Here is a 56287-nt window from a genome sequence, read left to right as displayed (position 1 = left end):
GTGCGACGAACTCACTGATGGGGATGTGCAGCGCCCCCGCGGCATGGCCCGCCTGCCACTCGTCGTCCTCCCGGACGTCCAGCAGGAAGTCTCCGTCCGCGAGATCCCCGACCTCGACCGTGGGCACACCAGATCCAAAACTCATGCCCCCGACGCTACCCGACCAGGCGGTCGACCCGAAGCCCCCACTGGACCGGCCCTAGCCGACCAGGCGGGCCAGCTCCTTCTCGCGCTCGTCGACCTGGGCCAGCAGCTGCTCGGCGATCTCGTCCAGGAGCTGGTCCGGGTCCTCCGGGGCCATTTTGAGCATGGCGCCGATGGCGCTCTCCTCCAGCTCGTGGGCGACCAGGGTCAGCAGTTCCTTGCGCTGGGCGAGCCACTCGAGGCGGGCGTAGAGCTCCTCGCTGCGGCTCGGCTTCCACTCCTCGGGCACCGGACCCGCCGCCCACTCCTCGGACAGCTCCCGCAGGAGGGCCTCGTCGCCACGGCTGTACGCGGCGTTGACCCGGGCGATGAACTCGTCGCGCCGCCTGCGCTCGGCGTCGTCCTGCGCCAGGTCGGGATGGGCCTTGCGGACCAGCTCACGGTAGAGCTGACGGGCCTCGTCGCTGGGGCGTACGCGCTGCGGGGGGCGTACGGGCTGGTCCGTCAGCATCGCCACCGCCTCGGGAAACAGTCCCTCGGAGTCCATCCAGCCGTGGAAGAGCTCCTCGACCCCGGGCATCGGCATGACCCGCGCCCGCGCCTCGTCCGCCTTGCGTATGTCCTCCACGTCGCCGGTGCGCGCGGCGACCGCCTCGGCGATCTGCGCGTCCAGCTCGTCGAGCCGCGAGTACATCGGGCCGAGCTTCTGGTGGTGCAGACGCGAGAAGTTCTCGACCTCGACGCGGAAGGTCTCCACGGCGATCTCGAACTCGATCAACGCCTGCTCGGCCGCCCGCACGGCCCGCTCCAGCCGCTCCTCGGGCCGCGCCTGCGCCTCGGGCGCCGCCTCCGGCGCGGACTCGTCGTGGGCATCCGCATCCCCGGCGCCCTGGGGCCGGGCATCCTCGGCCTGGGTACGGTCGGACTCGCTGTGCTCGGCTTCCGGGGTCGTCACCCGACCAGACTAGGCCACGGCCCCGCACGACTCGCGGCCTTCCCCCGGCCGGGACGGTGCGGCGGTGTCCCTCTTGTGGCTCACACCCCGAGCTCCGCCGCCAGCCGCCCCTGACTGACCGCCGCGACCAGCTCCGCGTGGTCCGCCTCCGTACGGTCGGCGTAGGCCACGGCGAACGAGGCGATGGACTCGTCCAACTCCTCACTCTTCCCGCAGTACCCGGCGATGAGGCGGGGGTCGGCGGTGTGGGTGTGGGCACGCGCGAGAAGGGCGCCGGTCATACGGGCGTAGTCGTCGACCTGGTCGGCGGCGAGGGCGGCGGGGTCGACGCTGCCCTTGCGGTTGCGGAACTGGCGTACCTGGAACGGGCGGCCCTCGACGGTGGTCCAGCCGAGCAGGATGTCGCTGACGACCTGCATGCGCTTCTGGCCGAGGACGACCCGGCGGCCCTCGTGCGGCACCTCCGGTATGGCGTGGCCGGCCGTCGCCAGGTGCGGGAGCAGCGCCGAGGCACGGGCCTCCTTCACCTGGAGGACCAGGGGTTCGCCACGGTGGTCGAGGAGCAGCACGACGTAGGAGCGGGTGCCGACGCTGCCGGTGCCGACGACGCGGAAGGCGACGTCGTGCACCGCGTACCGGGCGAGAAGGGGGAGGCGGTCCTCGGAGACGGTGGTCAGGTAGTGCTCCAGCGAGGCCGCGACCGCCGCGGCCTCCGCGTCGGGTACCCGGCGCAGCACCGGAGGCGCGTCCACGAAGCGGTGGCTGCCGTCCTCCGCCGGCCAGGTCGACTTGGCCGCGAACCGTCCGCTGGTGTTGGCCCGCGCCTTCTCCATGACCCGCTCCAAGGTGCCGAGCAGGTCGTGGGCGTCGGCGTGGGAGACGAGTTCCTCGTCCGCGATGGCGTTCCACGCGTCCAGCACCGGGAGCTTCGCGAGCAGCCGCTGCGTGCGTCGGTAGGCACCGACCGCGTCGTGGGCGGCCTTGCGACAGGTGTCCTCGTCCGCGCCCGCTTCCCTGCCCGCGAGCACGAGCGAGGTGGCGAGGCGCTTGAGGTCCCACTCCCAGGGGCCGTGTGCCGTCTCGTCGAAGTCGTTCAGATCGATGACCAGGCCGCCGCGCGCGTCTCCGTACAGGCCGAAGTTGGCCGCGTGGGCGTCGCCGCAGATCTGGGCGGCGATGCCGGTCGCGGGGGTGCGCGCGAGGTCGTAGGCCATGAGGCCGGCCGAACCGCGCAGGAAGGCGAAGGGGGTGGCGGCCATCCTGCCGACCCGTATCGGAGTGAGCTCCGGGATCCGGCCGAGGTTGGACTCCTCGACGGCGGTCACCGCGTCCGGCCGGCCGGCGTCGAAGGTCAGCTCCGCGTGCACGCCGCGCGGCACCCGTCGGCGCAGCGCCTTGCCCTCTTCCTTGGGTGCGGCCTGCACGGGCCGGCCCGCGAATCCCCGCACGCCGAAGACCCCGGAGACCCTGGACGCCTGCCGACCCTGTTCGCCCCGGCGGCTTTCTTCGCCCTGCCGGCCCTGTCCGTCCTGATGGCCCTGATGGTCCTGATGGCCTTGATGGTCCTGCCCGCCCGGCCGGCTCCGCTGGTCCTGCTGCGCCCGATCCGCTGCACCAAGATCCGTCATACCGACTGCCTCCCCCGTCACGCACGAACATCAACTCGTGATGACCGTACCGCCGGTGGCTGAAACGCGTCAGACCCTGTGGACAACTCCCAGCCTGTGGAAAACCCGGATCCTGCGCATCAGCCCCGGTCCAGGGTCACTTGCGGAGTTCGCCCGGGCACGGCGGGCTCCCCGGCAGGTGCTTCTCCGCCCAGGTTCCGAGTTCCAGGAGCGCGGGCTGCAGTGCGGCGCCCGCCTCCGTCAGGCCGTACACGACCCGCAGCGGAGGGCCCTCGTCGACCTCGCGGACGACCAGCCCCGCCGCGCCGAGTTCCGTGAGGCGGTCGGAGAGCATCCGTTCGCTGATGCCGGGGATCGCTCTGCGCAGGTCGGCGAAGTGCGCGGGGTGCGGCAGCAACACGGCCACGACCAGGCCGGTCCAGCGCTTCCCGAGCAGTTGGAAGACGCGGGCCATGCCGTCGTCGACCCTCTGGCACGGCCCTGCGTCGTGAGTCCCCGGCTCTGGCATGGGTCCAGGGTACTGTGTTCCCGTGGGGGGATGAAAAAAAGTAAGTAACTGTGTTATCTCTAGTCCAGTACAAAAAGTTCGCCCCCTTCTCCCTGGAGATTCCCCATGGCCACCCTCCTGCACGTCGACTCGTCCGTTTTCCCGGGCGCAGCCTCCGCCTCCCGCACGGTCACGGACGCGTTCCGCAAGGCCTGGGAGGAGCAGCACCCGCAGGGCACCGTGATCTACCGCGACCTCGCCGTGAACCCGGTCCCGCACATCACGGCCGACGCCCACACCGCCGGTTTCGCCCCCGCGGACGCGCACACCCCCGAGCAGGCCGCGGCCTTCGCCGAGCGCCTGACGTTCATAGAGGAGCTGGAGCAGGCGGACGCGATCCTGATCGGCGCGCCCATGTACAACTTCACGATCCCCTCGACCCTCAAGGCGTGGCTGGACCAGGTGATCCTCATCGGCCGTACCGCCATGAGCGAGGACTCGAAGATCAAGGGCACCCCGGTCACCATCGTCGCCAGCCGCGGCGGCTCCTACGCGCCGGGCACCCCGCGCGAGGGTTACGAGTACGTCCAGAACTACCTGGAGGCGGTCCTGCGCGACACCCTCGCCCTGGACGTCCACGTCATCGTGCCGGAGCTCACGATGGCGCCGCACAACCCGGCGATGGCCGACCTGATCCCGATGTACGAGGCCTCCCGCGCCAAGGCCGTCGACGAGGCGGTCACGAAGGCCAAGGAGTTCGCCGAGCGCTTCGCCGCGTAGCCCCTCCGGGGGAGGGCCTAATGAGCCCCTGCCTCGGTACACCCCCTTGAGGGCCTCGGTACACCCCCCATGAGGCGACGGCCCCGCAGGTTCGTGACCTGCGGGGCCGTCGCGTCGCACGGGCCGAGGGCCCATAGAACTGCTGTGCTGTATGGGCCGCCGAATGCCCACTGCCGCGGGGGATGGATCACAGCGGGCATCCGGCGGCGGTACCGGGGGACGAGCGGGCCGAGTGGGCCGAGCCCGCTACTTGAACGCCGGGAGGCTGCGGCTCACCCAGCCGGAGAAGGGGGCGGCCGGGCGGCCCAGGACCTTCTCCACATCGGGGCTGACCCGCTGTTCGGCGGGGAGCGGGGCGCCGAGGATGTCCAGCGTGCCGGGGATGACGTCCTCCGGCATGAACTGGGCCATGTGGGTGTGGGCGGCCTCGCGGGTCAGTTCCACGAAGGTCACTTCCTCACCGATGGCCTCGGCGATCACCTCGGCCTGCGCACGCGGGCTGACCGCCTCGGGGCCGGTCACCTCGTACGTACGACCGGCATGACCGTCCTCGCGCAGGACGACCGCGGCGACCGCGGCGATGTCCGCGGGGTCGACGACCGGCAGGGCCACGTCACCGAACGGGGCGAAGACCGTGCGGTCGGCGCGGACCGACTCGGCCCAGGCGAAGGCGTTGGAGGCGAATCCGCCCGCGCGCAGGATCGTGAAGTCAAGGCCCGAGCCGCGTACGGCCTCCTCGAACTCGCGCAGCCTGCCGTGCGAGGCGGAGTCGGGGCGGGTGGCGTTGATCTGCGAGGAGAGCAGGACGACCCGCTTGACGCCGGCGTCCCTGGCGGCGGCCAGCAGGTCGGTCGCGGCCTCGCCGTAACCGAGCAGTTCGCCGGCGAGCAGGATGAAGAAGGCGTCGGCGCCTTCGAGGACCGGCCGCATGCTCTCGGCGCTGCCGAGGTCGGCCTGGGCGTGGCGGACACCGTCCGTCGGGGAGGGCAGCGGGCGGCGCGAGACCGCCACGACCTGCTCCCCCGCCTCGGCGAGCGCCTCGATCAGCGGACGTCCGACATTTCCGGTGGCTCCGGTGACGACAATCATCAGAAGAACTCCCTAGTGCGTTAATTCGAACCAGTAATCAGCAGTCATCAGTTGCATCGGTGTGGGGATGGGAGTGGAGAAGGGGGCGGGGGGTGGGGGTCGGCGCAGGGATCGGTGTGGGGAAATCCGCCGGTCATCCGTGGTGGGCGGCCATGGCAGGGACGCTAACATCCTCCGTATAGTAGGTACCTAGAGGAAAGTGGCTATCCAAGCGAGTCTCTTCCTCGCGCCCGCCGTACACCGCGGTGAGCGAACGGCCCAGCCGCACGAGCGACTCCCGCGCCTCCGGAGGATCGAGCACCTCGACACGGCTGCCGAGACCGGCCAGTTGCGCGGCGAGCACCTCGACCGACGGACCGTCGGCCGTGAACTCGACCCGGCCGTCGATCTGGGCCTCGCCCGTCCGCAGCCGACCGCCCAGCAGTTGCCGCAGCACCGGCAGGGCGTCGCGGTCGGCCCGCGCCCGCACGGTCGCCGCGGTCAGCCGCTGTTCCACCTCGGCGGCCAACTCGCGCCAGGCTGCGGCGAGGTCGAAATTCTCCGGGCGCCGCACCGGCTCACCGGTCCTGGTCGCGGAGGTGACCCGGCCGAGCCGGAAGGTGCGCAGCCCCTCCTCGGTACCGGCGACGAGGTACCAGCGGCCGGCCTTCGAGACCAGGCCGAGCGGGTGCACCGTGCGCTCGCCGGGAGCCCGGTCGGGAGGGGCGTAGCCGAGCCGGACCTGTTCGCCGTCGAGCACCGCCCGCTCCAGAGTGTGCTGGTGGGGGCCGCCGCCGCCCGCCGTGCGCGACCAGTCGACACCGTCGATGAGGATGGCCTTGGCGGCCGCCTCGGCGTGCGGCCGCATGGGCGCGGGCACCGCCCGCATCAACTTCCGTAACGCGGCGCGCAGTTCGGGCGAAGCCGACAAAGGGCCCGCGGCCAGGAACAACGCCCCGATCTCCCGCGAGGTGAAACCGGTCAGATCGGTGCGGGCGCCGCCGACCAGGCTCCAGCCGCCGCCCCGGCCGCGCTGCGAGTAGACGGGGACACCGGCGGTGGTGAGGGCCTCCAGGTCGCGGCGCGCGGTGCGCTCCGACACCTCCAGCTCCTGGGCCACCTCGCGCACGGTCACCCGCCCGCGCGCCTGGAGCAGCAGCAGGGTCGCCACCAGACGGTCAGCCTTCACAACAACCGCCCCTCTCCGCGTTTTTGAGATGTTTTGAGCCAATACATCTATTTTCAGCAAGATCTGATGAGGCTTCAGAAATAGGCCACAAGATGACCTGTTTGACCTCGACGATGAAGACATGACTCAAGACATGGCTGACAGCACCAATCCCCCCGCCGACCCCCGTGGCGGCCTGTTCAAGGCCGTCGAGCTCACCGGACGTACGCTCGCCGCGCTGCGCCCCGAGCAGTACGACACCGTCACCCCGTGTCCCGACTACTCGGTCCGTGACATGGCCAACCACGTGGTGTCCGTGCTGCGCAGGGTCGCCGTCATGGGCGCGGGCGGCTCCTTCATGAGCGTTCCGCACTTCGCCCAGGACGTCCCCGACGGCGACTGGGCCAAGGCCTGGACGGAGGCGACGAAGGAGTTCGACGCGGTGTGGTCGGACCCGGCCGTACTGGGCCGCCAGATCGGTCTGCCCTGGGGCCCGGTTCCCGGGGTGGTCGCCTCGGTGATCTACACCAACGAGTTCGTGCTGCACGCCTGGGATCTGGCGAAGGCGACCGGTCAGAGCCCCGAGTGGGACCCGGAGATGCTCGCCGCGCCGCTGGCCAACATGCACCGGGCCGTGCCCGCGGAGCCCCGTGGCGGCCAGGTGCCGTTCGGTCCGGTGGTGGAGGTGCACGAGGACGCTCCCGACATCGACAAGCTGGTGGGCTGGTACGGGCGTCGTCCCTGACGGGGCGACGCGGCAGACGATCGAGCGGGCGGGCCGCCGGAGAACGATCCGGCGGCCCCTCCCCATGTCCGGGATCACGAAGCGTCAGGCTCCGATGCCCTGGGCGAACTTGAAGTAGCGGTACGGGTCGTACTTCGCCTTCACGACCTTCAGCCGCGCGTAGTTCTCGGCGTAGTAGGACTGCCGCCAGTTCGGCAGCTCCGCGTCCATCCAGTTCTGGTACGTCTCGCCGTTGGACAGCGGGTCGATGGTGTCGAACCCGTGGTCCACCCAGCTCGTGGCGACGGCCTGGGCCTCGGCGGTGACCTGGGCCGGGTCGTTGATCAGGACCCGGTAGTTGACGGAGAAGAGCGAGTCACGGTGCACGTACGCCGTGTCGGTGCGGGCCGGGTCGTTGGCCGCGCCCCCGAAGAAGTGGAAGTCGAGGTACCGGGCCTGCCCGGCCTTGCGGTCGGCGTCGAAGGCCGTCACCACGCTCGCCCAGTCGCTCTGCGCGTAGGGCGCGCTGCCCAGCCGGGTCCGCTCCAGACCGAAGGCCGGCCGGGTGAGCACCCCGCTCGGCGACTTCCCGGCGCGCTGGCACTGGTCCTGGCTCAGGGTGCTGCACCCGAAGATCATCATCATGACCTGCTGGTACGTCATGACCGCGTCCTGGCGGGCCGTCACCGCGCCGGTCAGCGACAGCAGCCGCGCCGCCTCCGAGGCCAGTTCGGCCGGGGTGCCGCGGGAGGCGAGGAAGACGTTGAGCGCCGGTACGGTGCCGGGCGCCGCGTCGGCCTGGACGAGGTAGGCGCCGCCGCCGATGGTGCGGGGGGCGTCCACCAGCCACTGGCCCACGCCGTGCAGCACGTCGGCCGCGCGGTCGTACGGGAAGATCAGGTTGCTGATGGCCATCTGGTCGCCCTCGTGCGGGGTGACCGTGAAGCGGGTGACGACACCGAAGTTGCCGCCACCGCCGCCGCGGATCGCCCAGAAGAGGTCGGGGTGGCTGGTCGGCGAGGCGGTCACCACACAGCCGTCGGCGAGGACCACCTCGGCCGAGGTGATCGCGTCGCAGGCCATGCCCGTCGGGCGGGTCAGGAAGCCGAAGCCGCCGCCCTGGAGGAAGCCGCCGGCCGACACGGTGGGGCAGCCGCCCTCGCTGACCACCAGGGCGTGCGGGGCGAGCGCGTTGAGTATCTCGACGTTCTTGGCGCCGGGGCCGATGTCGACGGTCCCGTTGCCGACGGTGATCGCGTTGAGCCGCGACACGTCGATGATCAGGCCGGGCGTGGTCGAGTAGCCCGCGAAGCTGTGGCCGCCGCTGCGGACGGCGGACGGGAGTCCGTTGTCCTGGGCGAAGCGCAGCGCGACGGAGACGTCGGAGGAGCTGACGCAGTACGCGACGGCCCGCGGGTTGACCGAGTCGAACTGGCCGAGTTCCAGCTGCTTGGCCACGCCGTAGCCGGGGTCGGTGGGCAGCACCAGCTGTCCCTGGAGCTTGCCGGCGAGGGTGCTCCAGGGGGCGGAGGAGCCTGCGGAGACGGGGCTGTTGGGCAGGACGGCCAGGCCGACGGCGGCGGTTCCCGCACCGATCAGTGCTCTACGAGTGATCACGGATGTCCCAAGGTTCTAGGAAACGGTGGATGTAGGTGGAAATCAGTGAGGGGGGAGACATGCAGAGAGGAGCAAGGGGGCCGGCGCCGGGCCCACGGGGGGAAGGTGGGCCCGGCGCCGGAACCGGGGGGAAAGTGGCTCTGTGAAGGCGGGCCCGGGAGGCCGGGCCTTCGAAGCGATGTCTTCGAAGCGGTGCCTTCGAGATGAGGCCTTGAGAGGGGCCGAGGTCAGGACACCTTGCGGCCGCGCACCCCCTGCTTGACGACGCCGGCCAGCATCGAGCGGCCGAGGTCGCGCATCTCCTTGGGGCCGGAGGTGCTGGCCCACCACATGAACTTCATCATCGTGGGGGTGGTGGCCCGGAAGAACCGGAGGTCCTCGGGGCCCTTCCAGCCGAAGGGCGTGTTGACGGACTCGCAGTCGCGGATCGCCTCGAAGACGATGTCCGCGGCCTTGTCACCGTCGATCTCGCCCGCCTCGTACCGCTCGCAGGTCTCGGCGGTGGTGTCGAAGAGGACCTTGAAGGCGTGGCTGTCCGGCCACCACAGGCCGGTGTAGGGCGCCTTCTCCATCTCCTTGAAGTGCCGGTCGTCACCGTCGAGCTGGAAGTTCTGGCGCGCCATGATCTGGCGCATGGTGGCCGGCGTGGTGAAGCACGCCCACACCCGGAACACCGCGTTCCACAGCCGGAAGTGGCTGAAGGCGATGTAGGAGCTGTTGACGATCTTGTCGTTGTACTCCAGGAGCCCCTGCTCCAGGCGCTCCACGTACTCGAAGCGCTCCTCCGTGAAGTCGTCCTCGCGCAGGGCGTCCAGGATCCGGTAGGCGAGGGCGTCGACGACCTCGAAGGTGTTGGACAGACCGCGCGAGTACAGCGGGTCGATGAAACCGGCCGCGTGCGACATCAGGCACCAACGGGCGCCGATGGTGCGCTTGGAGGAGTACTGGAGGCGGTCGGTGGAGACCCACTCGCGGATCCGCTTGGCGCCCTCGAACTGCCGCTTCACCGCCGGGTACATGTTGAGGTAGTGGTTGAACTCCTCGTCCGGCGTCATGTCCTTCGGCTTGGGGTACAGCCGCTCGTCGAAGGTCAGGCCGACACTGCAGGCCGGGTTCTTGGAGTCCTTGTAGTTGTCGAACGGGATGATCCAGAACCAGCCCCGCTCGATGAGGTGGTGCAGGGTGCCGCCGTGGAAGGGCGACTCGGCGGGCGGGCGCAGCGCCTCCGGGTAGTTGCACACGTCGTCGTACGGCTTGATGCCGACGTAGTGCGTGAACAGTGAGCGCGCGTGGTGCTTGTGCCGGGGCGGGTTCTCGCGCAGGTCGAACTTCTGCGCGAGCGGGGAGCGGAAACCACTCGCGTCGATCAGGTACTTGGCCCGGAAGACCTCGCCGTTCCTGCCGGTGATGGTGACACCGTCGTCGTCGACGTCGAGGTCGGTGGCGAACCAGTTCTGGCGGAGCGTGCAGCCGTACTTGGCGGCGACGTTCAGGTAGTGCGAGTCCGTGTCCTGCCGGAAGAGGTGCACCGCCTCGGTGAGCATCTTCGGGATGACGAACATCGTCGCCTCGCGCGGGTCCGGCTCGCGGTTCGGCCGGTGCGTGACGAAGCCGAAGCTCTGCTTGCGACCGTGCGTCGGGCCGATGTGCTCGGTGACCGCCTTCACGTCCAGCATGTGCTTGATCTCGGGCACGTCGTAGCGCACGGCCAGAATGTGCAGCCACTCGACGAGCTGCGGGTTCTGGGACTCACCGACGGCGAACCTGGGGTGCTGACCCGCGTCGATGAGCACCACGTTCGCGCCCTGACGGGCCAGGATCGCGCCCATGATCGAGCCCGCGAGGCCCGACCCGAGGATGGCTACGTCGCATTCGGTCCACTCGGCGGCCTTGTCGGCCTTCTTCGCTTCCTCAGCCTTGGTGGGCAAGACCGCACTCCTCTTTCTCGTTTCACGGACGGGTCGGATGGGTGGCGCGCGTCCTACTGGAGGGATTCGGATCAACAGGTCGGATCAACGGGTCGGGTCGACCGGGGGCTTCAGGCGGCGGTGCCGGGCTCGCCGAACCACTGGGCGAGCGCGTCGGTCAGGCCGTCCGTGGAACCGTCGGCGCCGACCCAGGCGATGTAGCCGTCGGGGCGTACGAGGAGGTCGGCGGCCGGGGCGGCGGCGTCGGGCCGGGTGGCCGTGACGACGTCGACACGGTCGGACCAGGCGGCCGCGGCCTCGCGCAGCGCCGCGTTGTCGTGCAGGTCGAGGAGGACCGGGCGGCCCTGGTGCAGCAGCTCGTAGGTGGTGGTCTTCTCGTCGCCGACCAGCAGTTCCTGGTCGGGCAGTCGGCGGCCGAGCAGCGGGTGACCGCCCTCGACCGCGCTGTAGGTGATGTCCAGGCCGGTGACCAGGCCGACGAGGTGACGTCGTACGTCCTCGATCTGGACCAGTTCCGCGAACAGGTCGCGCAGCGGCTGGGCCTCGGGACCGCCGAGGTAGAGGGTGCGCTGGACCAGGGTGTTGTAGACGATGCGGGCGCCGACCGGGTGGCGCTCGGAGTGGTAGGTGTCGAGCAGGCCCTCCGGGGCGTGCCCCTTGACCGCGGCGGCGAGCTTCCAGCCGAGGTTGACCACGTCGCCGACGCCCGCGCTGATGCCCTGGGCGCCGATCGGCAGGTGGATGTGGGCGGCGTCGCCCGCGAGGAAGACCCGGCCCTTGCGGTACTCGGCGGCGTGCCGGCTGGCGTCGGTGAAGTAGCTGGTCCACAGCTGCTTGGCACCGCTGATGTCCTCGCCGGTCACCCGCTGGAAGGCGGCGGCCACCTCCTCGAAGGTGGGCGGCTCCTGGGTGGGGCGGACACCGGCGCCGCGCTCGAAGACCACCACGCGGGTGGCGCCCGGGCCGAGCGGCAGGACCACGACCATGCCGGCCTCGCCGACCTCACCGGTGGGGCGCAGCCGCAGCTGGACTCCGGCGACGTCCGCCATCTTCATCTCGATGGTGGCGCTGACGCCGGGGAAGTCGATCCCGGCCAGGTGGCGGACGGTGGAGCGGGCGCCGTCACAGCCGACGACGTACGCGGCGCGCAGCGTCTCGACGCCCTCCGGGCCCGCGACCTCGACCTGGACCCCGTTCTCGTCCTGCGTCAGGCCGATGACCTCGTGGCCCCGGCGGACGTCGGCGCCCAGACCCACGGCCCACTTGTTGATGATGGCCTCGGTGCGCGACTGCGGAACACCGCGGACACCGAAATTGCCGCCCTCGACAATGCGGTAGTCGATGGGGAGTCCACCGAAATGGCCGCCGGGTATGGTCTCCAGCGGACCGAAATCCTCGAGAAGGCCGCGCTGGCCGAATTCCTCGATCGTACGGGCGGAGAATCCCAGCGCACGGGACTGCTGCATCGGCTGTTCCAGCCGGTCGAGCACGATGACCGAGAGACCCGAGAGGCGCAGTTCTCCCGCGAGCATGAGACCCGAGGGTCCCGCTCCGGCAACGATCACATCGGCATTGAAGGCGTCCATATTCCCTCTCCCGCTGGCGTTTTCTCCAGTATTCCGAGGGCTCCCGGGAAGCTGAATGGCCGCCGATACAGAACTCTGACAAGTTCTGACAAGTTCGTCAGAGGCCCTGCAGCTACTGGGTGGTACCGGGTGGCGAGTAGCGGGCAGGTACGGGCGGAGCATGCGAGAGGGTGCCGGAAGCGTCTTCCGGCACCCTCTCGACCCGTATGTGCTCCGGGAGTTCGCTACGGGCCGTTCAGTACAGGCCCATCACGCGGTCGACCGCGATCTCGATGACCGCGAGGCCCGGGGGCTGCGGCGGCTGGGACCAGTACCGCTTGGCGTAGCGGCGCATCCCCTCCACCACCCGGGGCGGGTCGGTGGAGACGGTGGCCGGGCCCTCCAGGGTGATCCAGCGGGGGCCGACCAGCTGGCACACGGCGGCCCGGCCACCGGCCCTGGCTAACAGGTTGCGGGACTTGCGGCGGTGCACCGTGGTCATCACCCGGGCCAGGCCCGCCTCACCGTCCCAGGTGAACCGTACGGGCGCGACGTGCGGCGTGCCGTCCGGGCGAAGGGTGGTGAGGGTGCACAGGGCGTTCTCGGCGAGGAACTCCTCCGCCGCGGCGGACAGGGGCAGGGGTTTGGACATGGCCGGGTCCGTTCTTCCGTCGTCCGACTTCGGTCTCTGGTCTGCCGTCAGGCGTGCGCGGGGACGGCCGCGGACTGCTCGGAGGACTTGGTGAAGGGCAGCAGCACCAGGGTCACCACGAAGGCGGCCGCGGCGAAGCAGGCGCCCACGAGGAACGCGTCGTGGAAGACGGTCGTACGGGCCTCCTGGACCAGGGCGGGAACACCGTGGGCCTTGGCCGTGAGCTCGTCGACCCGGCGGAAGGCGTAGGTCGCCGCGACCGCGAGGCCGAGCGCGCCGCCGACTTCCTGGGCGGTGTTGATGAGACCGGCGGCCAGACCCGACTCGCGCTCCTCGATCCCCGCGAACGCGGAGACCTGCAGCGGGACGAAGGACATTCCGAGGCCGAGGCCCATCAGGACGAAGGCGGGCAGCACGTCCGTCAGGTAGGAGGCGTCGGACGGGGCACGCCACAGCAGCATCATGCCGGTCGCGGCGAGCGCGAGGCCGACCAGCAGGACGGGCTTGGCGGCGACCTTGGTGACGACCTGGGAGGCGACGCCGGCGCCGACGGCGGTGAGCACCGCGAGCGGCACGTACGCGAAGCCGGTCTTGACGGCGGAGTAGTCCAGGACCTGCTGCATGAAGAGGCTGGCGAAGAAGAACAGGGTGACGCAGGTGCCGAGCAGCAGGATGGCGATGCCGTTGGCGGCGCGCAGCGAGGGGCGGCGGAAGATGCCGAGCGGCATCAGCGGCTCCTTGGCGCGGCGCTCGATGACGATGAAGGAGACGAGCAGGATCGCGGAGAGGATGAACCCGCCGACGACCCGGCCGGTCGGGACATCGGAGTCGGAGACGGTCTGACCGAGGGTGAAGATCAGCAGGACCAGGCCGGCGGTGAGGGTGACCGCACCGGCGACGTCGAAGGACTTGGTGCGCTGGGCGGAGCGGCTCTCGCCGACGACCATCGGGGCGACCAGGGCGCCGATGACGCCGATCGGGACGTTGATGAAGAAGATCCAGCGCCAGCCGGGCCCATCGGTGAGCAGACCGCCGAGGGTGACACCGGCGACGGCGGCGAGACCGCTGAGCGCGCCCCAGGCACCGAGCGCCTTGTTGCGGGCCGCGCCCTCTTCGAAGTTGTTGGTCAGCAGGCTCAGCGCGGCGGTGGCGATGAACGCGGCCCCCAGGCCCTGGGCACCGCGGGCGCCGATCAGCATCGCGGCGTTCTGCGAGACACCGGCGAGCAGCGAGGAACCGGCGAACAGGAGCAGACCGGTCTGCAGCATCCGGCGGCGGCCGAGGGTGTCGGCGAGCCGGCCGGTCAGCAGCAGGAAGCCGCCGAGGAGCATGCCGTAGGTGGTGACCACGTACTGGAGAGCGGTGGTGGAGATGTTGAGCTCGTCCTCGATGGTCGGCAGGGCGACGTTCACGATCGACACGTCGAGGAAGGTCATGAAGCCGGCCAGGCAGAGGAAGGCCAGGATGAGGCCGGGGCGGCGGACCGGCCCGGACTCGCCCGCCGCCTTGGCGGGGCTGTGGGTGGACTCTTGGATGGACATGTCACTCCCTAGGAGCATGAGGATTCTCGGACGGGGACGTACAGGGAGGTACTGGCTTTGCTGGCTTCTTGGAAGCTAGCATCCTGGGTATAGTAGGTACCTAGAGGAAAGTGACTTCCCGAAAGGTGATGGTCGGAATGAAGAGCACAGCCCCGCAGGGCCCCACGGCCGCGAGCGGCGCCGCCGACGCGACCGGCATGCCGGTCGTGACCAGCCCCGAAGCCGCGCACGCGGCCGCCGCCGGCACCCCGCAGAGGTGCCCGATCGCCCCGGTCCTCGACATCGTGTTCAGCCGCTGGACCACGCCGATCCTGTGGACGCTGAACGCCTTCGGCACCCAGCGCTTCGTGGAACTGCACCGCAACATCGGCACCATCACGCCGAAGGTGCTGACGCAGCGGCTGCGTCAGCTGGAGCGGGACGGGCTGGTGATCCGCACGTACTACCCGGAGGTGCCGCCCCGGGTGGAGTACGAGATCAGCGATCTGGGACGGACCCTGGCGCCCCTGTTCGCCTCGCTCTTCGACTGGTCGACCGGCCACCTGCCGCTGGTGGAGCAGGCGCGGCAGGCGTTCGACGAGGCGGAGGAGCAGGCCGCGGCCCGCAACCACTGAGCCGGGTAAGTCTGAGCCGGGTAAGTCCTTCAGCTCCATGCCGGTGTCCGCATGGAGCCCTGGAAGAAGATCAGCGGGTCCTCCTGTTCGGCCTCGGAGGGCGCGCGCAGACCGACGACCTCGCCCAGCAGGATGGTGTGGTCGCCGCCGTCGTACTCGGTGACCAGCCGGCACTCCAGATGCGCGAGCGCCTCGCTGAGCACCGGCAGGTCGAGGACGGACCTGTGGTGCGGCACCTCCTCGATCCGGGCGGTCCGCCGACCGGCGAACGCCCAGGCCACGGGCTCCTGTCGCTGCGTCAGGAAGTTCACGACGAAGCCGCCGGACTCCTGGACCACGGGCAGCAGACGGGAGTTGTCGTGCAGACAGATGAGCACCAGCGCCGGGTCCAGGGAGACCGAGGTGAAGGAGTTCACCGTGGCGCCCGTGGCGTTGTCGCCGCTGCCCGAGGTGATGACCGTGACACCGGTGGCGAAGTGTCCGCACACGGTGCGCAGCGCGCGGCCGTCGACCGGACCGAGCTGCTCGGGGATGGCTTGCGAAACGGGGATCACGACAGCCCTCTCGTTCTCGGGTACGGGGTTACGGAGTTACGCGGTTACGGAGTTGCGGGGGTGCCGGGGGCGTTGCTGATCAGGCCGCGCGTGAAGCCGGGGCCTCGGACGGCTCGGACGGCTCGGGCACGACAGCCGGCGCCGGACGACGCCTGGACAGCAGCGGACCCGCCATCGCCGTCGTGACCAGCGCCATGATCACGAGCATCGTGAACATGCGGGTGTCCAGCACGCCCAGGCTGACGGCCGCGTTGAGGATGATGAGTTCGGTCAGACCCCGGGTGTTCATCAACAGCCCCAGGTCCTTCGACTCACGCCAGGAGAACCCGGCCAGCCGCGCCGGAAGGATGGCGCCGACCAGCTTGCCGGTGCAGGCCACGACGATGATCGCGACGAGCGCGACGAAGTCGCCGGCGGTGAGCGCACCGAGGTCCACGCCGAGCCCGGTGACGATGAAGAAGACCGGAAGCAGCACGACGCTGACGTGGTCCATGGGTTTGCGCAGATGTTCCGCGAGGACCATGGCGGGCTCACGGGGCATCACGAACCCGAACAGGAAGGCCCCGAAGATGGCGTGGATGCCGATCCAGGTGGTCAGCCAGGCCGAGGTCAGGGCGCCCGCGCACAGCACCGCGAGCAGCGCCGACCAGCGCTCGGTGGCCGCCCAGCGCCACACCAGCCGGGCCACCAGCGGGCGTACGACCAGCAGCATCCCGGCCACGTAGAGCACGCTGTAGAAACCGATGCGGGCGAGGTCGGAGTAGTTCCCGTTCGCCGTGACCAGGGCCGAGACATAGGCCAGCAGGCACCAGGCGAGCAGGTCGTCGATGGCGGCACTGGCCAGCGAGAGCGAACCGGCCCGGGTGTCCAGGAGCTTGTTCTCGGTGAGGATCCGCGCGAGCACGGGGAAGGCGGTCACCGACATCGCGGTGCCGATGAAGGTGGCGAACGCGACGAAGGAGATGTGGTGCCCGGCCACCGTGGAGTGCTCGTCGTACAGGAACGGGGCCAGCGCCACACCTAGGCCGAAGGCCATCGCGATCGACGAGAGCGAGACGCCCGCGGCGAGCCGGGCGTGCGGCCTGATCAGGCGCTTCTCGAACTCCCAGCCGACCACGAACATGAACAGGATCAGACCGACCTGGGAGACCGCGGACAGCAACGGCCGCACGTCGGCGGGGAAGAGGTGCTCGGTGAGGTTCCCCGGCAGCAGGCCGAGGACGCTCGGGCCGAGGAGGATGCCCGCGACGATCTCGCCGACCACCATGGGCTGACGCAGCTTCTGCGCGAGCCGGCCGAGTGCGGCGCCGGCCACGAGCACCACGCCGATGTCGGCGAGCATGATCCCGAGTTTCATGTCCTGGGGGCTGGCCGCCGCCAGAGTCGTCATTGGGACTCCCGGGGTCGGGGCGGGGTGCCGCGGGTCCACAGCACGCGGAAGGTGAGGGAGGAGATCCGCCAGCCCTCCGCGACGCGGCGGGCTTCGCCGGTCGCGAGGGTGCCGACCTGGAACAGGGGCTCGTCCGCCGCATCGGGGTGGTGCACATGCGTCGAGACGAGGTTGGCGCGCAGCACGGCCCGCTCACCGGCGTCGTCGAGGTCGACGGCCGCGGGCGAACCGAGGTGCTGGGTGGCGGCGAAGGCCGCCAGCGCGTCACGGTGGTAGCCGGCGAGTCCGTCGAGGCCCTCGTGCCGGCTCATCGGGAACTCGACCAGGGCGTCCTTCGTGAAGAGCCCCCGCGCCCACGCGTCGTCGAGTTCGTCGTCGTCGAGACCGATGAGGTACCGGTCAAGGAGAGTGGATATCTCTAATACTTCCGGGCCTGACTGCATTACCCGAGCATGGCGCCCACGCCAATCGGCAACCAAGGCCGCTTTTCACAGTCCTGACGAAGTTGAGAAAGATCTGACACCGCCCTCGAACAATTGACAAAAGCGCTGCCAATCCTGAAGTGCCGACCCTTTCACATGGGCAGATCCTCTTGCCATGCTGCATTCGTAGCTGCATTCGTGGCTCCACCCGCACCTTCATTCGCACCTCCATTCGCACTCCCCTTTCCTCGAACGGAAGAGACGAGAGAATGCCGAAGATCGCAGCCGATGGTCAGCACCTGACCGTTCTCAACCTGTTCTCGACCGACGCCGCCGAGAAGCAGGTCAAGCTGCTCGCCGCGATGCGCCAGATCGTCGACACGGCGGCCTACGAGGGCTGGATATCCAGCACGGTCCACGCCGGGCAGGACAAGCCGGGAACGGCCAACTTCATCCAGTGGCGCAGCACCGAGGACCTGGAGAGCCGTTACGCCGGTGAGGAGTTCAAGCACCGCACCCTCCCGCTCTTCGGTGAGATCACCACCTCGATCCGTCTGCTCCAGAACGAGATCGCCTTCACGCAGCAGAAGCCGGAGCTGGGCGGCGTCACCGAGATCTCCCCGTCCCGCGACGACTACACGGCCATCGAGCTGTTCGGCGTGCTGCCGGAGAACCAGGAGGACCTGATCGACGCCCTGGGCGAGTCCCAGACGTGGCTGGTCGACGTCCCCGGCTACCGCACCCACACGGTGCTGCGCGGCCTGCGTGCCCGCGGCATCGAGGGCAAGTTCGTCGTCGTCTACTCCCAGTGGGACAGCAAGGAGGCGTACGACGCCTTCCGCTCCGCGCCGCAGGGTGAGCGCTCCCCGGAGCGCCAGAAGGTCGACGCCCGCGTCGCCGCGCTCCAGACCTGGCAGGACGAGAACACCTACCAGGTCGTCCACACCCGCGCCGCGGGCGAGTGAGCCACCCGGTGGCGGGCCGACCGGTCGGGCGGCGGCCGGCCCGTCACCGGGTCTGCATGTTGTTTCACGTGAAACACCCGCACGGCGGCTCTGAAGACATGGCAGCCCCGCCCGCACGGCTGACCCACGCACAACAGAAGCACGTATGACAGATCGCGCACGGACGCGGACGCACGGGCGCGTTCCCATCCCCACTGGCTGGCCGCTGCCGGGAATCCCCCACCCGGCAGCGGCTTTTCTGTCCGTCACGTTCCCGTTCCCGTCCCGCCCCCGCGCGCCACACCAGGACGAGGAGACAGCACGCATGGAACACCCGGGCATGCGCCAAGTCGCGCACGAGATCAACATCGCGGTCCCGGCGGACACCGTCCACCGGCTGATCGCCGAGGTCGGGAACTGGCCACGGATCTTCCCCTCGGTCATCCACGTCGAGCACGAGGAGGCTCCCGAGGGCGAGGAACGGCTGACGATCTGGGAGACCGCACCGACCGCGGCGGGCGAACCGCGCTGCCGTCCGCTGCGCCGGATCGTCGAACCCGCCACGCTGCGGGTCAACTTCCAGCACCTGGTCACCGCGTCCCCCGTCGCCGGCCTCGGCGGCGCCTGGCTCGTCGAACCGCTCGGGGAGAACGCCTCCCGGGTACGGCTGCTGCACGAGTTCCGGGCCGCCGACGATGCCCCCGGGGCCCTGGACCGGATCGGTGCCGAGATCGACCGGAGCGCCGTCGCGGAACTCGCGGCGCTGAAGGAGAACGCGGAACGCGAATACGCCGACGCAGAGTTGACGTTCTCGTTCGAGGACACCGTCCACGTCGACGGGTCCGCCAAGGACCTGTTCGCCTTCATCAACGAGGCGAACCTGTGGTCGGAGCGTCTGCCGCACGTGGCCACGGTCCGTCTGGAAGAGGACACCGTGGGGCTCCAGACCCTGGAGATGGACACCCGGGCCAAGGACGGCTCCGTCCACACCACCAAGTCCTACCGGGTGACCTTCCCCCACCAGCGCATCGCGTACAAGCAGGTCACCCTGCCCGCGCTGATGACCCTGCACACCGGCCACTGGACCTTCCAGGACACCGACCAGGGCGTCGCGGCCACCTCCCAGCACACCGTCACCCTCAACACGGACAACATCGCCCGCATCCTCGGTGACACCGCCACCGTCGCCGACGCCCGCGAGTACGTCCACACCGCCCTGTCCACCAACAGCCTGGCCACCCTGAACCATGCCAAGGCTCACGCGGAGGGCCGCCGTTGACCCCGACGGTGCGCCGGCTCGCCGTAGCGCGAGGGGAGTTGGACGTGTGGCTGCTGCCACCGCCCGATTCGCCGCGTGACGTCCCGTACGACGAGCTCGACGCGTACGAGAGAGGTCGGGCCGACTCCTACCGTCGCCCCGACGACCGCCAGATGTACGCCGCGGCGCACGTGGGACTGCGCCGGGTCCTCGCCGGTTACACCGGCATCGAACCGAGCCGGCTCAACCTCGCCGGCGAGCGGTACAACGGCAACGGTGAACGCCACGGCCGGCCCGTGGTGCTCGGCGTGCCCGGCGGCGCCCCCCAGTTCTCGCTCTCACACAGCCACGGCCTGGCGATCGTGGTGGTGGCGGAGTCGCGGGTGGGCGCCGACGTCCAACGGCTGCCGTCGCCCCAGACCGCCGAGGCGTGTCTGCCGGCGCTGCATCCGGCCGAGCGTGAGGAGCTCGGGAAGATTCCCGAGCACGAACGGACCATGGCCTTCGGCCGCCTGTGGACACGGAAGGAGGCGTATCTGAAGGGGCTGGGCACCGGGCTGACCCGGGGGGCCGACCTCGACTACCTCGGTGAGGCGGGACTGGCCGAGCGGCCGACGGGCTGGGTGGTGGGCAACCTGCCCCTGTGTTCCACCCACATCGCGGCGGTGGCGCTGGCCGGGGCGGGAGATCGGCCCGTCGCCCTTCGCGCCGTGCCCACCGCCTATCTGTACGCCCCGGATGCGGTGGAGCGTCTTGTGGAGATGGAACCGGGGCTGCGGTCGATGCTCCGGGATCCCGCTCAGCACGGAGATCTGGAGCGCTGAGGAGATGGGGGGACTGCGGGTCGGCCTCAGGGGGCGGGTTGTCCTGGACTGGTCGCGCAGTTCCCTCCGCCCCTGAGAGGGCACGGCCAAGGGGCCGGAGAGTTCCTGTGAACTCTCCGGCCCCTTCGGCCTGTTTCTTCCCCCGAAGGGCCCGGCTCAGGCCGCCGCTCGCCAGGTGCGGGGGCCGTCGAAGCCGGTGACGCGTTCGGGGCGGCGCCACAGGGCGACGACCTGGTGCTTGCGGGCCGTGTCGTCGGGTGCGACGCCGGGGCCCGCGGTGACGGCCATCAGTACCGCGGTCAGCGCGGCCAGCTCCTCCGGGGAGGGGCAGCCGCGCTCGATCCGGAAAAGCGGACCGGCCGCGGGTTCGCAGACGGGACCGGCCGCCGGTTCGGAGACGGGATCGGGGGCGGTATCGGGGGCGGTATCGGGGGCGGTATCGGGAACGGGGACAAGGGCGGGGCGCTGGATGCTCATGGTTTCCTCCCTGCTCACTGGGGCGGGTTGCCGTGCTTGCGGCGCGGCAGCTCGGCGTGCTTGGCCGCGAGCATGGCGAGCGAACGGGCCAGGACCGCCCGGGTCTCGCGCGGGTCGATGACGTCGTCGACCAGCCCGCGTTCGGCGGCGTAGTAAGGGTGGACCAGCTCCTCCTTGTACTGGTCGATTTTCTCTTGACGCATCGCGTCGGGGTCGTCCGCGGCCGCGATCTCCCGCCGGAAGACCACGTTGGCGGCCCCCTCGGCACCCATGACCGCGATCTCGTTGGTCGGCCAGGCCAGCGCGATGTCGGCGCCGATGGAGCGGGAGTCCATCACGATGTACGCGCCGCCGTACGCCTTGCGCAGCACCACGGAGACCCGCGGCACGGTCGCGTTGCAGTACGCGTACAGCAGCTTGGCGCCGCGCCGGATGATGCCCTCGTGCTCCTGGTCCACGCCCGGCAGAAAGCCGGGCACGTCGACCAGCGTGACCAGCGGGATGTTGAAGGAGTCGCAGAACTGCACGAACCGCGCGGCCTTCTCGCTCGCCTTGATGTCCAGGACACCCGCCATGGCGGCCGGCTGGTTGGCGACGATGCCGACGGTGTGACCGTCGATCCGGGCCAGGGCGCAGACGATGTTCGGCGCCCAGCCCGCGTGCACCTCCACGTAGTCGCCGTCGTCGACGAGCTCCTCGACGACCCCGCGCATGTCGTACGAGCGGTTGCCGTCGTGCGGCACCAGGTCGAGCAGCACGTCCCCGGACCGGTCGCCCGGGTCGCCGCTGACGTGCCGGGGCGGCAGCTCGCGGTTGTTGGACGGCAGCAGCGACAGCAGATAGCGCACCTCGGCGAGGCAGCTCTCCTCGTCGTCGTGGACGAAGTGCGCCACTCCGGAGACAGCGCCGTGCACGTCGGCGCCGCCGAGCCCGTTCTGGCTGATCTCCTCGCCGGTGACCGCGCGGACCACGTCGGGCCCGGTGATGAACATCTGCGAGATGTCCCGGACGGCGAAGATGAAGTCGGTCAGGGCGGGCGAGTACGCCGCGCCGCCCGCGCACGGGCCGAGCATCACGCTGATCTGCGGGATGACACCGGAGGCCCGGGTGTTGCGCTGGAAGATGCCGCCGTACCCGGCGAGCGCGGAGACACCCTCCTGGATGCGGGCGCCCGCACCGTCGTTGAGCGACACCAGCGGCGCCCCGGCGGCGATGGCCATGTCCATGATTTTGTGGATCTTGCAGGCGTGGGCCTCGCCCAGCGCGCCGCCGAAGACACGGAAGTCATGGGCGTAGACGAAGACCGTACGGCCCTCGACCGTGCCCCAGCCGGTGATCACACCGTCGCCATAGGGCTTCTTGGCCTCCAGGCCGAAGCCGGTCGCCCGGTGCCGGCGCAGCGGTTCGACCTCCTGGAAGCTGCCCTTGTCCAGCAGTAGTTCGATGCGCTCGTGAGCGGTCAGCTTGCCCTTGGCGTGCTGTCGTTCGGTCGCCTTCGGGTCCTGCCCGGCACGGGCGATGTCCTTGCGTTCGGCCAGCTCCATCAGCCGGCCGCCCAGTTCGATGGGTATCGCGGGCTCCATGTACGGATCTCCCATTCAAGTGGATCAAAGTGGATCAAGAGGAATGACGGTTCGGTCAGCGGGCGAGCAACGCGGTCAGTTCGCCGACGGTGCTCTCCCGCAGCACCTCGGCGGGCACCTCGGCGTCGAGGGCGCGCCGGATCCGGCGCCCCAGGTGCAGGGCGTCGAGCGGGTCCAGGCCCTGGCCGCGCAACGGCAGACCGGGCGAGAGCCGGTGCCCCGGCGGGACCGCGAGCAGGTCGTGCAGTTCGAGGCGCAGGCAGTGGCCGATGGTGCGGGCACGTGCGTCGGGCGGCATGGCGCGCAGCTGGACCGGGTCCGGGAGCCGGTCGAGCCAACTGCACGGGGTGTCGTCACTCAGGGGACTCATGGGGCTGCCTTTCAGGGAGAGGGCCGGGCCCGAGGAGTGCCGGTTCCGGCCGGTGGCTGGAGAGGAATCGACGTGTGCGCCCCGCGAGCAGCACCGCGAGCGCCGCCGCCGACGAGGCGAGCCCTCCCACGTACAGGCCGGAGCGCGCACCGTGACGGACGGTGAGCCAGCCCACGAGGAGGGCGCCGAGTGGGGTGAGTCCTTGCAGGATGAGCGTGTAGAGCGCCATCACCCGGCCGCGGTAGGCGGCGTCGCTGCCCAACTGGATGCGGTGGTTGGCGGCCTGGGCGAAGTAGAGGGTGGCGAAGCCGGTCAGAAACAGCAGCAGGGCCGCCCACGCGTAGGTGGGCGACCAGCCTGCCGCCGTCTCGAGGAGCCCGAAGGCGAGTGCGGAGGCGGTGACGGTCAGGGCGGTCGGGCGGGCGCTGCGCACGGTCGAGGCGAACGCGCCGAGCAGCGAACCGGCGGCGAACGCCGTGGTCAGCAGCCCGAACGCGGTCGCGCCCGAGTGGAAGACGGTCTTGGCGAGCAGCGGCAGGGTGAGCTGGAAGTTGAAGCCGAACAGGCCGACCACGGCGACCAGCGCCAGCGGCACGAACAGGTCGGGGTGCCCGCGCACGTACCGCAGCCCGTCGACCACCTTGACCCCGCGCTCCGGCGGGGCCGTGCGCAGGAGCTCCCCCGGGCGCATCAACCGCAGCCCGGTCACGGTGGCGAGATAGCTGACCGCGTTGAGCAGCATGGCCGTCCCCTCGCCGACCGCGCTGATCAGCAGTCCGGCGAGGGCGGGACCCACCACGCGGGCGGTGTTGAAGTAGGCGGCGCTGAGCGCCGAGGCGTTGGGCAGCAGTTCGGGGCCGACCATCTCGCTGACGAACGCCATCCGGGTGGGCACCTCGACCGCGTTGACGGTGCCGAGGCCCAGCGCGAACAGATACAGCTGCCACAGCTGGGCGGAGCCGGCCAGGACGAGTACGGCGAGGGCCAGCGCGAGGGCGCCGGAGACCAGGTTGGCGACGGTGAGCAGCAGCCGCTTGTCGTGGCGGTCGGCGAGCCGGCCGCCGTACAGCGTGAACAGCAGCAATGGAGTGAACTGGAGCGCGGTCACGGTGCCCAGGGCCGTGCCGGAGTCCCCCGTCAGGGAGAGCACCAGCCAGTCCTGGGCGGTGACCATCATCCAGGTGCCCGTGACCGAGACGACCTGGCCGGCCGCGAAGAGCCGGAAGTTGCGCACGGACAGAGACCGGAAGGGCGTACGACGGCTGCCGACGCCCGCGGCCCACCTGCCGCTCCTTCCCCGCCTCGCCCTCTTCGTCGTGTCCCTGGCGCCGGGCCGTGTGGTCGTCATGGCATCAGGGCGTCACGGACGCGCCCGCGGACCGGCGGGCGAGGCATTCCTCGAAGAACGCGAACGCGCGCAGGTGGTAGGTGCGGGCGGCCCAGCCGAGGCTGATGTTGTGCCCGGCACCGGGCTGACGGTCGACGGCTGCGGACGGCGCCGAGGCGAAGTGCGCGGCGAGGTCGGCGACGGTGTCCTCGTCGTGGTGCCACCACAGTTCCTGCTCGGCGAACGTCAGCCGCACCGGGACCTGCACGGCCGCCGCCGCGACCGGGAACCGCCGCGGCCACTGGAGTGCCTCGGCCTGCTCGCGCGGGGGCATCGGGGCGACCAGGCCCTCGGCCTCGCGGAAGGTGTTCGGCGGGTAGAAGCGCAGGGCACCCCAGTTCCGCTTCCAGTGCCGGTGCTGGTGCGGGTCGGGGCCGCCCTCCGGGTGGTCGACCGCGTAGTCGCGGCCGAGCCCGGAGATGTCGAGCCCGAGCAGCGGCGGTACGGCCGGATCCGGATCGCCGGCCTGGCAGGCGGCGTACGTCAGGGCGAGCTTGCCGCCGAAGGAGTGCGCGAGCAGGAACACCCCGGCGCCCGTCTCGGCGCGGCCGGCCAGGTGCCGCAGCGCCGCGTGCAGCGCCGCGGACTGCTCGGCCAGGGTCTGACCACTCGGGGCGTCCGCGGCGGACAGCCCGTAGCCGGGCCGGTCGACGGCGACCATGGTGTAGCCGAGCCGGGCGCCGAGGGCGAGCAGGGAGACGTCGGGGTGGGCCTGCCCGTCGAAGTACCCGGCGCTCATTCCGCCCCCGTGCACCGCGACGACCGTGGCCCGCGGCGGCCCGGACGGTTGGGCGATCAGCGCGGAGAGCGTGACGTCACCGGCCGCCAGGGCGACGGGGCGCACACCCGGGGACATCGAGGGCATGGCCGGACCGGGTACGGACGAGGGGATGGTCTCGACCGTGGGAACGCTCACTGGGGTACTTCCTCTCGTGTTCGTGCTCGCGTGTTCGTGCTTTCGTGTGGGTGCTCTCGTCTTGGTGCTCTCGTGCGGATCGGTTGCCGGGGGTGGTTCTCAGCGGGCTTCGGGTGCGCCGAACCAGCGGTGCAGCGTCGCGCACAGCTCCGCCGAACCGGTGTCCGCCCAGGCCACATAGCCGTCGGGGCGGACCAGCACCGCGGCGGCGCCGCCGAACGCGGCCGGGTCCTGCGGGGTGCCGGTGACGACGGTGACGCGGTCCTTCCAGCGAGCAGCCGCTTCGCGCAGTACGGAGTCGTCGGCGAGGTCGAGCAGCACGCCCTGGGCGGCGTGGAGGAGTTCGGGCGTACGGACCTCGCCGGCGGCGGTGTTCAGCGCCCGCGGTGGCAACCTGCGCCCGACCAGCGAGTCCCCGGCGCCCCCGAGGTCGTAGCGGACGTCGAGGTGGCTGACCACCCCGGCGAGGTGCCGCTTGACCGAGTCGAGGCCGATGAGCTCGGCGAACAGATCGCGCAGCGGCTGGGACTCGGGGCCGCCGAGGAAGACCGTGCCCTGTGCCTTGGTGTTCATCAGCAGTCGCGCGCCGACCGCGTGACGCTCGTCGTGGTAGGTGTCGAGCAGTCCCTCGGGGGCCCGGCCCTGGACGGTCGCCGCGAGCTTCCAGCCGAGGTTGACCGCGTCCTGGACACCGGTGCTCAGTCCCTGGCCGCCGGCCGGCAGATGGATGTGCGCGGCGTCGCCGACGAGCAGCACCCGCCCGCGCCGGTACTCGGTGACCTGGCGGGTGGCATCCGTGAAGGAGCTGACCCAGTCCGCGCCGCCGCCGGAGATGTCCTCACCCGTCAACCGCTCCCAGGCCGCCGCCACTTCGGCGAACTCCGGGGTCTCACTGCGCTCGGCCGGCGGGGTGCCGTGCTCGCACACGATGATCCGGTCCACGCCCTCCTTCAGCGGCGCGGCCATCACCATGCCGCCGGGCAGCCGCACGCCCAGGAAGCGCGGCGGGATCCCGCAGCCGACGACATCCGCGAGGTACATGCCGCGGGTGGCGGGCGTACCGGGGAAGTCGAAGCCCGCGGCCTTGCGCACCGGGCTGTGCCCGCCGTCGGCGCCGACCAGGTACGCGGCGCGCAGCGTGCGCTCGCCGTCGGGCGCGGCCACGGTGACGGTGACCCCGGTCCCGTCCTGCTCCAGCGCCAGGAACTCCCAGCCCCGCCGGATGTCCGCGCCGAGCTCGCCCGCCCACTCCTCCAGAACCGCCTCCGTCTGGGACTGGGGGACGCCGCGGGCCCCGAAGTGGGCGTCCTCCAGCACGGTGTAGTCGAACTGCACCCCGCCGAAGTGGCCCATCGGGCTCTTCTCCAGCCCGCCGAAGCGCGGGACGAGACCGCGCTGGTCGAAGGACTCCATGGCGCGGGCGGTGAACCCGAGCCCGCGCGACTGTCCGGTGGGCCGCGCCAGCCGCTCGGCGACGATGACGCTCACCCCGCCCAGCCGCAGTTCCCCGGCCAGCATCAGCCCGGCCGGGCCGGCGCCGACGACGATGACGTCCGCGTCCATCTGCGCGTCCATGGGTGTCCTCTCCTCGCGCGCCCGGGCGCGCGTCGCATCGGTGGGTGACGTGCGGTGCCTCAGCTGTGCGTGTGCTGGTCCGTGACGGGCCGTGCGGTCGTACTCAGTCGTCGGCGGCCAGGGCGCCGAACCAGCGGGTCAGCGCCCGCGCCAGACCGGCCGGACCGGAACCGGCCCAGGCCACATAGCCGTCGGGTCGGACCAGCAGGGTCTGCCCGGCCGGCAGCGGGCCGCCGGCCGCGGGGCGGTCGGCGACGAAGGCGACCCGGTCCGACCAGGGGGCCGCCGTCGCGCGCAGCGCCGGGGCGCCGTCCCCGTCCAGGGACAGCAGCAACCCGCGACCGGTGCGCAACAGTTCGGTCGTACGGCGCCGCGCGCCACCCTCCGCGGGCTCCAGCCACGCGTCCGGCAACCGCCGCCCGAGCAGCGGGTGTTCGTCGGAGTGGATCTCGGGGCCCTCGACGTCGTACCGGATGCCGAGGCCGCTGATCATCCCGGCGAGATGCTGCCGTACGCCGTCCAGGGCGACGAGTTCGGTGAGCAGGGCGCGGGCGGGTTCGACCTCCGGGCCGCCGAGCAGCAGCTCGACCTGGGCCCGGATGTTCGCGAGGACCTGGCGGCCCACGGTGTGGCGCTCGGAGTGGTAGGTGTCGAGGAGGTCCTCGCCCGCGCTGCCGCGGACGACGGCGGCGAGCTTCCAGCCGAGGTTGAAGGCGTCCTGGACGCCCAGGTTGAGGGCCTGTCCGCCGCTCGGCATCTGCCGGTGCGCCGCGTCCCCGGCGAACAGGACGCGACCGTGCCGGTAGTGGGCGAGCTGCCGGTTGGCGTCACCGAAGGCGTTGACCCACAGCGGGGTGCCCTGGCTGATGTCCTCGCCGGTGACGCGTTTCCAGACGTCGGTGACCTCCGCGAAGTCCGGCTCGGCGCCGCCGCGTTCGGCCGCGGGGCGCCCGAACTCGTGGACCATCACCCGGGTCACCCCCTCGCGGGTGGCGGCGATGGCGAGCCCGTGCTCCAGGCGCTGGAAGCGCCGGTCGGCGACCTCGACGCCGCAGACGTCGGCGCGCAGCAGTTCGCGTGCGGCGTCCCGGCCCGGGAAGGGGGCCCGGACCAGGCGCCGTACGGTGCTGTCCTCGCCGTCGCAGCCGACCAGGTAGCGGGCCCGGATGCGGACGGGACCGTAGGGACCGATGGCCTCGGCCTCCACCCCGTCCTCCGCCGTGAGGGACAGCAGCTGGTGCCGGCGCCGGAGAACGGCGCCCAGCTCGGCGGCCCGCCGCTGCAACAGCTCCTCGGTGCGGGTCTGCGCGACCTTCCACTGCCCGGGGTGCGAGCTGGGCAGCGTCAGGTCCAGCGGTACGCCGCCGAAGTGACCGCGCGGCTCGCACGGCGGCGTACCGAGCTCGTCCAGCAGCCCGCGGGAGTCGAGGATCTCCATCGTGCGGGCGTGCAGGGTCGAGGCCCGGGATTCGGTGGTCGGGCCGGGGCGCTGGTCGACGACGACCACCTCGGCGCCGCCCAGCCTCAGCTCGGTGGCGAGCATCAGCCCGGCGGGGCCCGCTCCGACCACGAGGACGTCGGTGTCCAGGATGGTCGTGTCGGTGTCCTGATGGTCCGTCGTCATCGTCAACGCCTGTTCTCTGCGAAGGCCTTGGCGTGGGTGAGGGTGGCCCGGCTGTTGGTGGACAGGGCCGTGTGGACGTACTCGCGGGCGTCGGCGACGGTGGCCCCGCAGCCGAGGATGCTCTCGATGTTGTCCGTGTTGAGGGTGACGGTGTGCTGGGAGGTCGCCGCGACGCCCTGGTCGGTGTCCTGGAAGGTCCAGTGGCCGGTGTGCAGGGTCATCAGCGCGGGGAGGGTGACCTGCTTGTACGCGATGCGCTGGTGCGGGAAGGTCACCCGGTAGGACTTGGTGGTGTGGACGGAGCCGTCCTTGGCCCGGGTGTCCATCTCCAGGGTCTGGAGCCCCACGGTGTCCTCTTCCAGACGGACCGTGGCCACGTGCGGCAGACGCTCCGACCACAGGTTCGCCTCGTTGATGAAGGCGTACACGTCCTTCGCCGAACCGTCGACGTAGACGGTGTCCTCGAAGGAGAAGGTCACCTCCTCCGCCGCGTGCGCGAACTCGACGTTCTTCTTCAGCGCGGCCAGCTCGGAGCGGCTGTTCTTGTCGACGGCCTCGTCGATCCACAGGAGGTCGTGCGGGTCGTCGTCGACGGCGCGGTAGTCGTGCAGCAGCCGTACCCGGGAGGCGTTCTCGCCGAGCGGCTCGATGATCCAGGTGCCGCCCATCGCGGCGACCGGCGGGGCGGTCACCTCCTGGCGGAAGGTGATGCGCAGGGCCTCGGGGTCCAGCTCGCGGCGCGAGGTCCAGTTCTTGGCCTCGCCGTTGGCGGTGGCCCAGATCCGTATCCGCTCCTGGGAGCCGTCGTGCTCCACGCGGTCCACGTGGATGGTGGGCGGGAAGATCCGGGGCCAGTTGGTGACCTCCGCCAGCAGCCGGTACACGGCCGGTGCGGGCGCGGCGATCGTGATCTCGTGCTCTACCTCACGGGTCGTCATGACGCTTTCTTCTCCATGGCTGGGTACGGGCTGCCGGTCGGTGGGGGGTGCTCAGAAGTTGCCGAGTCCGCCGCAGACGTTGATGGCCTGCGCGGTGACCGAGGCGGCCGTGTCGGAGGCGAGGTAGGCGACCATGCCGGCGACCTCCTCGGGGGTGGAGTAGCGGCCGAGCGGGATCTTGGCCTGGAACTTCTCGAGGATGGCGTCCTCGGAGGTGTCGTAGGCGGCCGCGTATCCGGCGCGCACGCGCTGGGCCATCGGCGTCTCGACATAGCCCGGGCAGACGGCGTTCACGGTGATGCCGGTGGGAGCCAGCTCATTGCCGAGGGCCTTGGTGAAACCGACCACGCCGTGCTTCGAGGCGGAGTAGGGGGCTCCCAGGACCACGCCCTGCTTGCCGGCCGTGGAGGCGATGTTGATGATGCGGCCACGGCTCTTGTGACGCATGCCGCCGGTGTTGAGCACCTCCCGCGTCAGCCGGAACACGCTGTTGAGGTTGGTGTCGATGACATCGGTCCACAGCTCGTCCTCGATGTCGGCGGTGACGCCGCCACCGGACCGGCCGGCGTTGTTGACCAGGACGTCGACGGTGCCGAAGCGGTCGACCGCGGCCTGCACGAAGGCGCCGACCGAGGCGGGGTCGCGGACGTCGAGGACCGTGCCGTCGGCGTCGATGCCCTCCTCCTGGAGGATCTTGACGGTCTCGGCGACGTTGTCCGCGCTGCGGGCGCCGATGAACACACGGTGGCCGCCCGCGGCCAGCGCCCGCGCGGACGCGAGGCCGATGCCACTGGTGGCCCCCGATATGAGAGCGACCCGCTTTTCCAGCGTTGACATGTGCTTCCTCTCCCTCTTGTTCTGCGGGGGTGCGGCGGTACCGGACCGGACGAGGTCAGGTGAAAGGTTTCGCCCGGTCCGGGAACGCCGTCGGGCGTCAGGCGGCGGCGGGCTCGTCGGCGCCGAACTGCTGGTTCACGGCCTCGATGAGGGCGCGCGGGGTGTCGGCGTCGGTCAGCAGGTCCTCGTCGAGGACGATCCCGTACTCGCGCTCGATACGGCTGCCGGTCTCCAGGAGCGCCAGCGACTCGTAGCCGAGGACTTCGAACGGCTCGTCGAGGATGTCGCCGTCGAGGTCGACGCCCTCGTCGACACCGGCGCCCTCCTGGAGGATGCGGCGCAGGTCGTCCAGGGTGAATTCCGAAGTGGACACGTGGGTTCCTTCCCAGGTCGAAATGGATCGTTCAGTCGGGGGTCTCGGGGGTGTGGGGGGCAGGGGGTGCCGGTCAGTCGACGGCGCGGACCACGACGGCCGAGTTGAAGCCGCCGTAACCGCGGGCCAGGACCAGGGCGGTGCGCACCTGTGCGGTGCGCGACTGGTTGAGGACCAGGTCGAGGCCGTACTCCTCGTCGGGGTTGATGTGGACCGTCGGAGGGATGAGGCCCTCCTCGATGGCCAGCAGCGCGGTGGCGACGTCGAGCGGGGCCGCGCCGGAGTACAGCCGGCCCGTCATCGTCTTGGGCGCGGTGACCGGGACACCCCGGACCCCGAAGACCGCCGAGATCGCGTCGGCCTCGACACGGTCCAGCTCCGGCACGCCCGCCGCGTCCGCGAAGACCACGTCGACGTCCTCGGGGGCGGTGCCCGCGTCGGCGAGGGCGAGTTCGATCGCCTTGCGCAGGGCGGGCTCGCGGTCGCTGCCGGGCCGCGGGTCGAACGTCGAGCCGTAGCCCGCGATCTCGCCGTAGATCTTGGCGCCGCGCTCGCACGCCGACTCGACCGACTCCATGATCAGGATGGCGCCGCCCTCGCCCGGCACGTAACCGGCCGCGTCGGCGTCGAAGGGCAGGTAGGCACGGGTCGGCTCGTCGCTGGTGCTCAGCCGGTCGCCGGCCATCTGCGCCACCCAGCCCCAGGGGCAGATCGACGCGTCGACGCCCCCGGAGACGATCATCGGGGTGCCCTTGCGGATGAGCCGTCGGCCGTGCGCCACCGCGTCGAGACCGCCGGCCTCGTCACTCACGATGACGCCGCTGGGGCCCTTGAGCCCGTTGCGGATGGATATCTGGCCGCTGTTGACGGCGTAGAACCAGGCGAAGGACTGGTACGCGGACACGTACTGGCTGCCCTGGCTCCACAGCTTCTCCAGCTCGCCCTGTCCGAACTCGAAGCCGCCCGAGGAACTGGCCGTGACGACGCCCATGTCGTACTCGGGCAGTTCCTCGGGGTCGATGCCCGCGTCCGCGAGCGCCCACTCGGCGGCGACCAGCGCCATCCGGGTCATGTGGTCGGTCTGCGGCAGCAGCCGGCTCGGCAGCACGTCCGCGGCGACGAAGCCGGGCACCTCGCCCGCGAGGGTCGAGGGGTAGGAGGACGGGTCGAAGCGGGTGACCCGCCCGATGCCGTTCTTGCCGGTCCGGGTGGCGGCCCAGTAGTCCTGTGTGCCCAGTCCGTTGGGGGCGGCGATGCCCAGACCGGTCACTACCACCGTGGTGGTCATGCCACGCTCCTCTCGGGACGCGCCAGCACCATGGCGCTCTGGAATCCCCCGAAGCCGCTGCCGACCGTGAGCACCGCGTCGGTGAGCTGCTCACGGGCGACCAGCGGCACGTAGTCGAGGTCGCACTTGGGGTCGGGGGTGGTGAGGTTGGCCGTGGGCGGCACGACGTGGTTCTCCATCGCCAGCGCGGACGCGGCGATCTCGATGGAGCCGATCGCGCCGAGCGAGTGCCCGACCATCGACTTGATCGAGCTGACCGGGGTCCGGTAGGCGTGGTCGCCCAGGCTCCGCTTGAACGCCTCGGTCTCGTGGCGGTCGTTCTGCTTGGTGCCCGAGCCGTGCGCGTTGATGTAGTCGATCTCGGTCGCGTTCATCCTGGCCTCGTCGAGCGCGACCGTGATGGCCTCGGCCATCTCCGCCCCGTCCGGACGCAGACCCGTCATGTGGTACGCGTTCGAGCGCGTCGCATAGCCCGCGATCTCGGCGTAGATGTGCGCGCCGCGCCGCTTGGCGCTCTCCAGCTCCTCCAGGACGAACACGGCGGCACCCTCCCCGAGGACGAACCCGTTGCGGGTTCCGTCGAAGGGGCGCGAGGCGCGCTCGGGTACGTCGTCCCGGGGCGTCGTCGCCTTGATCGCGTCGAAGCACGCCATCGTGATCGGCGAGATCGGGGCGTCGGACGAACCCGTGATCATGACGTCCGCCGAGCCCTCGCGGAGCAGCTCCACGGCGTGCCCGACCGAGTCGATGCCGGACGTACAACCCGTGGAGACCACCGTGTTGGGGCCCTGCGCGCCCACGGCCCACGCGACCTCGGCCGCGAAGGAGCTGGGGACCAGGTAGTTGTACAGGTGCGGGACCGTGTAGGCGTGGTCGACCAGGTGGAGCCGGCCGCCGTCGCTGACGACGTTGTACTCCTCGTCCAGACCCATGGTCGCGCCGACCGCGCTGCCGATGGTGACGCCGACCCGGTACGGGTCGTAGGCGTCGATGTCGATACCGCTGTCGGCGACCGCGCCACGGGCCGCGACCACCGCGAACTGCGCGGCGCGGTCCATCCGGCGTATCTCCTGCGGGCGCAGTCCGTGCTCCGCGGGATCGAAGTCGATCTCGGCGGCGACCCGGGAACGGAACGGGCTGGGGTCGAAGAACGTGATGCGGCGGGTGGCCGTGCGGCCCTCGCTCAGCAGGTTCCAGAAGTTCTTCGCCCCGACACCACCGGGGGCGAGCACCTCGATACCGGTGATGACAACTCGTCGGCCGGTCACGCGGACGCCTCCCAGTTGTAGAAGCGTGTGGCCATCGCGTCGGCCGGGGAGCGCCAGGTGGCCGGGTCGTACGCCTCGATGAACGGCTTCAGGTCCTCGCTGATCTGTATGAAGCGGGGGTCGTGCCGTGCGTGCTGGATCAGCTCGCCGCCGTTGTCCGCGTCGAAGTCCTGGAGGTGGAAGTACAGACCCCGGTACTGGAAGAGCTGGCGCCGGCGCGTGCCCATGCGGTGCGGCATTTCCGTGTCGTCGAAATCACCGAAAATCTTCGCGACGTCGACGCTCGACCCGGGATCCATCCGAGCCACAATCAGCGTGCTGTACATACGTTTCCCTCTCCTCGGGGCCCACCACACAACAGTTGACGAAAGCTCATATTCAGTATCTTGGGCGGTACGAGCGGTTTCAATATTCCCTGTGTCAGGGAATTGTCAGACCGGTTCAGAATTGCGCTGGAGAATGCCGGGGAATGCTGGGGACTGCCGGGGAATTCAGCTGGTGATTTCGCACATGGCGGCGCCCGAGGCGACGGACGCGCCCACTTCGGCGGTGAGGCTCTTGACGATCCCCGAGCGGTGGGCGTTGAGGGGCTGTTCCATCTTCATGGCCTCCAGGACGACGACGAGGTCGCCCTCCTTGACCTCCTGGCCCTCCTCGACCGCGACCTTGACGATCGTGCCCTGCATGGGCGAGGCGAGCGTGTCACCGGAGGCGACCGGGCCGGACTTCTTGGCCGCGCGGCGCTTGGGCTTGGCGCCGGCGGCGAGGCCGGTGCGGGCCAGGGACATGCCCAGCGAGGACGGCAGCGAGACCTCGAGGCGCTTGCCGCCGACCTCGACGACGACGGACTCGCGGCCCGGCTCGCCCTCCGCCTCCGCCACCTCGGCGGGGTGGGCGAAGGCCGGGATGTCATTGACGAACTCGGTCTCGATCCAGCGGGTGTGGACCGTGAACGGGTCGGCGGAGCCGGTCAGTTCGGGGGCGAAGGCCGGGTCCTTGACGACCGCGCGGTGGAAGGGCAGCGCGGTGGCCATCCCGCCGATCTCGAACTCCTCGAGGGCGCGGGCGGCGCGCTGGAGCGCCTGCTCGCGGGTGGCGCCGGTGACGATCAGCTTGGCGAGCAGGGAGTCCCAGGCCGGACCGATCACGCTGCCGCACTGCACACCCGCGTCCAGGCGGACGCCGGGGCCGGAGGGCGGCGCGAAGGTGGAGACCGTGCCGGGGGCCGGGAGGAAACCTCGGCCGGGGTCCTCGCCGTTGATGCGGAACTCGAAGGAGTGGCCGCGCAGGGCGGGGTCGCCGTAGCCGAGTTCCTCGCCGTCGGCGATGCGGAACATCTCGCGGACGAGGTCGATGCCGGCGACTTCCTCGGTGACGGGGTGTTCGACCTGGAGGCGGGTGTTGACCTCGAGGAAGGAGATCGTGCCGTCCATGCCGACGAGGAACTCCACGGTGCCGGCGCCGACGTAGCCGGCTTCCTTGAGGATCGCCTTGGAGGAGGAGTACAGCTCCGCCACCTGGGCGTCCGACAGGAACGGCGCGGGGGCCTCTTCCACCAGTTTCTGGTGGCGGCGCTGGAGGGAGCAGTCACGGGTGGAGACGACGACGACGTTGCCGTGGGTGTCGGCCAGGCACTGGGTCTCGACGTGGCGGGGCTTGTCGAGGTAGCGCTCGACGAAGCACTCGCCGCGGCCGAACGCGGCGACCGCCTCGCGCACGGCGGAGTCGTAGAGCTCGGGGACCTCTTCGAGGGTGCGGGCGACCTTCAGGCCGCGTCCGCCGCCGCCGAAGGCGGCCTTGATCGCGATCGGGAGCCCGTGCTCCTTGGCGAAGGCGACGACCTCGTCGGCGCCGTTCACCGGGTCGGGGGTGCCCGCGACGAGGGGGGCGCCGGCGCGCTGGGCGATGTGGCGGGCGGCGACCTTGTCGCCGAGGTCGCGGATGGCCTGCGGGGGCGGGCCGATCCAGGTCAGGCCGGCGTCCAGGACCGCCTGGGCGAACTCGGCGTTCTCCGACAGGAAGCCGTAGCCCGGGTGGATGGCGTCCGCGCCGGAGTCCTTGGCGGCCTGGAGGACCTTGGCGATGTCCAGGTAGCTGGTGGCGGGGGTGTCACCGCCCAAAGCGAACGCCTCGTCCGCCGCCCGGACATGCAAAGCGTCCCTGTCTGGTTCCGCATACACAGCAACGCTCGCGATCCCGGCATCCCGGCACGCCCGGGCCACGCGGACAGCGATTTCGCCACGGTTGGCGATGAGCACCTTGCGCACGATGAACCTCCCAGACTCCGCTCGGAGCCACAAGACTGTTCGAGTGCGCACTTCCCCTTCAATACGGTCCGTTGCAGAACTGGGTCAGAATCCGCAGACCCGGGGCAGCACTTACCGGAAGAGGAAAGGGGAAGGTCAGACCTCCGTCAAATAGCCGGACCCGGCGGACGGATCCGCCGGGTCCGGAAAGAAAAGGAATGCGCCATTCCGCAGAGAATTTCGAGGGACGACCGGGGGGAGTTCGAAGGCGTTCCGGCACGGCGTTCGGGAGGGTTCCGGGACGGCGTTCCGGGACGGCGTTCCGGAGCGGCGTTCGGGAAGGGTCGGGAGGGGTTCGGGAGGCGCTTCACAGCGTCCCGCGAGGTTTCACGGGCCGGTCGACCACTTGGCAGGTCGACGACGTGGCCGGTCGAGCTCCCGGGCTCGTCCCCGGTCAACCGTCCCGCAGGGCCTTGCGGTACCAGGGCGCCGCGAGGGGGAAATCGGTGTCGAAACCGGCGCCGGGTGCGCGACGCAGGTCGGACCAGAGCGGGGTGCTGTCGAAGACGTGGTCGGTGGTGAACATGTCGAGTCCGGACGGAGGTACGCCGTTCTCGGCCAGGACCGCCCGGGCTCGGTCGACGGTCAGTTCCCGGTCGGGCCACTCGGCCCCGGTGCACTCGGCGACCGCGCGCAGAAGGGTGTCCACGGGGAGCGGCTCCGGGTGGGTGGCGTGGTAGACGGAGGCGGTCAGGTCGGCGGCGGGGGCGAGCGCGGTGGCCACCAGCAGCGCGGCCAGTTCGGGTACGGCGATCACGGAGCTCCGGGCGGGCCAGCCCTCCACCGTGCCGGGCAGCACGCGCAGCATCCGGGTCAGGCCGGGCACCACCCACCGGTCGCCCTCCCCGTACACCAGGTGCGGGCGCAGGACGACACCGCCGGCCGCGAGAACGGTGTCCTCGGCCGCGGCCCGGGTGCGGGACGTGGGCGAGCCCGGGTTGCGGCGCAGTTCTTCGGGCCGGTCGCCGCGGAAGGTGCCACGGCCGTAGACGGACGCGGTGCTCAGCTGGACGATGCGCGCAACCCCCGCGCGGCGCGCTTCCTCGACGAGCGCCGCCGTGCCACGGGCGTTGACGGCCTCGTTGGCCTCGACGCCGCCGCCGATCCGCGAGGCACAGTGGATCAGGACGTCGACGCCGTCGCACACCCCGCGCAAGGACGCGGGGTCGGTCAGATCGGCCCGAACGACGCGAGCACCGTCATGGCCCGCAGGACCCTCCTGGGTCGGGGGACCGGAGCCGAGCAGGGGACTGCGATGGGACATGAGCCTCAAGTCGGCCCGGTACCGGGCCGCTTCACGGGTGACGTGTCCGCCGACGAAGCCGGCGGCGCCGGTGATCAGGATGGTGGGCACGGGTCTGTCTCCTCGGGATGGGGACGGTCTCCCAGGCGTACGGAGGATGCGCGGGCTCAGCGGCCGCGCGGGCTCAGGACGAGCTCGGCGGTGAAGACGGTCTCAGCGTGCTGCGTACCGCGCACCCGCACCAGTACGCCGCCCTCCGTACCGTGCGGTTCGGCCTGCGGCTCGATCCAGCAGGGCGCGTCGAACTCGGCGTAGCGCGCGAAGTTGCTCTTGAGACCCAGCAGGAGGGCGTCCGGCATCCCGGTCGACACGAGGCCGGCCTGCCGGGCGGCTTCCAGCAGGACCATGCCTGGTATGTGATCGACGGGGTGGTCGAAGAAGGTGGGATGGGCGGTGTCGACGCGCAGTTCCCAGCGGTCGCCACCGCCGGAGGCCGATCCGGGCTCGGCGAGCAGCACGTGCCGGTCGTCGGAGTGGCCCACCGCGGCCGGGTCGATCGCGGGCGGCACGACGCGGTCGGTGGTGGTGGGCCGGCCGGCGCGCAGCCTGCGGTGGACGGCGGGACTGGTGCAGCTGAACGCGGCGCCGGCGGTGGCCAGCGCCCTTCCGTCGCGCAGCACGGTGACGTCGTAGCGCATACCACCGAGCACCCGGCCCCTGCGGACGATGTCGCGGCAGACCGTGCGCAGTTCGACCTCCGTGGGGACGGCGTCCGCGACGAGGAGTTCGGGGGAGGTGCTGAAGAACATGTCCCACATCAGGAACTGGTGCCCGAAGGGGACGCCGAACTCCGCGTGCGCGAGCAGGGAACCGATCTGGCGGACGGACTCGATCAGGAGCATCGGGTCCTGGTAGCCGCCGGACTGGGTGAAGAAGGAGTGGCTGCGCGGCCATTGGGCGCTGACCGCGAATTCGTCCGGGTCGGGTCCGGCTGGTTCGGCGGCGGCCTCCCAGCCGGTCAGCAACACCTCCGAGACGGCGGCGCGATGGACGTACTCACGCGGAACCGTCGTGGTCAGCCGCGGCGTCAGAGTTCGCGCGGCGGTCTGGACGGAGGCTTGGGCAGAGGTCTGGACAGAGACCTGGGCAGAGGTCTGAACGGCGGGTTGAACAGCGGTTCGGGCAGCGGGTCGTGAGACGGTTCGTGAGGCGCTGGTGCCCACCGTCGCGACGTCGTCTTCGACGGACACACGGGTGGAGGTGGTGTACGACATGTACGGCACTCCTGTCTGTTTCCGAGCAGGGGGCAGCAATCCGTACCGCCGGCAGCCACCCCCCGTGGCCGACGTTCTCTCGCTCACACAAGATACAGACATGTCTGTTCGGTTTTTCAAGTAAAGCTTTAGCATCCTTCGAGCGATGAGCCGTCACTACGGGCCGGTACAGCACGATTGCGCCACTGGCGACGCCCGATCTTTCAAACCGTGCAGACCTGCATGGTTAGCGCCAAGGACACACGCAGGACAAGGAGGTCCACCCCGACCGCAACCTGCCGGAAACATGACCTTGAAGCAAGGGATCTCTCCACATACACGCAGTTCAACAAGGGTGGATTGGAAAAGGTACGGACCGACGCGCGGGGGATTTCGAACGCGTTGACAATCAGACAAGTCTGTTTGCTATCGTCCTCATTGTGAGAGTTCAGCAGTCCGTTCCGTGATGACGAGACTGTGCCTCAGGAGGAGCAGATGAATCGGCAAGCCGTGGATCTACTCGACGCCCGATCGCAGCGCAATCTTCCGCACCGCCCCACGATTCCCCAGCCCGGGCGGGCCGTTGCCCCACAGACGGCCGCCGACCACCCCGGCCCCCCGGCCGGCGCACTGCGCGTCCTGGTCGTAGAAAACGATGTCAGGGCCGCCGACTCCCTCGTCCAGGGCCTGCTGCGGCAGGGGTACGCCGCGCAGAGCGTGGCCACCGGCACCAAGGCGCTCCAGGCGCACCGCGATGCCGATCTCCTCCTGCTCGACCTGGACCTGCCCGACCTGGACGGGCTCGAGGTGTGCCGGGGCATCCGCGCGGTCTGCGACACCCCGGTCATCGCCGTCACCGCGCGCGGCTCCGAGCTCGACAGGGTGCTCGGACTGCAGGCCGGCTCGGACGACTACCTGGTCAAGCCGTACGGCTTCCGCGAGTTGCTGGCCCGGATGGAGGCGGTGATGCGCCGGGTGCGTCAACAGCCCGCCGCCGCCCAGGTCATCACCCACGGGCCGCTGCGCATCGACGTCGGCACCCGGGTGGCCACGCTGCACGGGAAGCCGGTGGACCTGACCCGCAAGGAGTTCGACCTGCTGCACTTACTGGCCTCGCAGCCCGGCACCGTCATGCCGCGACGCCAGCTCATGGCGCAGGTCTGGGACGACACCTGGTCCCACCGCGGGCGCACCATCGACACCCACGTCAGCAGCCTGCGCGGCAAGCTCGGTTCGAGCAGTTGGATCATCACCGTACGCGGTGTCGGTTTTCGGCTCGGCCACCCGTGAGCGGCACCCGCAGGCCGTATGAAGACCACGCAAAGGCCGCTTGAGGGCCGCTCGAAGACCACTCGAGGTCCACTTGAGAAGCACTCGATGAACGGCCGAGGACCGACCGAAAATCGAGCCAAACCGGAAGCAAATACTCCCGCGTGCTGGCGGCGTGCCGCCTTGCCGATACAATACAGACCAGTCGGTAAAATTCCAGTGGGCGAGAGCAAGGACCTGGTATGGCCACACAAGAGCGCGGGACGAGGTCGAGGCACTCGATCCTGGAGTCCGCGGCCCGCGTGTTCGACGAGCGCGGCTACGACGCGGCGAGCACCAACGACATCCTGGCCCGGACGGGCCTCACTCGAGGCGCGCTTTACCACCACTTCCCCTCCAAGGAAGCGATCGCCGTGGCCCTCGTGACCGCGCACAGCGAGGCGCTGGTGGTGCCGGACCAGGCGGTGAAGCTCCAGGCCGTCATCGACCTCACCCTGGAGTTCGCCCAGCGTCTCCAGCGCGATCCGGTGCTACGGGCCAGCGTGCGGCTCGCCGTCGAGCAGACGTCGTTCTCGCGGCCGCCGCAGACGGCGTACGAGCAGTCCGGCGCCGCCATACTCGCTCTGCTGCGGCAGGCCGAGGAGCAGGGCGAGATCCTGCCGGGCGTGGACATCCAGGAAGCGACGTCGACCATCGTCGGCGCCTTCACCGGCCTGCAGTTGATGTCCCAGGTCTACAGCAACCGCGAGGACCTGCCGGAACGCATCGGAGCGTTCTGGCGCTTCATGCTGCCCGGCCTGGCCACGCCCGGCATGCTCGGCCGCCTCCGCACCATCCCGCCGCCGGCCCGCGAGACGGCCTGACCCCCGCCCGACACCCCCACACCCAAGTCCACAACCGAGCCCCGCGCTCTGCCCACACCCTGCACCGCGCCCCGCACCGCCTGCCGAACAACACACGGCGCCCCGAACGCGAACTCCCGGGCGGGGCCGCCTCACCCGTGACGGACCCGAGCCCGACACCTCACCTGGGCCAAGCCCCCCCCCCCACCGCGGGTCCCCTTCGCATGCCGTCCCGTTCACAGGCACCGCCCCGCAACCGACCTCTGGACACCGAGGGCTCCACCCACACGCGGGCTCAAGCCCCCTCCCGGGCTCCAGCCCCCTCCCGCTTGCCGGGCGGGGCCGGTGTCCCCCGGGTCCTGGGCCGCGTACCCAAGCCCTGTTGAGTTCCGCGCACCGGCCCTCAGGCCAACTCCGACCAGGACGTGGGACCTTGAGGAGAACGCAGAGGGCCGCCCTCACCCCCGCTGCCGAACTCAGCCCGCCTCGGACCCGCTCCCCACCCGTCGTTCCTCTCCCGCCAGCCCCTCCCCGGCCAACGAGAACAACGGGCGCAGCAACACCCACAACCGCTTGGACGTCTTGGGGTCCCACCACTCCGCGTCCGTGTGCCCGAGCGACTCCAGCCCCGCGGCCACCACCACCGCCAGGTCGGCCAGATCCTCCGGCGCCGGCACGACGTCCCGGTGCGCGTCGACCACCCGCCTGCGCACCAACGCCAGTACGTCGTCACGCAACCGAGGCGGCCCCGCCGAGCCGTCCACCGCCAGCTGTATGCCGGCCCGGACCAGTTCCTCCGTACGCAACGCCTCGCACAGGGCGACCAGGAGGCGCTCCGGGGCATCCTCCACGGGCCCCTCGAAGGCCTCGTCCATCAGCGCGACGACCCGCTCGTGCGCCTGCTCGTACACCGCGGCCGTCAACTCCGCGGTGGAGGAGAAGTGGTGATAGAGAGCCCCCCGGCTCACCCCGGCCCGGCGGCAGATGTTGACCAGTCCCGCATCGGAGAGCCGGCCGTTCGCTATCAGTTCCGCCGCGGCACGGACGAGAGCCTGACGGGTCTGTTCGGACCGGGTCTGCATCAGGCTGCACCTGCCTATTCCTGCTCTTGGCATGAAGGAGCGCGCGGGTGCCCCGAAGGCGCCAGCAACAACCGGAATCATACAACCATGCCTGTTTTAGTCGACAGCCCCGTGAACCCGGACCTCCATTCAATCCCCATAAATCATGCAGCTCTTGCCCATGGACGGACTCTTGACGGCAGGGCGATCCCGTGACCACACCCCATCCGGAACGCCCGCCCGCTCTTGACAATCAGACAAGTCTGTTTGTTACGTTGGCGATGGCCACGTTGCCCCGGCACCCAAGCGTCACCCGAGCGTCGAGGAGTCCGATGAGCAGCACGACCGCCCCCACCGCGCCCACCTCCACGACAGCGCCGACCTCACCGACCAGCCCGGTCTCCCCTGTCACCGCGGCCATCCCCCTGGTCGGCAGTGGATTCGGCGAAGCCCTGCACGAGGGCCTGATCCGCGCGGCGGCCCGGATGTCGTCCCGCCCGGGCCACTCCCCCCTCATGTCGTCCACCACCACCCTGGGGTCCTGGGAGACCGGCGCCGTCCTGGACCGCTTCACCGCCCGCCTCCCCATCGCACTCGCCCCCGCCGAGGCGGAAGTGCCCACCCTGCGCACCACGCTGACGGAGTTCGCCCGCACCGCCCTGGCCCGCGCCGCGGACACCACCCCCACCCCCATCGCCCCGCCCGCCGCCTCCCCGCACCAGGTGGCCGCCGCGGTCGCCCTGCTCCTCGAGTGCGCCCTCCTGCATGTCCTGGAGAACGGCATCGCGCACCACGAGAGCGCGCTGCCGCGCGCGGTCGCGGTCGTCCGGCGCCTCGGCGAGGTCGTCCGGGAGGCAGGGGAGGGCATGTGGTCCGGCGACGACGGCCGCGGCGAGCGCCGCCGGCTGGCCCGGCAGCTGCACGACGAACTGGGCGGCGCCCTGTCCCTCGCCCGACTCAGCCTCGACGCCGCCGCGACCTGCGCCCCCGTCAGGACCGGCTCACCCACGCCTGACTCTCCCGGCGCCGTCGCCGCCCACCTCGCCACCGCCCAAAGGGCACTGGCCGCGGCGGCCAGGGAGAACCAGGCGCTCATCGACGGCGTGCGCGGGCGTGCCGACCTGCCGCCCCTGCGCGAGGCCCTGGAAGCGTTCCTCGCGGGCCCCCGTCCCCGCGACGGCCGCCGTATCCAGGCCTCCGTCGAGGTCATCGGTGACGAGTGGACCCTCTCCGAGCGGCACCGGGAGGAGACCTTCCTCGCTCTGCGCGAGGCCCTGCGCGACCGCTTGGCCCGCTCGGGCGCGCGCCGCGTGGACACCGTCGTACGCATCACCAGGCGCTGGCTGTACGCGAAGGTGACCGACGACGGCCACGGCCCCGCGGCGGGTTCCGCCGGCTCCGCCGATTCCGCGCGGGCCCTGCGCTCCCTCACCGACCGCGTCGAGGACCTCGGCGGCCGGACCGGCATCACCCCGGGCACCCCCACCGGCACCGTGCTGGAGATCCATCTGCCCCTGCGCAGACACCCCTGAGCCCCGCCCGAGGAAAACTGAGAGACAGAACACACTCCGACCGGCACCCCGGCCAACCCCACCCCAGCTCGCCCCCGGACCCGTACCGGAGACATGGAAAAGGGCCCATCGTCTTGACGATGAGCCCTTTTCGCTGGTGCGCGAGGGGGGAGTTGAACCCCCACGCCCTTGCGGGCACTGGAACCTGAATCCAGCGCGTCTGCCTATTCCGCCACCCGCGCATTGGGTGTGTCTTCGGTCTCTCACCGAGTGGTGCGAGCGCCTGTCGACATGCAGAAGATTAGCACGCTGTCCGGGGTGGAATCACATCCCTTTCCACGGCCACGGGCCCCGCCGGCACCGCACGTCTCAGGCCTAACCGGTTCACGTATCAACCTCGTACCGGTCCAGGCCATCTCCCCAGGAGCAGGACAGGGTGCACAGTCAGGTGCGGGACACTGGTCTCGGGTCGCCTCTACGATCCTTGGCAGGAGTAGTGCCGGGAAGTGTTCGAAGAGGAGCCCCGGAGGGAACTCCGGGAAGGGACTTCGGAAGGCGTCGACACCCGTCGACAGGGCCGACAGGGGGAACCAGCCGATTTCCCGACGCGTGGATACGATCAGTAAGCAGTACCAGCAGGACCAGGACGACTACGGCAGGCCGTACGACACGGCGGGCCGTACGCAGTACGACATGGACAGCAGGCAGAACCAGGACGGTCACGAAGGAGGAGGTGCCCCATGGGAGTCCTGAAGAAGTTCGAGCAGCGTCTCGAAGGTCTGGTCAACGGCACCTTCGCCAAGGTGTTCAAGTCCGAGGTCCAGCCCGTGGAGATCGCCGGAGCACTGCAGCGCGAGTGCGACAACAACGCCACGATCTGGAACCGCGACCGGACCGTCGTACCCAACGACTTCATCGTGGAGCTGAGCACGCCGGACTTCGAGCGCCTCAGCCCCTACTCCGGCCAGCTCGGCGACGAGCTCGCCGGGATGGTGCGCGACTACGCCAAGCAGCAGCGCTACACCTTCATGGGCCCCATCAAGGTCCACCTGGAGAAGGCGGACGACCTCGACACCGGTCTCTACCGGGTGCGCAGCCGTACGCTCGCCTCCTCCACCGACCAGCAGGCCCCCGAGCGCGCCCCGGCGGGCCCGCCCCCCGGCCGTCCCGGTGGCTACGGCTATCCGGCGGCCGCCCCGGGCGCGGGTCCCACGGGCGCTCCCCCGATGCCGTCCGCGCCGCCGCCCGGCGTGCGCCCCGGCCCCTCGCCGATGGGCTCACGGCCCGGCGCGGCTCCGGGCCCGGCGGCCGGCGGCCGCATGCGGCACTGGATCGAGATCAACGGCACCCGCCATCAGATCTCCCGCCCGACGTTGGTGATGGGCCGCAGCACCGAAGCCGACGTGCGGATCGACGACCCCGGCGTATCCCGCCGGCACTGTGAGATCCGGACCGGAACGCCCTCGACGATCCAGGATCTCGGGTCCACCAACGGCATCGTGGTGGACGGGCAGCACACCACCCGCGCTACGCTCCGCGACGGCTCGCGGATCGTCGTGGGCAGCACCACCATCATTTACCGGCAAGCCGAAGGGTGAAGCGGGGGCAATGTCAGAGCTGACCCTCACGGTCATGCGGCTGGGTTTCCTGGCCGTACTGTGGCTGTTCGTGATCGTGGCCGTGCAGGTCATCCGTAGCGACCTGTTCGGAACGCGCGTCACACAGCGCGGCTCGCGCAGGGACGCCTCCAGGCCGCAGCAGGCCGCGCGCCAAACCACACCACCTCCGCAGCGCCAGCAGCAGGCGGCGCCGCCGAGCGGCGGCGGTGGCCGGCAGCGCCGCGGCGCCCCCACCAAGCTGGTCGTCTCCGAGGGCACTCTCACGGGCACGACCGTCGCGCTGCAGGGGCAGACCATCACCCTGGGCCGCGCGCACGACAGCACCATCGTGCTGGACGACGACTACGCGTCCAGCCGCCATGCCAGGATCTACCCGGACCGGGACGGCCAGTGGATCGTCGAGGACCTCGGCTCCACCAATGGCACGTATCTCGACCGGAGCCGACTGACGACTCCCACGCCCGTTCCGCTGGGCGCGCCGATCCGCATCGGCAAGACCGTCATCGAGCTGCGGAAGTAGTGCTACGTCATGAATGAGCGCGAGCGGAGCGAGCACGCAGCAGCGGTCCACACGACGGACCCCGGCGCGCTCCCGACCGGAGGGTGGGCACCGTGCGGATGTACCCGGAGCCGACGGGCGAGGTGCGCATGAGTCTGTCACTGCGCTTCGCCGCCGGATCGCACAAAGGCATGATCCGCGAGGGCAACGAGGACTCCGGTTACGCCGGTCCCCGCCTGCTCGCGATCGCCGACGGTATGGGCGGCCAGGCCGCCGGTGAGGTCGCCTCCTCCGAGGTGATCTCCACCATCGTCGCGCTCGACGACGACGTCCCGGGCTCCGACATCCTCACCTCGCTGGGCACCGCCGTGCAGCGTGCCAACGACCAGCTGCGGATGATGGTCGAGGAGGACCCCCAGCTGGAGGGCATGGGGACCACCCTCACCGCACTCCTGTGGACCGGTCAGCGCCTCGGCCTCGTGCACGTCGGCGACTCGCGCGCGTACCTCCTGCGTGACGGCGTCCTCACGCAGATCACCCAGGACCACACGTGGGTGCAGCGCCTCGTCGACGAGGGCCGCATCACCGAAGAGGAAGCCACCACCCACCCGCAGCGCTCCCTCCTGATGCGCGCGCTGGGCAGCGGCGACCACGTCGAGCCGGACCTCTCCATCCGCGAAGTCCGCGCCGGCGACCGCTACTTGATCTGCTCCGACGGCCTGTCCGGCGTCGTCTCCCATCAGACGATGGAGGACACGCTCGCCAGCTACCAGGGCCCGCAGGAGACCGTCCAGAACCTCATCGAGCTCGCGCTGCGCGGCGGCGGTCCCGACAACATCACCGTCATCATCGCCGACGTCCTCGACATCGACTCCGGCGACACCCTCGCCGCCCAGCTCTCCGACACCCCGGTCGTGGTCGGCGCGGTCGCCGAGAACCAGCACCAGCACCAGCTGCACGACAACGGCGCCATGCAGACCCCCGCGGGCCGCGCCTCCAGCCTCGGCCGTCCGGTGCCCGGACAGGGCGGTGGCGGCGAGTTCGGCCCGCCCGGCAGCGGCGACACCACCGGATACGTCTCCACGGGCGGCTACGGCGACTACTCCGACGAGGACTTCGTCAAGCCGAGCGCCGGACGCAAGTGGCTGAAGAGAACCCTCTACACCACGCTCGCCCTCGCCGTCATCGGCGGCGGTCTGTACGGCGGCTACCGGTGGACGCAGACGCAGTACTACGTCGGCACCCAGGACCAGCACGTCGCGCTGTACCGCGGGATCAGCCAGGACCTGGCCTGGGTCTCGCTCTCGAAGGTGGAGAAGGATCACCCCGAGATCGAACTCAAGTACCTGCCGCCGTACCAGCAGAAGCAGGTCAAGGCGACGATCGCGGAGGGCGGCCTCCAGAACGCCCAGAAGAAGATCAGCGAGCTCGCCACACAGGCCTCCGCGTGCAAGAAGGACGCCGAGCGCCGCGCCGTCGACAGCAAGAACAGCGCGAAGACCGGCACGGGCCAGGCAGGTGGAACCACGGGAACCACAACCACCTCTCTGACGTCCAAGGCCACGTCCAGCCCGTCCGCGACGCCGAACCCATCGAGCTCGGCACCGTCTTCGAAACCGTCCACCTCCGCCGCACCCACTCCCACACCCGGCCCCAGCCTCTCCGACGAGGAGCAGAAGCTGGTCTCGCTGTGCGGTAAGCAGTAAGAAGCCGTGAGGGGCCCTGTCACACCATGAGCAGTAGTACGAACACGCCGACGCACCACACATCGACCATCGGTTCGATCGGCACACCGAGCCGCCGCAACACCGAGTTGGCGCTGCTGGTGTTCGCCGTTCTCATCCCGGTCTTCGCGTACGCCAACGTGGGCCTGGCCATCGATGAGAAGGTGCCGGCCGGCCTGCTGAGCTACGGCCTCGGCCTCGGCCTGATCGCGGGCGTCGCGCATCTCGGCGTCCGCAAGTTCGCGCCCTACGCCGACCCGCTGCTGCTGCCGCTGGCGACGCTGCTCAACGGCCTCGGCCTGGTGATGATCTGGCGCCTCGACCAGTCCAAGCTGCTCCAGTCGCTGCCCAACTTCACCCAGGCGGCGCCCCGCCAGCTGATGTACACCGCGCTGGGCGTCGGTCTGTTCGTCGCCGTGCTGATCTTCTTGAAGGACCACCGCGTCCTGCAGCGCTACACCTACATCTCCATGTTCGGCGCGCTGATCCTGCTCCTGCTGCCGCTGGTCCCCGGTCTCGGCGCCAACATCTACGGCGCCAAGATCTGGATCTCGATCCCCGGCCTCGGCACCCTCCAGCCCGGTGAGTTCGCGAAGATCATCCTCGCGGTCTTCTTCGCCGGCTACCTCATGGTGAAGCGCGACGCGCTGGCCCTCGCCAGCCGCCGTTTCATGGGCCTCTACCTGCCGCGCGGCCGCGACCTCGGCCCGATCCTGGTCGTCTGGTTCGTCTCCATCCTGATCCTGGTCTTCGAGACCGACCTCGGTACCTCGCTGCTGTTCTTCGGCATGTTCGTGATCATGCTGTACGTCGCCACGGAGCGGACCAGCTGGATCGTCTTCGGTCTGCTGATGTCGGCGGCCGGCGCCGTGGGCGTGGCGAGCTTCGAACCGCACATCCAGACGCGTGTCCAGGCCTGGCTCAACCCGCTGCACGAGTACAAGCTCAGCCAGGCCGGAACCCACGACGGCATCCTCCACTCCGAGCAGGCCATGCAGGCCCTGTGGGCCTTCGGCTCCGGCGGCACGCTCGGCACCGGATGGGGACAGGGCCACTCCGAACTCATCCGGTTCGCCGCCAACTCCGACTTCATCCTCGCCAGCTTCGGCGAGGAACTGGGCCTGGCGGGGATCATGGCGATCCTGGTCATCTACGGCCTGATCGCGGAGCGCGGCATCCGTACGGCGCTCGCGGCCCGCGACCCGTTCGGCAAGCTCCTCGCCGTCGGTCTCTCCGGCGGCTTCGCGCTCCAGGTCTTCGTCGTCGCGGGCGGCGTCATGGGCCTGATCCCCCTCACCGGTATGACGATGCCGTTCGTGGCCTACGGAGGCTCCTCCGTCATCGCCAACTGGGCGCTGATGGGCATCCTCATCAGAATCAGCGACACCGCCCGCCGCCCGGCCCCCGCACCCGCACCCAGCCCCGACGCCGAGATGACCCAGGTGGTCCGCCCGTGAACAAGCCCCTGCGCCGGATCGCGATCTTCTGCGGACTCCTCGTCCTCGCCCTGCTCCTCCGCGACAACTACATCCAGTACGTCCAGGCCGACAGCCTGCGGACCGACACGCTCAACCGCCGCGTCGCCATCGAGCGGTACGCCACCCCGCGCGGCGACATCATCGTCGACGGCAACCCGATCACCGGAGCCACCAAGTCGGCGAAGAGCGGCATCAACGACTTCGAGTACAAGCGCACCTACAAGGACGGCGCGATGTGGGCCCCCGTCACCGGGTACGCCTCCCAGGCCTTCGGCGCCACCCAGCTGGAGAGCATCGAAGACGGCATCCTCACCGGCAACGACGACCGGCTCTTCTTCCGCAACACCCTCGACATGATCACGGGCAAGAAGAAGCAGGGCGGCAACGTCGTCACCACCCTCAACGCCGCCGCGCAGAAGGCCGCGTACCAGGGCCTGCTGAAGCAGGGCAAGGGCGCCGTCGCCGCGATCGACCCGGAGACCGGCGCGATCCTCGCCCTCGCCTCCACCCCGTCGTACGACCCGTCGACCTTCGCCGGGAACTCGTCGAGCGTCGACAGCAAGGCGTGGACGAAGCTGCAGAAGAAGAACAACCCCGACGACCCGACGCTCAACCGGGCGCTGCGCGAGACCTACCCGCCCGGCTCCACCTTCAAGGTGGTCACCGCGGCCGCGGCGCTGCAGAACGGGCTGTACACGTCCGCGGACCAGAAGACGAACTCGCCGCTGCCGTACACCCTGCCGGACACCAAGACCGAGCTGAAGAACGAAGGCAGCATCCCCTGCAAGGACGCGAGCATGCGCATCGCGCTCCGCTACTCCTGCAACACCGTCTTCGGCAAGATCGGCGCAGACCTCGGCAAGGACAAGATGCTGTCGGAGGCCGAGAAGTTCGGCTTCAACGCCGAGCAGTTCACGCCGGTCCGCTCGAACGCCTCCGTCTTCCCCAAGTCGATGGACAAGCCGCAGACCGCGCTCAGCTCCATCGGCCAGTTCGAGACCGCCGCGACCCCGCTGCAGATGGCCATGGTGGCCTCCGCCGTCGCCAATGACGGCACCCTGATGAAGCCGTACATGGTCGACAAGCTGCAGGCCCCGAGCCTGGACGTCATCTCGCAGACCGAGCCGCAGAAGATGAGCGAGCCGCTCTCGAAGGACAACGCCCAGATCCTGCAGTCGATGATGGAGACGGTCGTCAAGGAAGGCACCGGCACCAACGCCCAGATCAACGAGAACGGTGTCACGGTGGGCGGCAAGACCGGTACCGCCCAGCACGGTGTGGACAACAGCGAGAATCCGTACGCCTGGTTCATCTCGTACGCGAAGCTCGCCGACGGCAGCTCTCCGGTCGCCGTCGCCGTGGTGGTCGAGGACGAGAGCGCCAACCGGGACGACATCTCCGGTGGCGGTCTCGCCGCCCCCATCGCGAGGAGCGTGATGAAGGCAGTCATCGACAGCAAGAAGTGACCCCTGTCACGTCCCCTTCACATCGGTGCACGTTGTGATACCGGTCCTGTATCGGGTGACGGGCTTGGCCAGGTCACAGAAGCCGAGCCGGGTACGGTATGCCCGGACGGCACACCGCCGGACCACACAAGCGTGCGGTCGGGACAGACGGAGAGGGCTGGTAGGTAGCTATGGAAGAGCCGCGTCGCCTCGGCGGCCGGTACGAGCTGGGCCAGGTGCTCGGTCGTGGTGGCATGGCGGAGGTACATCTCGCCCATGACACCCGGCTCGGCCGCACCGTGGCGGTGAAGACGCTGCGAGCCGACCTCGCACGCGATCCGTCGTTCCAGGCCCGGTTCCGCCGGGAGGCCCAGTCGGCCGCCTCGCTCAACCATCCCGCGATCGTCGCCGTGTACGACACGGGTGAGGACTACATCGAGGGCATCTCCATCCCGTACATCGTGATGGAGTACGTCGACGGGTCCACGCTGCGCGAGCTGCTGCACTCGGGCCGCAGACTGCTCCCCGAGCGGTCCATGGAGATGACCATCGGCATCCTCCAGGCCCTCGAGTACTCGCACCGCGCCGGAATCGTCCACCGCGACATCAAGCCGGCCAACGTCATGCTGACGCGCAACGGCCAGGTCAAGGTCATGGACTTCGGTATCGCCCGCGCCATGGGTGACTCCGGCATGACGATGACGCAGACCGCCGCGGTCATCGGCACCGCCCAGTACCTCTCCCCGGAGCAGGCGAAGGGCGAGCAGGTCGACGCGCGCTCGGACCTCTACTCGACCGGCTGCCTCCTCTACGAGCTGTTGACCGTGCGTCCGCCGTTCGTGGGCGACTCCCCGGTCGCGGTCGCGTACCAGCACGTACGCGAGGAGCCGCAGCCGCCGTCGGTCTTCGACCCCGAGATCACGCCCGAGATGGACGCGATCGTCCTGAAGGCACTGGTCAAGGACCCGGACTACCGCTATCAGTCCGCCGACGAGATGCGCCAGGACATCGAGGCCTGCCTCGACGGCCAGCCCGTCGCCGCCACGGCCGCCATGGGCTCCGTGGGCTACGGCGGCTACCCGGACGACCAGGCCACCACGGCGCTGCGCTCCTCGGACGCCCAGGCCACGTCCATGCTGCCCCCGATGAACCCGGACGAGGGCGGCTACGGCTACAACAACTACGACGACCGCCCGGCCCGCCGCCGCCAGCAGAAGAAGTCGAACACCTCGACGATCTTGCTGGTCGTGGCGGGTGTGCTGGTCCTGGTCGGCGCGATCCTGATCGGGAAGTGGATGTTCGGGGGCGGCGGGGTGAGCAACAACAGCGTCACCGTGCCCAACCTCGTCAGCCAGTCGCAGAAGGAAGCCACCCAGCTGGCCACCAACGCCGAGCTGAAGGTTTCGATCACCAAGAAACCCTGCGAGAACGAGAAGACGGGCAACGTCTGCGACCAGGACCCCAAGGCGGGCGTGAAGGCCACCAAGGGCGACACCATCAGCCTGGTGGTGTCCACGGGAGCACCCAAGGTCGCGGTGCCCAGCGTCCTGGGCAAGAGCCTGGACGACGCCAAGACGATCCTCGAGGGCGACGGCTACCAGTTCGAGGTCAAGACGAAGGCCCAGGAATCCACGGAGACCCCGGACACCGTCCTGGAGCAGTCCCTGCCGCTCGGCAAGGAGGTGGAGAAGGGATCGACGATCACCCTCACCATCGCCAAGGCCGCCGAGAAGGCCACGGTCCCGGACGTCACCGGCAAGTCGTGTGACGAGGCCAAGGCCGCGATGACGGCCAACAACCTGGTCGGCAACTGCACCGAGATCGACGTGGCCGACCCGAACCAGGCCGGCAAGGTCGTCTCGACCGTTCCGGCGATCGGCAGCTCGGCCGACAAGAACTCCAGCGTGAACATCCAGATCGGCAAGGCGCAGGCCCAGCAGAAGCAGGTCCCGAGCGTCTTCGGCAAGACCGTCCAGCAGGCCAAGCAGATCCTGCAGCAGAACGGCTTCAACAACATCCAGTTCGCCGACGGCAGCGATTCGAGCGACAACGCGATCGTCATCAACCAGGACCCTGCGGCGGGAACGCAGGCAGACCCGAACGCCACGACGATCACCCTCACCACCCAGAGCTTCGGCAACAACGGTGGCAACAACAACGGCGGCAACGGCTTCGGCGGTCTCACCGGAGGCTGACGCAGCGGTGGGAACAGCGGTCGAACGCACTGTGCCCCGCCCGGGAATCCTCCCGGGCGGGGCACAGTGCGTTCGCGGTCGGTCGAGTCGTTTGACCGGCCCGCCTCAGCCCAGTTCCTTCGGCGGCGTGCGCGCGCTGTCCACCTTCTGCACGCGCTCCAGCTCGCCCCACACGATGTAGCGGTACTCCGACGTGTAGACCGGCGTGCAGGTCGTCAGGGTGATGTAGTGGCCCGGCTTCGTCTTGCCCGACTGCTTCGGGAGCGTCTGGAGGACCTTGACGTTGTACTTCGAGGTCTCCGGGAGGATCGAGAAGACCTTGTAGACGTACCAGTCGTCCTTGGTCTCGAAGACGATCGGGTCGCCCTTCTTTATCTTGTCGATGTTGTGGAACTTGGCGCCGTGGCCGTCGCGGTGGGCGGCGAGCGTGAAGTTACCCGTCTTGTCCGTCATCGGCAGCGTCGCCTTGACGGGGTCGATGTAGTAGCCGGCGACACCGTCGTTGAGGACCTTCGTGGAGGTGCCCTTCTCGACCAGCACCTCGCCGTTCTTCATGGACGGAACGTGCAAAAAGCCGATGCCGTCCTTGGTGTCCAGCGCACCCGGGCCGCTCTTGTCCTGGGCCCAGTTGTCGCGGACCTTGTCGCCCTGCTTGTCGGCCTTGCGGTCCGCGACGACGTTCGTCCACCACAGCGAGTAGACGACGAACAGGGCGAGCACCAGGCCCGCGGTGATGAGGAGTTCACCCAGGATGCTGACCGCCATCGCGATCCGGCTCACTCCACGACGCCTCGGAGCGGCCGCCTCGGCGTCGGCCTCGGCCTCGGCGCGCTCGTCGTGGTCGGTCCTCGCTGCCACTGTGCATCTGCCCCGTCTGGTCTGTCTCAGGTTGTCTCACGTGCTGGTGCCCGACGGGGCTCCTATCCGAGGAGCGCGTCCGGCTTGCCCTTGCTGCGCGGGCGTTCCTCGACCATCTTGCCCCACACGATCATGCGGTACTTGCTGGTGAATTCCGGCGTGCAGGTGGTCAGTGTGATGTAGCGGCCCGGCGCCGTGAAACCGGACCCCTGGGGGACCGGATCCAGCACCTTCGTGTTCGACGGGGACGTCACCGGCAGGATCGACGTCATCTTGTAGACGAAGTAGTCGTCCTGGGTCTCGACCACGATGGAGTCGCCGGGCTTGAGCCGGTTGATGTACCGGAACGGTTCTCCGTGCGTGTTGCGGTGCCCCGCGAGACCGAAGTTGCCGGTCTTGGCGTCCGGCATCGCCGTCTTCAGGGCTCCCTCGCCGTAGTGACCCACCATTCCGCGGTCGAGGACCTTCGACTTGCTGGTGCCCTCCGCGATCGGAGCGACCACGTCCAGCTTCGGGATGTGCAGGATGGCGAAACCCTGCCCCGGCTCGAACGTCCCCGGACTTCGCTTGCCGCTCGCCCAGTCCTCCTGGAGGTGGTGCGCGGCACTGCCCGCCTGCTGGTGCGCCCGCACGTTCGACCACCACAACTGGTAGGTCACGAACAGCAGCATCAGGACGCCCGTGGTGATGAACACCTCGCCGATCAGCCGGCTGACGAGGACGGCCGCACCCGGCTTCTGCGCGCGCGCCGCCCGCCGGGCCTGAACACGGCTCAGCGGGGCCTCAGCGGCCCTCTCCGCCGACTCCACCGACTGCTGGGCACGCGGGGACTCCTGGGGTTCCTGAGCCCCTCCGTGGCGCCCGTGGCGCCGCGCCGCCTTGCGCCGCTCCGCACGACCCCCGGGAGCGGGCATCCCCTCGCTCGTGGCCCGACCCGCCAACTGCTCGGCCCTGCGCCGCGCCTCGGAGACCTCCGAGGCCCGCAACGCCACGGTCTCGTCGTCCAGCTTCGGAGCCGCGACGACCGGTTCGGCGTACACGGGCATGGGTCTGGTGGGCGGTGCGCCGTAGGCGGGAGCGGGATCCTGCGCACCTCCCGGCACCCCCTGCCAGTCGCGCGCGTACCCCTCGGGGCCGTCCACGGCGTACTGGTGCTGTCCCTGCCCGGACCACTCCTGGCCCGGCAGCGGATCGGTGAGCGGATCCGCGAGCTGCTCGACCGCGGCCTCGAACGCGCCGGGTCCCCCGTACGGCTGCTGCCCGTACGAGGACCCGTCGTCTCCGGTGCCGCCGTAGGCGGCGCCGGACTCGCGCTCGGGGCGCAGGGCGGTCACGCCGTGGCCCTGCCCACCACCGGGGCGAGCCCCACCGACCTCGCCACGGCACCCTGGTCGCCGCACTCCACCAACCAGTTGGCGAGCATCCGGTGACCGTGCTCGGTCAGCACCGACTCGGGATGGAACTGCACACCCTCGACCGGGAGTTCACGGTGGCGCAGCCCCATGATGATCCCGTCGTGGGTACGGGCGGTGACCTCCAGCTCGGCCGGGACGGTCTCCGGCTCGGCGGCCAGCGAGTGGTAGCGGGTCGCGGTGAAGGGGGACGGCAGCCCGGCGAAGACACCTCTGCCCTCGTGCTCCACCAACGACGTCTTGCCGTGCAGCAGCTCGGGCGCCCGGTCCACGACACCGCCGTACGCCACCTGCATCGACTGCATGCCGAGGCAGACGCCGAAGACGGGGACGCCCGTGTCCGCGCAGTGGCGCACCATGTCGACGCAGACGCCGGCCTGCTCGGGAGCGCCGGGGCCGGGTGACAGCAGTACGCCGTCGAATCCGTCCTGGGCGTGCGCGGTCGAGACCTCGTCGTTGCGCAGCACCTCGCACTCGGCGCCGAGCTGGTACAGGTACTGGACCAGGTTGAAGACGAAGCTGTCGTAGTTGTCGACGACGAGAATCCGCGCGCTCACTGGTTGTCCACCGTCACATCGTTGAAGGGGAGCAGCGGTTCGGCCCACGGGAAGACGTACTGGAAGAGTACGTAGACCACCGCGAGGACGAGCACGAGTGAGATCAGCGCCTTCACCCATGCGTTACCCGGCAAATGCCGCCAGATGAAGCCGTACATGCTGTCCCTTCCGTCGCATCACGGCACCAGAGCCACGCCCTACACCATCGGACCCACGCCGTACGGGACCAGACTAACGGCGTAGCGCCTGAGGTTTCCCGGCCTCCACGGGCTGCGTGGAATCCAGGTGGGCCCAGACGATCAGCCGATGGCTGTGTCCCCACTCCGGATCGCACGTGGTCAGCGTGAGATAGCGGCCCGGAGCCGTGTACCCGGACTTACGTGGCACAGGATCGATCACCTCAACGTCCGTGGGCACTGTTTTGTAGGGGCCTTTGTCGATCCGATACGTGAACCAGGTCGTCCCGTCGGTCAGCACCACCGCGTCCCCCCTGCGCAGCTGGGGAAAGTCCTTGAACGGGTCGCCGTACGTGCGCCGGTGCCCCGCGACGGCGAAGTTCCCCTCCTGCCCGAGCTGAGCCGTGCCCCGGTAATGCCCGAGCCCCTTCTGCAGGACGCTCGTGCCGGTGCCTTCGAGTACGGGCTTGTTCCACGTGAAACCAAGACGGGGGATGTACATCACCGCGAAGGGCTTGCCGTAGGCGTAGGGGCCCGGGGCCTTCGGGCTCTCGGTCGTTGTCGCCGTCGGCGTCTTCGGGTTCCCGGTTGTCGGGGTGGTGGTCGGGGTGCTCGGAGGCGCCTTCGACTGCTGCGCGACCGATCCCTTCGACCACTGCTTCTGGAGCTGGTCGATCTGGTGGTTCATCTCGCTGTCGGCCTTCACGCCCGTCCAGAACAGGACGTAGACCACGAAGAGCACGATGAGTGTGCCGATGGTGATGCACAGTTCGCTCACTGTCCGGACGAGCACTCGCACCGACACGGGACCCCCAGCGGCAGCTGCTTCACCCACTACTCCACAGGTTTTGCGTAGTGGAGATCCACTGTGCCCGAGTAGCCGGGAAGAGTCACCGTCCCGTTCTCCTCGACTTTCCAGCCGAGCCCGTAGACGTTGACGTACACCATGTAGTTCTGGATCGCCGGAGAGTCGGCGAGGGCCTTCTGGAGCTTCTGGGGGTCACCGATCGCGGTGATCTTGTACGGGGGCGAGTAGACCCGGCCCTGGAGGATCAGGGTGTTTCCGACGCAGCGCACGGCGCTGGTGGAGATCAGCCGCTGGTCCATCACCTTGATGCCCTGGGCGCCACCCAGCCACAGGGCGTTCACCACGGCCTGCAGGTCCTGCTGATGGATGACCAGGTAATCGGGCTGTGGCTCGGGGTAACCGGGCAGCTTGGCCGTGGCGTTCGGCGGTGCGTCGTTGAGGGTGACCGTGACGGCCTTGCCCTTGAGCTTCTGGGTGCCGGTGTTCTTCTCCAGCGCGGCGAGCTTGGCGGTGTCGGCCTCGCTGCCGCCGTTCTCCCGCCCGGCGAGCGTGTCGACCTCGTCACGCAGGACGCCGTTGGACTCGTCCAGCGACGCGTTCTTGTGGCTGCGCTCCTGGATGAGGTCGGAGAGCTTCAGCAACGACGCGTCCGTGCGGATATTGGTGCCCTTGGCCGTGTTGAAGCTGGTGAAGAAAATCAGCCCGGCGAGCGCGAAGACGGCGACGGTGAGTACACGTACGGGCCGGAATCGGCGCGTAACGGCAGGACTCGAACCCGTCCCGGGGGAGTCGGCAGAATTGCTCAACGTACCCTTATCTCCTTCGGCGCCGCGGAAGCACTACGCTAACGGACGCCCGGGGGAGCGCTCAGTGTCCCCTTGTACGCTGCCCCGGAGCCCGCCCCAGTTCCCTGCGCGGCCACGCAGCGCATCGACAGGAGAGACCCTCGTGCCGAAGTCACGTATCCGCAAGAAGGCCGACTACACGCCGCCCCCGGCGAAGCAGGCGACCAACATCAAGCTGACCAGCCGCGGCTGGGTCGCACCCGTCATGCTGGCCATGTTCCTCATCGGCCTCGCCTGGATCGTCATCTTCTACGTGACGGACGGCTCGCTGCCCATCGACGCCCTCG

General features: G+C 70.0%; 53 protein-coding genes, 1 tRNA gene and 1 pseudogene (2 of these 55 cut by a window edge). 17 read left to right on the top strand and 38 right to left on the bottom strand.

All coding sequences use genetic code 11. The features are described from left to right. The 4 genes from ACZ7M3_RS24480 to ACZ7M3_RS24465 form a co-directional block, all read right to left on the bottom strand. Positions 1-127 carry the 5' portion of a rhodanese-like domain-containing protein gene (locus ACZ7M3_RS24480; protein ID WP_261691411.1) on the bottom strand. It extends 203 nt beyond the left edge of the window, so the window shows 127 of its 330 coding nt (coding positions 1-127); its start codon is at positions 125-127; its stop codon lies beyond the left edge, outside the window. Between the two features lie 72 nt (positions 128-199). Next, entirely contained in the window at positions 200-1099 is a 900-nt protein-coding gene (locus ACZ7M3_RS24475) for a J domain-containing protein (protein ID WP_351294439.1), read from the bottom strand. Positions 1100-1179: 80 nt separating this feature from the next. Continuing rightward, entirely contained in the window at positions 1180-2727 is a 1548-nt protein-coding gene (locus tag ACZ7M3_RS24470; protein WP_472065673.1) for a DUF2252 domain-containing protein, read from the bottom strand. Positions 2728-2863: 136 nt separating this feature from the next. Further along, a complete protein-coding gene (locus tag ACZ7M3_RS24465) occupies positions 2864-3235 on the bottom strand; it encodes a winged helix-turn-helix transcriptional regulator (protein WP_095853641.1) in 372 nt (123 codons plus the stop codon). A gap of 105 nt (positions 3236-3340) precedes the next feature. On the opposite strand from ACZ7M3_RS24465, the gene ACZ7M3_RS24460 reads away from it, so the two are divergent. Next, positions 3341-3994, top strand: a complete 654-nt coding sequence (locus tag ACZ7M3_RS24460; protein ID WP_351532268.1) for an FMN-dependent NADH-azoreductase — start codon at positions 3341-3343, stop codon at positions 3992-3994. Between the two features lie 246 nt (positions 3995-4240). Here ACZ7M3_RS24460 and ACZ7M3_RS24455 read toward each other — a convergent pair whose 3' ends face one another. Together ACZ7M3_RS24455 and ACZ7M3_RS24450 are read right to left on the bottom strand one after the other, a co-directional pair. Next, positions 4241-5083: an NAD(P)H-binding protein gene (locus ACZ7M3_RS24455; RefSeq protein WP_095853643.1), complete on the bottom strand. Its 843-nt coding sequence runs from the start codon at positions 5081-5083 to the stop codon at positions 4241-4243. Positions 5084-5216: 133 nt separating this feature from the next. Then, positions 5217-6251: a helix-turn-helix transcriptional regulator gene (locus ACZ7M3_RS24450; RefSeq protein ID WP_472065672.1), complete on the bottom strand. Its 1035-nt coding sequence runs from the start codon at positions 6249-6251 to the stop codon at positions 5217-5219. A 133-nt stretch (positions 6252-6384) separates the two neighbouring features. On the opposite strand from ACZ7M3_RS24450, the gene ACZ7M3_RS24445 reads away from it, so the two are divergent. Continuing rightward, the gene (locus ACZ7M3_RS24445) at positions 6385-6975 is read left to right on the top strand and encodes a TIGR03086 family metal-binding protein (protein WP_472065671.1); all 591 of its coding nucleotides are present in this window, start codon (positions 6385-6387) and stop codon (positions 6973-6975) included. An 84-nt stretch (positions 6976-7059) separates the two neighbouring features. On the opposite strand, the gene ACZ7M3_RS24440 is transcribed toward ACZ7M3_RS24445, so the two are convergent. The 5 genes from ACZ7M3_RS24440 to ACZ7M3_RS24420 form a co-directional block, all read right to left on the bottom strand. Continuing rightward, entirely contained in the window at positions 7060-8571 is a 1512-nt protein-coding gene (locus ACZ7M3_RS24440; protein ID WP_472065670.1) for an FAD-binding oxidoreductase, read from the bottom strand. A 227-nt stretch (positions 8572-8798) separates the two neighbouring features. After that, positions 8799-10499, bottom strand: a complete 1701-nt coding sequence (locus tag ACZ7M3_RS24435) for an NAD(P)/FAD-dependent oxidoreductase (protein WP_472065669.1) — start codon at positions 10497-10499, stop codon at positions 8799-8801. A gap of 110 nt (positions 10500-10609) precedes the next feature. Then, entirely contained in the window at positions 10610-12085 is a 1476-nt protein-coding gene (locus ACZ7M3_RS24430) for an FAD-dependent monooxygenase (protein WP_355309881.1), read from the bottom strand. 235 nt (positions 12086-12320) lie between these two features. Next, positions 12321-12716 (bottom strand): pyridoxamine 5'-phosphate oxidase family protein, encoded by a 396-nt coding sequence (locus ACZ7M3_RS24425; RefSeq protein ID WP_054237224.1) that lies wholly within the window; start codon positions 12714-12716, stop codon positions 12321-12323. Between the two features lie 47 nt (positions 12717-12763). Further along, the gene (locus ACZ7M3_RS24420; protein ID WP_095853650.1) at positions 12764-14257 is read right to left on the bottom strand and encodes an MFS transporter; all 1494 of its coding nucleotides are present in this window, start codon (positions 14255-14257) and stop codon (positions 12764-12766) included. A 197-nt stretch (positions 14258-14454) separates the two neighbouring features. On the opposite strand from ACZ7M3_RS24420, the gene ACZ7M3_RS24415 reads away from it, so the two are divergent. Beyond that, positions 14455-14871, top strand: a complete 417-nt coding sequence (locus tag ACZ7M3_RS24415; protein WP_472065916.1) for a winged helix-turn-helix transcriptional regulator — start codon at positions 14455-14457, stop codon at positions 14869-14871. Positions 14872-14900: 29 nt separating this feature from the next. On the opposite strand, the gene ACZ7M3_RS24410 is transcribed toward ACZ7M3_RS24415, so the two are convergent. The 3 genes from ACZ7M3_RS24410 to ACZ7M3_RS24400 form a co-directional block, all read right to left on the bottom strand. Continuing rightward, entirely contained in the window at positions 14901-15425 is a 525-nt protein-coding gene (locus tag ACZ7M3_RS24410) for a flavin reductase family protein (protein ID WP_225900379.1), read from the bottom strand. Between the two features lie 79 nt (positions 15426-15504). Then, a complete protein-coding gene (locus ACZ7M3_RS24405; RefSeq protein WP_472065668.1) occupies positions 15505-16815 on the bottom strand; it encodes a cation:proton antiporter in 1311 nt (436 codons plus the stop codon). Beyond that, positions 16812-17258 (bottom strand): nuclear transport factor 2 family protein, encoded by a 447-nt coding sequence (locus ACZ7M3_RS24400; RefSeq protein ID WP_472065667.1) that lies wholly within the window; start codon positions 17256-17258, stop codon positions 16812-16814. Before ACZ7M3_RS24400 ends, ACZ7M3_RS24405 begins: the two co-directional genes overlap by 4 nt. Positions 17259-17506: 248 nt before the next feature. Here ACZ7M3_RS24400 and ACZ7M3_RS24395 point away from each other — a divergent pair, with 248 nt between their 5' ends. From ACZ7M3_RS24395 to ACZ7M3_RS24385, 3 genes are all read left to right on the top strand, one after another. Further along, positions 17507-18202: an antibiotic biosynthesis monooxygenase family protein gene (locus ACZ7M3_RS24395; RefSeq protein ID WP_351294405.1), complete on the top strand. Its 696-nt coding sequence runs from the start codon at positions 17507-17509 to the stop codon at positions 18200-18202. Between the two features lie 304 nt (positions 18203-18506). Next, positions 18507-19460 (top strand): aromatase/cyclase, encoded by a 954-nt coding sequence (locus ACZ7M3_RS24390; protein ID WP_388515462.1) that lies wholly within the window; start codon positions 18507-18509, stop codon positions 19458-19460. Further along, positions 19457-20263: a 4'-phosphopantetheinyl transferase family protein gene (locus ACZ7M3_RS24385; RefSeq protein WP_079065878.1), complete on the top strand. Its 807-nt coding sequence runs from the start codon at positions 19457-19459 to the stop codon at positions 20261-20263. The genes ACZ7M3_RS24390 and ACZ7M3_RS24385 overlap by 4 nt, the downstream gene beginning before the upstream one ends. A 156-nt stretch (positions 20264-20419) precedes the next feature. Here the strand turns inward: ACZ7M3_RS24385 and ACZ7M3_RS24380 are convergent, their stop codons facing one another. From ACZ7M3_RS24380 to ACZ7M3_RS24305, 16 genes and pseudogenes are all read right to left on the bottom strand, one after another. Beyond that, a complete protein-coding gene (locus tag ACZ7M3_RS24380; protein ID WP_472065666.1) occupies positions 20420-20740 on the bottom strand; it encodes an acyl-CoA carboxylase subunit epsilon in 321 nt (106 codons plus the stop codon). Positions 20741-20754: 14 nt separating this feature from the next. Beyond that, positions 20755-22323 carry an acyl-CoA carboxylase subunit beta gene (locus ACZ7M3_RS24375; RefSeq protein WP_067384835.1) on the bottom strand — a complete coding sequence of 523 codons (1569 nt, stop codon included), beginning with the start codon at positions 22321-22323 and terminating at the stop codon, positions 20755-20757. Positions 22324-22378: 55 nt separating this feature from the next. Further along, on the bottom strand, positions 22379-22693 hold the full coding sequence (locus tag ACZ7M3_RS24370; RefSeq protein WP_095853656.1) for an acyl carrier protein: 315 nt from the start codon (positions 22691-22693) through the stop codon (positions 22379-22381). Then, a pseudogene (locus ACZ7M3_RS24365) lies at positions 22677-23942 on the bottom strand (MFS transporter); the annotation flags it as partial. The pseudogene ACZ7M3_RS24365 and the gene ACZ7M3_RS24370, both read right to left, overlap by 17 nt. A 103-nt stretch (positions 23943-24045) precedes the next feature. After that, positions 24046-24945, bottom strand: coding sequence for an alpha/beta hydrolase (locus tag ACZ7M3_RS24360; RefSeq protein ID WP_177324387.1), 900 nt, complete (start codon positions 24943-24945; stop codon positions 24046-24048). A gap of 150 nt (positions 24946-25095) precedes the next feature. Further along, complete coding sequence (locus tag ACZ7M3_RS24355) at positions 25096-26559, bottom strand: FAD-dependent monooxygenase (protein ID WP_472065914.1); 1464 nt, start codon at positions 26557-26559, stop codon at positions 25096-25098. Between the two features lie 115 nt (positions 26560-26674). After that, on the bottom strand, positions 26675-28195 hold the full coding sequence (locus ACZ7M3_RS24350; RefSeq protein WP_472065665.1) for an FAD-dependent monooxygenase: 1521 nt from the start codon (positions 28193-28195) through the stop codon (positions 26675-26677). Between the two features lie 2 nt (positions 28196-28197). Then, on the bottom strand, positions 28198-29133 hold the full coding sequence (locus ACZ7M3_RS24345; protein ID WP_095853659.1) for an aromatase/cyclase: 936 nt from the start codon (positions 29131-29133) through the stop codon (positions 28198-28200). A gap of 51 nt (positions 29134-29184) precedes the next feature. After that, a complete protein-coding gene (gene fabG, locus ACZ7M3_RS24340) occupies positions 29185-29970 on the bottom strand; it encodes a 3-oxoacyl-ACP reductase FabG (RefSeq protein WP_067384741.1) in 786 nt (261 codons plus the stop codon). Positions 29971-30067: 97 nt separating this feature from the next. After that, positions 30068-30343: an acyl carrier protein gene (locus ACZ7M3_RS24335; RefSeq protein ID WP_054237212.1), complete on the bottom strand. Its 276-nt coding sequence runs from the start codon at positions 30341-30343 to the stop codon at positions 30068-30070. Between the two features lie 73 nt (positions 30344-30416). Then, entirely contained in the window at positions 30417-31631 is a 1215-nt protein-coding gene (locus ACZ7M3_RS24330; RefSeq protein WP_452981915.1) for a ketosynthase chain-length factor, read from the bottom strand. Then, complete coding sequence (locus ACZ7M3_RS24325) at positions 31628-32899, bottom strand: beta-ketoacyl-[acyl-carrier-protein] synthase family protein (RefSeq protein WP_099921685.1); 1272 nt, start codon at positions 32897-32899, stop codon at positions 31628-31630. Before ACZ7M3_RS24325 ends, ACZ7M3_RS24330 begins: the two co-directional genes overlap by 4 nt. Then, a complete protein-coding gene (locus tag ACZ7M3_RS24320; protein WP_054237209.1) occupies positions 32896-33225 on the bottom strand; it encodes a TcmI family type II polyketide cyclase in 330 nt (109 codons plus the stop codon). Before ACZ7M3_RS24320 ends, ACZ7M3_RS24325 begins: the two co-directional genes overlap by 4 nt. A gap of 165 nt (positions 33226-33390) precedes the next feature. Beyond that, entirely contained in the window at positions 33391-35166 is a 1776-nt protein-coding gene (locus ACZ7M3_RS24315; RefSeq protein ID WP_472065664.1) for an acetyl/propionyl/methylcrotonyl-CoA carboxylase subunit alpha, read from the bottom strand. Between the two features lie 433 nt (positions 35167-35599). Continuing rightward, positions 35600-36559, bottom strand: coding sequence for an NAD-dependent epimerase/dehydratase family protein (locus ACZ7M3_RS24310; RefSeq protein ID WP_351317297.1), 960 nt, complete (start codon positions 36557-36559; stop codon positions 35600-35602). Between the two features lie 56 nt (positions 36560-36615). Next, on the bottom strand, positions 36616-37722 hold the full coding sequence (locus tag ACZ7M3_RS24305; protein WP_472065663.1) for a ScbA/BarX family gamma-butyrolactone biosynthesis protein: 1107 nt from the start codon (positions 37720-37722) through the stop codon (positions 36616-36618). A 474-nt stretch (positions 37723-38196) separates the two neighbouring features. On the opposite strand from ACZ7M3_RS24305, the gene ACZ7M3_RS24300 reads away from it, so the two are divergent. Together ACZ7M3_RS24300 and ACZ7M3_RS24295 are read left to right on the top strand one after the other, a co-directional pair. After that, positions 38197-38991 (top strand): response regulator transcription factor, encoded by a 795-nt coding sequence (locus ACZ7M3_RS24300; protein WP_095853665.1) that lies wholly within the window; start codon positions 38197-38199, stop codon positions 38989-38991. A gap of 221 nt (positions 38992-39212) precedes the next feature. Further along, positions 39213-39833, top strand: coding sequence for a ScbR family autoregulator-binding transcription factor (locus ACZ7M3_RS24295; RefSeq protein WP_054236402.1), 621 nt, complete (start codon positions 39213-39215; stop codon positions 39831-39833). Between the two features lie 455 nt (positions 39834-40288). On the opposite strand, the gene ACZ7M3_RS24290 is transcribed toward ACZ7M3_RS24295, so the two are convergent. Then, on the bottom strand, positions 40289-40894 hold the full coding sequence (locus ACZ7M3_RS24290) for a TetR/AcrR family transcriptional regulator (RefSeq protein WP_121415596.1): 606 nt from the start codon (positions 40892-40894) through the stop codon (positions 40289-40291). Between the two features lie 311 nt (positions 40895-41205). On the opposite strand from ACZ7M3_RS24290, the gene ACZ7M3_RS24285 reads away from it, so the two are divergent. After that, a complete protein-coding gene (locus tag ACZ7M3_RS24285) occupies positions 41206-42405 on the top strand; it encodes a sensor histidine kinase (protein ID WP_472065662.1) in 1200 nt (399 codons plus the stop codon). 134 nt (positions 42406-42539) lie between these two features. Here ACZ7M3_RS24285 and ACZ7M3_RS24280 read toward each other — a convergent pair. Then, a tRNA-Leu gene (locus ACZ7M3_RS24280) sits at positions 42540-42626 on the bottom strand. Positions 42627-42993: 367 nt separating this feature from the next. Here ACZ7M3_RS24280 and ACZ7M3_RS24275 point away from each other — a divergent pair. From ACZ7M3_RS24275 to pknB, 7 genes are all read left to right on the top strand, one after another. Beyond that, on the top strand, positions 42994-43137 hold the full coding sequence (locus tag ACZ7M3_RS24275) for a hypothetical protein (protein WP_177324350.1): 144 nt from the start codon (positions 42994-42996) through the stop codon (positions 43135-43137). After that, positions 43125-43982: an FhaA domain-containing protein gene (locus tag ACZ7M3_RS24270; protein ID WP_452966782.1), complete on the top strand. Its 858-nt coding sequence runs from the start codon at positions 43125-43127 to the stop codon at positions 43980-43982. The genes ACZ7M3_RS24275 and ACZ7M3_RS24270 overlap by 13 nt, the downstream gene beginning before the upstream one ends. 10 nt (positions 43983-43992) lie before the next feature. Further along, positions 43993-44523, top strand: coding sequence for an FHA domain-containing protein FhaB/FipA (locus tag ACZ7M3_RS24265; RefSeq protein ID WP_095853669.1), 531 nt, complete (start codon positions 43993-43995; stop codon positions 44521-44523). A 98-nt stretch (positions 44524-44621) separates the two neighbouring features. Continuing rightward, positions 44622-46208 carry a Stp1/IreP family PP2C-type Ser/Thr phosphatase gene (locus tag ACZ7M3_RS24260; RefSeq protein WP_472065912.1) on the top strand — a complete coding sequence of 529 codons (1587 nt, stop codon included), beginning with the start codon at positions 44622-44624 and terminating at the stop codon, positions 46206-46208. Between the two features lie 26 nt (positions 46209-46234). After that, a complete protein-coding gene (locus ACZ7M3_RS24255) occupies positions 46235-47683 on the top strand; it encodes an FtsW/RodA/SpoVE family cell cycle protein (protein WP_472065661.1) in 1449 nt (482 codons plus the stop codon). Continuing rightward, positions 47680-49170 carry a penicillin-binding transpeptidase domain-containing protein gene (locus ACZ7M3_RS24250; protein WP_472065660.1) on the top strand — a complete coding sequence of 497 codons (1491 nt, stop codon included), beginning with the start codon at positions 47680-47682 and terminating at the stop codon, positions 49168-49170. The genes ACZ7M3_RS24255 and ACZ7M3_RS24250 overlap by 4 nt, the downstream gene beginning before the upstream one ends. A 170-nt stretch (positions 49171-49340) precedes the next feature. Next, the gene (gene pknB / locus ACZ7M3_RS24245) at positions 49341-51344 is read left to right on the top strand and encodes a Stk1 family PASTA domain-containing Ser/Thr kinase (protein WP_472065659.1); all 2004 of its coding nucleotides are present in this window, start codon (positions 49341-49343) and stop codon (positions 51342-51344) included. Positions 51345-51449: 105 nt separating this feature from the next. On the opposite strand, the gene ACZ7M3_RS24240 is transcribed toward pknB, so the two are convergent. The 6 genes from ACZ7M3_RS24240 to ACZ7M3_RS24215 all read right to left on the bottom strand — a co-directional run bounded on the left by ACZ7M3_RS24240 (position 51450) and on the right by ACZ7M3_RS24215 (position 55961). Beyond that, positions 51450-52202 (bottom strand): class E sortase, encoded by a 753-nt coding sequence (locus tag ACZ7M3_RS24240; protein ID WP_472065658.1) that lies wholly within the window; start codon positions 52200-52202, stop codon positions 51450-51452. 62 nt (positions 52203-52264) lie between these two features. After that, positions 52265-53536, bottom strand: coding sequence for a class E sortase (locus tag ACZ7M3_RS24235; RefSeq protein WP_472065657.1), 1272 nt, complete (start codon positions 53534-53536; stop codon positions 52265-52267). After that, a complete protein-coding gene (locus ACZ7M3_RS24230; RefSeq protein WP_067376619.1) occupies positions 53533-54171 on the bottom strand; it encodes an aminodeoxychorismate/anthranilate synthase component II in 639 nt (212 codons plus the stop codon). Before ACZ7M3_RS24230 ends, ACZ7M3_RS24235 begins: the two co-directional genes overlap by 4 nt. Further along, the gene (locus ACZ7M3_RS24225; RefSeq protein WP_179436505.1) at positions 54168-54329 is read right to left on the bottom strand and encodes a hypothetical protein; all 162 of its coding nucleotides are present in this window, start codon (positions 54327-54329) and stop codon (positions 54168-54170) included. The genes ACZ7M3_RS24230 and ACZ7M3_RS24225 overlap by 4 nt, the downstream gene beginning before the upstream one ends. Positions 54330-54402: 73 nt before the next feature. After that, positions 54403-55146, bottom strand: a complete 744-nt coding sequence (locus ACZ7M3_RS24220; RefSeq protein WP_472065910.1) for a class E sortase — start codon at positions 55144-55146, stop codon at positions 54403-54405. A 35-nt stretch (positions 55147-55181) separates the two neighbouring features. Further along, positions 55182-55961: a DUF881 domain-containing protein gene (locus ACZ7M3_RS24215; protein ID WP_095853674.1), complete on the bottom strand. Its 780-nt coding sequence runs from the start codon at positions 55959-55961 to the stop codon at positions 55182-55184. Between the two features lie 142 nt (positions 55962-56103). Between ACZ7M3_RS24215 and crgA the strand changes: the two genes are divergently transcribed. Beyond that, positions 56104-56287, top strand: the 5' portion of a protein-coding gene (crgA, locus tag ACZ7M3_RS24210) for a cell division protein CrgA (RefSeq protein ID WP_054236413.1). It continues 71 nt past the right edge of the window; 184 of the gene's 255 nt are visible here — the first part of the coding sequence; the start codon lies at positions 56104-56106; its stop codon lies off the right edge, out of view.

Source organism: Streptomyces sp. NPDC111656 (assembly GCF_055656965.1).
This window is presented reverse-complemented; position numbering and strand designations above follow the sequence as displayed.

Coding starts and splice junctions, on each gene's coding strand:
- ACZ7M3_RS24470 (WP_472065673.1), bottom strand. CDS start 2,727: ATGACGGATCTTGGTGCAGCGGATCGGGCGCAGCAGGACCAGCGGAGC.
- ACZ7M3_RS24465 (WP_095853641.1), bottom strand. CDS start 3,235: ATGCCAGAGCCGGGGACTCACGACGCAGGGCCGTGCCAGAGGGTCGAC.
- ACZ7M3_RS24460 (WP_351532268.1), top strand. CDS start 3,341: ATGGCCACCCTCCTGCACGTCGACTCGTCCGTTTTCCCGGGCGCAGCC.
- ACZ7M3_RS24455 (WP_095853643.1), bottom strand. CDS start 5,083: ATGATTGTCGTCACCGGAGCCACCGGAAATGTCGGACGTCCGCTGATC.
- ACZ7M3_RS24445 (WP_472065671.1), top strand. CDS start 6,385: ATGGCTGACAGCACCAATCCCCCCGCCGACCCCCGTGGCGGCCTGTTC.
- ACZ7M3_RS24430 (WP_355309881.1), bottom strand. CDS start 12,085: ATGGACGCCTTCAATGCCGATGTGATCGTTGCCGGAGCGGGACCCTCG.
- ACZ7M3_RS24425 (WP_054237224.1), bottom strand. CDS start 12,716: ATGTCCAAACCCCTGCCCCTGTCCGCCGCGGCGGAGGAGTTCCTCGCC.
- ACZ7M3_RS24420 (WP_095853650.1), bottom strand. CDS start 14,257: ATGTCCATCCAAGAGTCCACCCACAGCCCCGCCAAGGCGGCGGGCGAG.
- ACZ7M3_RS24415 (WP_472065916.1), top strand. CDS start 14,455: ATGCCGGTCGTGACCAGCCCCGAAGCCGCGCACGCGGCCGCCGCCGGC.
- ACZ7M3_RS24405 (WP_472065668.1), bottom strand. CDS start 16,815: ATGACGACTCTGGCGGCGGCCAGCCCCCAGGACATGAAACTCGGGATC.
- ACZ7M3_RS24400 (WP_472065667.1), bottom strand. CDS start 17,258: ATGCAGTCAGGCCCGGAAGTATTAGAGATATCCACTCTCCTTGACCGG.
- ACZ7M3_RS24395 (WP_351294405.1), top strand. CDS start 17,507: ATGCCGAAGATCGCAGCCGATGGTCAGCACCTGACCGTTCTCAACCTG.
- ACZ7M3_RS24390 (WP_388515462.1), top strand. CDS start 18,507: ATGGAACACCCGGGCATGCGCCAAGTCGCGCACGAGATCAACATCGCG.
- ACZ7M3_RS24380 (WP_472065666.1), bottom strand. CDS start 20,740: ATGAGCATCCAGCGCCCCGCCCTTGTCCCCGTTCCCGATACCGCCCCC.
- ACZ7M3_RS24375 (WP_067384835.1), bottom strand. CDS start 22,323: ATGGAGCCCGCGATACCCATCGAACTGGGCGGCCGGCTGATGGAGCTG.
- ACZ7M3_RS24370 (WP_095853656.1), bottom strand. CDS start 22,693: ATGAGTCCCCTGAGTGACGACACCCCGTGCAGTTGGCTCGACCGGCTC.
- ACZ7M3_RS24360 (WP_177324387.1), bottom strand. CDS start 24,945: ATGCCCTCGATGTCCCCGGGTGTGCGCCCCGTCGCCCTGGCGGCCGGT.
- ACZ7M3_RS24355 (WP_472065914.1), bottom strand. CDS start 26,559: ATGGACGCGGACGTCATCGTCGTCGGCGCCGGCCCGGCCGGGCTGATG.
- ACZ7M3_RS24350 (WP_472065665.1), bottom strand. CDS start 28,195: ATGACGACGGACCATCAGGACACCGACACGACCATCCTGGACACCGAC.
- ACZ7M3_RS24345 (WP_095853659.1), bottom strand. CDS start 29,133: ATGACGACCCGTGAGGTAGAGCACGAGATCACGATCGCCGCGCCCGCA.
- fabG (WP_067384741.1), bottom strand. CDS start 29,970: ATGTCAACGCTGGAAAAGCGGGTCGCTCTCATATCGGGGGCCACCAGT.
- ACZ7M3_RS24330 (WP_452981915.1), bottom strand. CDS start 31,631: ATGACCACCACGGTGGTAGTGACCGGTCTGGGCATCGCCGCCCCCAAC.
- ACZ7M3_RS24320 (WP_054237209.1), bottom strand. CDS start 33,225: ATGTACAGCACGCTGATTGTGGCTCGGATGGATCCCGGGTCGAGCGTC.
- ACZ7M3_RS24305 (WP_472065663.1), bottom strand. CDS start 37,722: ATGTCGTACACCACCTCCACCCGTGTGTCCGTCGAAGACGACGTCGCG.
- ACZ7M3_RS24300 (WP_095853665.1), top strand. CDS start 38,197: ATGAATCGGCAAGCCGTGGATCTACTCGACGCCCGATCGCAGCGCAAT.
- ACZ7M3_RS24295 (WP_054236402.1), top strand. CDS start 39,213: ATGGCCACACAAGAGCGCGGGACGAGGTCGAGGCACTCGATCCTGGAG.
- ACZ7M3_RS24290 (WP_121415596.1), bottom strand. CDS start 40,894: ATGCAGACCCGGTCCGAACAGACCCGTCAGGCTCTCGTCCGTGCCGCG.
- ACZ7M3_RS24285 (WP_472065662.1), top strand. CDS start 41,206: ATGAGCAGCACGACCGCCCCCACCGCGCCCACCTCCACGACAGCGCCG.
- ACZ7M3_RS24270 (WP_452966782.1), top strand. CDS start 43,125: ATGGGAGTCCTGAAGAAGTTCGAGCAGCGTCTCGAAGGTCTGGTCAAC.
- ACZ7M3_RS24265 (WP_095853669.1), top strand. CDS start 43,993: ATGTCAGAGCTGACCCTCACGGTCATGCGGCTGGGTTTCCTGGCCGTA.
- ACZ7M3_RS24260 (WP_472065912.1), top strand. CDS start 44,622: ATGTACCCGGAGCCGACGGGCGAGGTGCGCATGAGTCTGTCACTGCGC.
- ACZ7M3_RS24255 (WP_472065661.1), top strand. CDS start 46,235: ATGAGCAGTAGTACGAACACGCCGACGCACCACACATCGACCATCGGT.
- pknB (WP_472065659.1), top strand. CDS start 49,341: ATGGAAGAGCCGCGTCGCCTCGGCGGCCGGTACGAGCTGGGCCAGGTG.
- ACZ7M3_RS24225 (WP_179436505.1), bottom strand. CDS start 54,329: ATGTACGGCTTCATCTGGCGGCATTTGCCGGGTAACGCATGGGTGAAG.